Annotated in this window: 56 protein-coding genes, 1 tRNA gene and 6 pseudogenes (1 of these 63 running past the window's edge); 35 read left to right on the top strand and 28 right to left on the bottom strand. The window is 60.2% G+C overall.

The genetic code is table 11. From position 1 onward, the window contains the following. Nucleotides 1-126 precede the first annotated feature (126 nt). Entirely contained in the window at nt 127-324 is a 198-nt protein-coding gene (locus tag AC19YS_RS27840; protein ID WP_200623658.1) for a hypothetical protein, read from the bottom strand. 629 nt (nt 325-953) lie between these two features. Then, nucleotides 954-1,178: pseudogene (locus AC19YS_RS27835) on the bottom strand (hypothetical protein); the annotation flags it as partial. A 99-nt stretch (nt 1,179-1,277) separates the two neighbouring features. Between AC19YS_RS27835 and AC19YS_RS27830 the strand changes: the two are divergent. From AC19YS_RS27830 to AC19YS_RS27815, 4 genes and pseudogenes are all read left to right on the top strand, one after another. After that, on the top strand, nt 1,278-1,691 hold the full coding sequence (locus AC19YS_RS27830) for a DoxX family protein (protein WP_500603103.1): 414 nt from the start codon (nt 1,278-1,280) through the stop codon (nt 1,689-1,691). A gap of 132 nt (nt 1,692-1,823) precedes the next feature. Continuing rightward, nucleotides 1,824-1,901 (top strand): annotated as a pseudogene (locus AC19YS_RS27825) (exonuclease); the annotation flags it as partial. Beyond that, complete coding sequence (locus AC19YS_RS27820) at nt 1,898-2,416, top strand: hypothetical protein (protein ID WP_200623656.1); 519 nt, start codon at nt 1,898-1,900, stop codon at nt 2,414-2,416. The pseudogene AC19YS_RS27825 and the gene AC19YS_RS27820, both read left to right, overlap by 4 nt. Before the next feature lie 79 nt (nt 2,417-2,495). Continuing rightward, nucleotides 2,496-2,981 carry a hypothetical protein gene (locus AC19YS_RS27815; RefSeq protein WP_200623655.1) on the top strand — a complete coding sequence of 162 codons (486 nt, stop codon included), beginning with the start codon at nt 2,496-2,498 and terminating at the stop codon, nt 2,979-2,981. A 55-nt stretch (nt 2,982-3,036) separates the two neighbouring features. On the opposite strand, the gene AC19YS_RS27810 is transcribed toward AC19YS_RS27815, so the two are convergent. After that, nucleotides 3,037-3,330, bottom strand: a complete 294-nt coding sequence (locus AC19YS_RS27810; protein WP_200623654.1) for a hypothetical protein — start codon at nt 3,328-3,330, stop codon at nt 3,037-3,039. Nucleotides 3,331-3,433: 103 nt separating this feature from the next. On the opposite strand from AC19YS_RS27810, the gene AC19YS_RS27805 reads away from it, so the two are divergent. After that, nucleotides 3,434-3,973, top strand: coding sequence for a hypothetical protein (locus AC19YS_RS27805; RefSeq protein ID WP_500603102.1), 540 nt, complete (start codon nt 3,434-3,436; stop codon nt 3,971-3,973). A gap of 104 nt (nt 3,974-4,077) precedes the next feature. Here the strand turns inward: AC19YS_RS27805 and AC19YS_RS27800 are convergent, their stop codons facing one another. Further along, nucleotides 4,078-4,299, bottom strand: coding sequence for a hypothetical protein (locus AC19YS_RS27800; protein WP_200623653.1), 222 nt, complete (start codon nt 4,297-4,299; stop codon nt 4,078-4,080). An 82-nt stretch (nt 4,300-4,381) separates the two neighbouring features. Between AC19YS_RS27800 and AC19YS_RS27795 the strand changes: the two genes are divergently transcribed. From AC19YS_RS27795 to AC19YS_RS27775, 5 genes and pseudogenes are all read left to right on the top strand, one after another. Beyond that, a complete protein-coding gene (locus AC19YS_RS27795; RefSeq protein WP_200623652.1) occupies nt 4,382-4,870 on the top strand; it encodes an HNH endonuclease in 489 nt (162 codons plus the stop codon). 6 nt (nt 4,871-4,876) lie between these two features. Beyond that, nucleotides 4,877-7,022, top strand: a pseudogene (locus AC19YS_RS27790) (DNA cytosine methyltransferase). A gap of 199 nt (nt 7,023-7,221) precedes the next feature. Continuing rightward, a pseudogene (locus AC19YS_RS27785) lies at nt 7,222-7,704 on the top strand (DUF4406 domain-containing protein); the annotation flags it as partial. Nucleotides 7,705-7,804: 100 nt separating this feature from the next. Next, nucleotides 7,805-7,983 (top strand): annotated as a pseudogene (locus AC19YS_RS27780) (DUF4224 domain-containing protein). Between the two features lie 4 nt (nt 7,984-7,987). Beyond that, a pseudogene (locus AC19YS_RS27775) lies at nt 7,988-9,059 on the top strand (tyrosine-type recombinase/integrase). 127 nt (nt 9,060-9,186) lie between these two features. Here AC19YS_RS27775 and AC19YS_RS27770 read toward each other — a convergent pair. Next, nucleotides 9,187-9,277: transfer RNA gene (locus tag AC19YS_RS27770), tRNA-Ser, on the bottom strand. A 152-nt stretch (nt 9,278-9,429) separates the two neighbouring features. Between AC19YS_RS27770 and AC19YS_RS27765 the strand changes: the two genes are divergently transcribed. Further along, a complete protein-coding gene (locus AC19YS_RS27765) occupies nt 9,430-10,101 on the top strand; it encodes a Bax inhibitor-1/YccA family protein (RefSeq protein ID WP_200623651.1) in 672 nt (223 codons plus the stop codon). A 62-nt stretch (nt 10,102-10,163) separates the two neighbouring features. Here the strand turns inward: AC19YS_RS27765 and murB are convergent, their stop codons facing one another. The 8 genes from murB to AC19YS_RS27725 all read right to left on the bottom strand — a co-directional run bounded on the left by murB (nt 10,164) and on the right by AC19YS_RS27725 (nt 17,020). After that, complete coding sequence (gene murB / locus AC19YS_RS27760) at nt 10,164-11,183, bottom strand: UDP-N-acetylmuramate dehydrogenase (protein ID WP_124417832.1); 1,020 nt, start codon at nt 11,181-11,183, stop codon at nt 10,164-10,166. Beyond that, entirely contained in the window at nt 11,180-11,644 is a 465-nt protein-coding gene (locus AC19YS_RS27755) for a low molecular weight protein-tyrosine-phosphatase (protein ID WP_200623650.1), read from the bottom strand. The genes murB and AC19YS_RS27755 overlap by 4 nt, the downstream gene beginning before the upstream one ends. After that, entirely contained in the window at nt 11,644-12,408 is a 765-nt protein-coding gene (kdsB, locus tag AC19YS_RS27750; RefSeq protein WP_106579829.1) for a 3-deoxy-manno-octulosonate cytidylyltransferase, read from the bottom strand. The genes AC19YS_RS27755 and kdsB overlap by 1 nt, the downstream gene beginning before the upstream one ends. After that, a complete protein-coding gene (locus AC19YS_RS27745) occupies nt 12,405-12,590 on the bottom strand; it encodes a Trm112 family protein (RefSeq protein WP_003174668.1) in 186 nt (61 codons plus the stop codon). The genes kdsB and AC19YS_RS27745 overlap by 4 nt, the downstream gene beginning before the upstream one ends. A 24-nt stretch (nt 12,591-12,614) precedes the next feature. Then, nucleotides 12,615-13,625, bottom strand: coding sequence for a tetraacyldisaccharide 4'-kinase (lpxK, locus tag AC19YS_RS27740; protein WP_106579830.1), 1,011 nt, complete (start codon nt 13,623-13,625; stop codon nt 12,615-12,617). Next, nucleotides 13,625-14,053 carry a flagellar polar localization protein PocB gene (gene pocB / locus AC19YS_RS27735; RefSeq protein ID WP_106579831.1) on the bottom strand — a complete coding sequence of 143 codons (429 nt, stop codon included), beginning with the start codon at nt 14,051-14,053 and terminating at the stop codon, nt 13,625-13,627. Before pocB ends, lpxK begins: the two co-directional genes overlap by 1 nt. Beyond that, nucleotides 14,050-14,685: a flagellar polar localization protein PocA gene (pocA, locus tag AC19YS_RS27730; RefSeq protein ID WP_106579832.1), complete on the bottom strand. Its 636-nt coding sequence runs from the start codon at nt 14,683-14,685 to the stop codon at nt 14,050-14,052. Before pocA ends, pocB begins: the two co-directional genes overlap by 4 nt. A gap of 109 nt (nt 14,686-14,794) precedes the next feature. Continuing rightward, nucleotides 14,795-17,020 (bottom strand): DNA internalization-related competence protein ComEC/Rec2, encoded by a 2,226-nt coding sequence (locus AC19YS_RS27725; RefSeq protein ID WP_500603101.1) that lies wholly within the window; start codon nt 17,018-17,020, stop codon nt 14,795-14,797. Nucleotides 17,021-17,155: 135 nt separating this feature from the next. Between AC19YS_RS27725 and AC19YS_RS27720 the strand changes: the two genes are divergently transcribed. Then, a complete protein-coding gene (locus AC19YS_RS27720; protein WP_106579834.1) occupies nt 17,156-17,671 on the top strand; it encodes a DUF2062 domain-containing protein in 516 nt (171 codons plus the stop codon). 6 nt (nt 17,672-17,677) lie between these two features. On the opposite strand, the gene AC19YS_RS27715 is transcribed toward AC19YS_RS27720, so the two are convergent. Together AC19YS_RS27715 and AC19YS_RS27710 are read right to left on the bottom strand one after the other, a co-directional pair. Continuing rightward, on the bottom strand, nt 17,678-19,036 hold the full coding sequence (locus AC19YS_RS27715) for a sensor histidine kinase (protein WP_500603142.1): 1,359 nt from the start codon (nt 19,034-19,036) through the stop codon (nt 17,678-17,680). After that, on the bottom strand, nt 19,023-19,748 hold the full coding sequence (locus tag AC19YS_RS27710; protein ID WP_124417836.1) for a response regulator transcription factor: 726 nt from the start codon (nt 19,746-19,748) through the stop codon (nt 19,023-19,025). The genes AC19YS_RS27715 and AC19YS_RS27710 overlap by 14 nt, the downstream gene beginning before the upstream one ends. Nucleotides 19,749-19,953: 205 nt before the next feature. Here AC19YS_RS27710 and AC19YS_RS27705 point away from each other — a divergent pair, with 205 nt between their 5' ends. The 4 genes from AC19YS_RS27705 to AC19YS_RS27690 all read left to right on the top strand — a co-directional run bounded on the left by AC19YS_RS27705 (nt 19,954) and on the right by AC19YS_RS27690 (nt 24,703). Next, nucleotides 19,954-22,707 carry a response regulator gene (locus AC19YS_RS27705; protein WP_124417837.1) on the top strand — a complete coding sequence of 918 codons (2,754 nt, stop codon included), beginning with the start codon at nt 19,954-19,956 and terminating at the stop codon, nt 22,705-22,707. A 93-nt stretch (nt 22,708-22,800) separates the two neighbouring features. Next, nucleotides 22,801-23,790: a 2-hydroxyacid dehydrogenase gene (locus AC19YS_RS27700; RefSeq protein ID WP_200623643.1), complete on the top strand. Its 990-nt coding sequence runs from the start codon at nt 22,801-22,803 to the stop codon at nt 23,788-23,790. Nucleotides 23,791-23,861: 71 nt separating this feature from the next. Then, entirely contained in the window at nt 23,862-24,302 is a 441-nt protein-coding gene (locus AC19YS_RS27695) for a hypothetical protein (protein ID WP_106579838.1), read from the top strand. Further along, a complete protein-coding gene (locus AC19YS_RS27690) occupies nt 24,299-24,703 on the top strand; it encodes an META domain-containing protein (protein ID WP_200623642.1) in 405 nt (134 codons plus the stop codon). The genes AC19YS_RS27695 and AC19YS_RS27690 overlap by 4 nt, the downstream gene beginning before the upstream one ends. A 116-nt stretch (nt 24,704-24,819) precedes the next feature. Here the strand turns inward: AC19YS_RS27690 and AC19YS_RS27685 are convergent, their stop codons facing one another. Next, nucleotides 24,820-25,281 (bottom strand): TlpA disulfide reductase family protein, encoded by a 462-nt coding sequence (locus AC19YS_RS27685; RefSeq protein ID WP_106579840.1) that lies wholly within the window; start codon nt 25,279-25,281, stop codon nt 24,820-24,822. Nucleotides 25,282-25,398: 117 nt separating this feature from the next. Between AC19YS_RS27685 and arsC the strand changes: the two genes are divergently transcribed. Genes arsC through AC19YS_RS27670 form a run of 3 tightly spaced genes read left to right on the top strand, consistent with a single transcriptional unit; the run spans nt 25,399 to nt 26,766 of the window. Continuing rightward, complete coding sequence (arsC, locus tag AC19YS_RS27680) at nt 25,399-25,752, top strand: arsenate reductase (glutaredoxin) (RefSeq protein ID WP_119736241.1); 354 nt, start codon at nt 25,399-25,401, stop codon at nt 25,750-25,752. Then, nucleotides 25,749-26,363, top strand: a complete 615-nt coding sequence (gene wrbA / locus AC19YS_RS27675; RefSeq protein WP_106579842.1) for an NAD(P)H:quinone oxidoreductase — start codon at nt 25,749-25,751, stop codon at nt 26,361-26,363. Before arsC ends, wrbA begins: the two co-directional genes overlap by 4 nt. Further along, on the top strand, nt 26,347-26,766 hold the full coding sequence (locus AC19YS_RS27670; RefSeq protein ID WP_106579843.1) for a DUF2069 domain-containing protein: 420 nt from the start codon (nt 26,347-26,349) through the stop codon (nt 26,764-26,766). Before wrbA ends, AC19YS_RS27670 begins: the two co-directional genes overlap by 17 nt. Before the next feature lie 92 nt (nt 26,767-26,858). On the opposite strand, the gene AC19YS_RS27665 is transcribed toward AC19YS_RS27670, so the two are convergent. Next, the gene (locus AC19YS_RS27665) at nt 26,859-27,530 is read right to left on the bottom strand and encodes a DNA-3-methyladenine glycosylase I (protein WP_119736245.1); all 672 of its coding nucleotides are present in this window, start codon (nt 27,528-27,530) and stop codon (nt 26,859-26,861) included. A 67-nt stretch (nt 27,531-27,597) separates the two neighbouring features. Next, nucleotides 27,598-28,422 carry a tRNA 2-thiocytidine(32) synthetase TtcA gene (ttcA, locus tag AC19YS_RS27660; protein ID WP_106579845.1) on the bottom strand — a complete coding sequence of 275 codons (825 nt, stop codon included), beginning with the start codon at nt 28,420-28,422 and terminating at the stop codon, nt 27,598-27,600. Nucleotides 28,423-28,783: 361 nt separating this feature from the next. On the opposite strand from ttcA, the gene AC19YS_RS27655 reads away from it, so the two are divergent. Continuing rightward, a complete protein-coding gene (locus AC19YS_RS27655) occupies nt 28,784-29,386 on the top strand; it encodes a Yip1 family protein (protein ID WP_500603099.1) in 603 nt (200 codons plus the stop codon). A gap of 128 nt (nt 29,387-29,514) precedes the next feature. After that, nucleotides 29,515-30,009, top strand: coding sequence for a SprT family zinc-dependent metalloprotease (locus AC19YS_RS27650; protein WP_064454959.1), 495 nt, complete (start codon nt 29,515-29,517; stop codon nt 30,007-30,009). Between the two features lie 91 nt (nt 30,010-30,100). Here the strand turns inward: AC19YS_RS27650 and AC19YS_RS27645 are convergent, their stop codons facing one another. Then, nucleotides 30,101-31,282 (bottom strand): CaiB/BaiF CoA transferase family protein, encoded by a 1,182-nt coding sequence (locus AC19YS_RS27645; protein ID WP_500603098.1) that lies wholly within the window; start codon nt 31,280-31,282, stop codon nt 30,101-30,103. 157 nt (nt 31,283-31,439) lie between these two features. Between AC19YS_RS27645 and tusD the strand changes: the two genes are divergently transcribed. The 6 genes from tusD to AC19YS_RS27615 all read left to right on the top strand — a co-directional run bounded on the left by tusD (nt 31,440) and on the right by AC19YS_RS27615 (nt 34,876). Next, nucleotides 31,440-31,832 (top strand): sulfurtransferase complex subunit TusD, encoded by a 393-nt coding sequence (tusD, locus tag AC19YS_RS27640; protein ID WP_200623636.1) that lies wholly within the window; start codon nt 31,440-31,442, stop codon nt 31,830-31,832. A gap of 1 nt (nt 31,833) precedes the next feature. Further along, nucleotides 31,834-32,184, top strand: coding sequence for a sulfurtransferase complex subunit TusC (gene tusC, locus AC19YS_RS27635; protein ID WP_106579849.1), 351 nt, complete (start codon nt 31,834-31,836; stop codon nt 32,182-32,184). After that, nucleotides 32,184-32,462, top strand: coding sequence for a sulfurtransferase complex subunit TusB (gene tusB, locus AC19YS_RS27630; RefSeq protein WP_106579850.1), 279 nt, complete (start codon nt 32,184-32,186; stop codon nt 32,460-32,462). The genes tusC and tusB overlap by 1 nt, the downstream gene beginning before the upstream one ends. Next, nucleotides 32,459-32,794 (top strand): TusE/DsrC/DsvC family sulfur relay protein, encoded by a 336-nt coding sequence (locus AC19YS_RS27625; RefSeq protein WP_106579851.1) that lies wholly within the window; start codon nt 32,459-32,461, stop codon nt 32,792-32,794. The genes tusB and AC19YS_RS27625 overlap by 4 nt, the downstream gene beginning before the upstream one ends. After that, entirely contained in the window at nt 32,791-33,792 is a 1,002-nt protein-coding gene (locus tag AC19YS_RS27620; protein ID WP_500603097.1) for a glycosyl transferase family protein, read from the top strand. Before AC19YS_RS27625 ends, AC19YS_RS27620 begins: the two co-directional genes overlap by 4 nt. An 88-nt stretch (nt 33,793-33,880) precedes the next feature. Next, complete coding sequence (locus AC19YS_RS27615) at nt 33,881-34,876, top strand: glutathione S-transferase family protein (RefSeq protein ID WP_106579853.1); 996 nt, start codon at nt 33,881-33,883, stop codon at nt 34,874-34,876. A 190-nt stretch (nt 34,877-35,066) separates the two neighbouring features. On the opposite strand, the gene cysG is transcribed toward AC19YS_RS27615, so the two are convergent. Genes cysG through AC19YS_RS27585 form a run of 6 tightly spaced genes read right to left on the bottom strand, consistent with a single transcriptional unit; the run spans nt 35,067 to nt 42,568 of the window. Continuing rightward, nucleotides 35,067-36,461, bottom strand: coding sequence for a siroheme synthase CysG (cysG, locus tag AC19YS_RS27610; protein ID WP_119736257.1), 1,395 nt, complete (start codon nt 36,459-36,461; stop codon nt 35,067-35,069). Beyond that, a complete protein-coding gene (serS, locus tag AC19YS_RS27605) occupies nt 36,462-37,742 on the bottom strand; it encodes a serine--tRNA ligase (RefSeq protein WP_106579855.1) in 1,281 nt (426 codons plus the stop codon). It abuts the gene before it with no gap. Between the two features lie 15 nt (nt 37,743-37,757). Beyond that, complete coding sequence (crcB, locus tag AC19YS_RS27600; RefSeq protein ID WP_034098661.1) at nt 37,758-38,132, bottom strand: fluoride efflux transporter CrcB; 375 nt, start codon at nt 38,130-38,132, stop codon at nt 37,758-37,760. Beyond that, a complete protein-coding gene (locus tag AC19YS_RS27595; RefSeq protein WP_106579856.1) occupies nt 38,132-39,454 on the bottom strand; it encodes a replication-associated recombination protein A in 1,323 nt (440 codons plus the stop codon). The genes crcB and AC19YS_RS27595 overlap by 1 nt, the downstream gene beginning before the upstream one ends. Before the next feature lie 27 nt (nt 39,455-39,481). Then, nucleotides 39,482-40,105, bottom strand: a complete 624-nt coding sequence (gene lolA / locus AC19YS_RS27590; protein ID WP_106579857.1) for an outer membrane lipoprotein periplasmic chaperone LolA — start codon at nt 40,103-40,105, stop codon at nt 39,482-39,484. A gap of 54 nt (nt 40,106-40,159) precedes the next feature. After that, on the bottom strand, nt 40,160-42,568 hold the full coding sequence (locus AC19YS_RS27585) for a DNA translocase FtsK (RefSeq protein WP_106579858.1): 2,409 nt from the start codon (nt 42,566-42,568) through the stop codon (nt 40,160-40,162). Nucleotides 42,569-43,066: 498 nt separating this feature from the next. Here AC19YS_RS27585 and aat point away from each other — a divergent pair, with 498 nt between their 5' ends. The 3 genes from aat (at nt 43,067) to infA (ending at nt 44,830) form a co-directional block, all read left to right on the top strand. Continuing rightward, complete coding sequence (gene aat, locus AC19YS_RS27580) at nt 43,067-43,747, top strand: leucyl/phenylalanyl-tRNA--protein transferase (protein ID WP_119736259.1); 681 nt, start codon at nt 43,067-43,069, stop codon at nt 43,745-43,747. A 56-nt stretch (nt 43,748-43,803) separates the two neighbouring features. Next, complete coding sequence (locus AC19YS_RS27575; RefSeq protein WP_106579860.1) at nt 43,804-44,511, top strand: arginyltransferase; 708 nt, start codon at nt 43,804-43,806, stop codon at nt 44,509-44,511. Between the two features lie 100 nt (nt 44,512-44,611). Then, entirely contained in the window at nt 44,612-44,830 is a 219-nt protein-coding gene (gene infA, locus AC19YS_RS27570; RefSeq protein ID WP_002553999.1) for a translation initiation factor IF-1, read from the top strand. Nucleotides 44,831-45,069: 239 nt separating this feature from the next. On the opposite strand, the gene clpA is transcribed toward infA, so the two are convergent. Continuing rightward, on the bottom strand, nt 45,070-47,340 hold the full coding sequence (gene clpA / locus AC19YS_RS27565) for an ATP-dependent Clp protease ATP-binding subunit ClpA (RefSeq protein WP_106579861.1): 2,271 nt from the start codon (nt 47,338-47,340) through the stop codon (nt 45,070-45,072). 29 nt (nt 47,341-47,369) lie between these two features. Beyond that, complete coding sequence (clpS, locus tag AC19YS_RS27560) at nt 47,370-47,738, bottom strand: ATP-dependent Clp protease adapter ClpS (protein WP_005789091.1); 369 nt, start codon at nt 47,736-47,738, stop codon at nt 47,370-47,372. 223 nt (nt 47,739-47,961) lie between these two features. On the opposite strand from clpS, the gene cspD reads away from it, so the two are divergent. After that, a complete protein-coding gene (gene cspD / locus AC19YS_RS27555; protein ID WP_119736261.1) occupies nt 47,962-48,273 on the top strand; it encodes a cold shock domain-containing protein CspD in 312 nt (103 codons plus the stop codon). A gap of 77 nt (nt 48,274-48,350) precedes the next feature. Here the strand turns inward: cspD and icd are convergent, their stop codons facing one another. Beyond that, on the bottom strand, nt 48,351-49,607 hold the full coding sequence (gene icd, locus AC19YS_RS27550) for an NADP-dependent isocitrate dehydrogenase (protein WP_028616796.1): 1,257 nt from the start codon (nt 49,605-49,607) through the stop codon (nt 48,351-48,353). Between the two features lie 493 nt (nt 49,608-50,100). Here icd and AC19YS_RS27545 point away from each other — a divergent pair, with 493 nt between their 5' ends. The 4 genes from AC19YS_RS27545 to hflD all read left to right on the top strand — a co-directional run. Then, nucleotides 50,101-52,326: an NADP-dependent isocitrate dehydrogenase gene (locus tag AC19YS_RS27545; RefSeq protein ID WP_200623634.1), complete on the top strand. Its 2,226-nt coding sequence runs from the start codon at nt 50,101-50,103 to the stop codon at nt 52,324-52,326. Between the two features lie 219 nt (nt 52,327-52,545). Continuing rightward, on the top strand, nt 52,546-52,992 hold the full coding sequence (locus AC19YS_RS27540) for an NUDIX hydrolase (protein WP_500603095.1): 447 nt from the start codon (nt 52,546-52,548) through the stop codon (nt 52,990-52,992). A gap of 59 nt (nt 52,993-53,051) precedes the next feature. Beyond that, the gene (mnmA, locus tag AC19YS_RS27535) at nt 53,052-54,176 is read left to right on the top strand and encodes a tRNA 2-thiouridine(34) synthase MnmA (RefSeq protein WP_106579866.1); all 1,125 of its coding nucleotides are present in this window, start codon (nt 53,052-53,054) and stop codon (nt 54,174-54,176) included. Continuing rightward, nucleotides 54,173-54,565, top strand: the 5' portion of a protein-coding gene (hflD, locus tag AC19YS_RS27530) for a high frequency lysogenization protein HflD (protein ID WP_046068637.1). It continues 231 nt past the right edge of the window; 393 of the gene's 624 nt are visible here — the first part of the coding sequence; it begins with the start codon at nt 54,173-54,175; the stop codon falls past the right edge of the window. Before mnmA ends, hflD begins: the two co-directional genes overlap by 4 nt.

Raw genomic sequence — 54,565 nt, 5'->3', positions numbered from 1 at the left:
CCAAACCCCGCATGGCAACCCCGAATCGGCTTAAAACCATTGACCTAGACGGGTTGCTTGGTTGATCGCGTTCTGCAGGCAATAAAAAACCCGGCGCAGGGGCCGGGTTCGCTGACGTGGGAATGATCAGTTATCAGGGTGTTCACTCGCGACCGAATCAGCCGCGTCGACATCCGACATATCTTCTTCCAAAGGCGCGTCGTCATCAGGCGGCAATGGGAGCGCGTCCTCGTCTCGACGCGGATCATGGCCCGTTTCGTTGTCTGTGCCGCGCGTCACGGCTTGCTGGGAAAGGTTTCCTGGCGCCTTCTCATTGATTTCCATGTTGACTCTCCGCTTCGGCGCACGGGAAATGCGCACTTAAGCTTGAGAGACGGCGCAGCATTCAGAGTGCAAAGCATTAGACGAATGGTGCCAATCAATGCTTGGCATTGAGGCTTTAAGCTTGGGATGTTTACTGCCGCACGCTGGCAGAAACGCAAAAAAACCTGATGGGCCGCCGGCGATGGCCGACGCACAACGTGAAACAACTCACATTTATGCAACGCCGATATTGAAGGTCAATAATTGACCAACCTATATTTCGCTCCACCGCAATTTTTTCTCCAGACAAAAAAAGCCTGCGCCTTGTCGGGCGAGACTCTTTCGATATACTCCGATTAATTATCGGAGCGAACAGGGATGGATCCCATGAAATACGGAATACTTCTCTTAGGCGTCCTTACTTTTAGCGGCTGTAAAACTTACAGCGGTGGCCAAGATGGCCCTGACATTAAGGCTGGCGGACTTCAGGTCAGTTGCACTGCAACCCCAGCCAATCAGCCCGGATGCTACACCCCGCCCCCCTCTTGGTGGACCAAGCTCCCTGACCATTTTTTCATTCGTGGTAGCGGCTTTTAAAGTTCGAAGCGCTGAGCTGATCCTTTCTCTAGGCGAAAAAAAACCCTCAAGGCGGTATCGGCGTGCTTGTTTGCCGCGGTTACCGTACGTTTGGATACCAGCGAATCAGCCTTAGCCTGGAGCTTCGCCCTGAGGTCTCGCTCCCATCCATCCCGCTTGGCGCGTTTGTTGATTGCTCCGTGAGTGATGCCTTGGGTTGATGCGATCTCGCGAATGGAAAGCAGACCGGCCCGGTAGGCACGTTCGATTGCCTCCCAGTCGGGTTGCTTGGTTGTCATAATGATCCTTCAAATTGTGAAAACATGACCTTGGCAGTGCACGGAGAATATTTGGAAGGGTGCTAATATCAAATCGCCCATCAATGAAGGAAGGTCATCATGAGATACAGCCTCTTCGAGAATCAGAGAAACGAGCTCATCTTGCTCGCGCGCATCCTGCTAATGATCCTTTTCCTCATTACCGGCTGGGGAAAACTGACTAACTTTGACGGTACCGTTACTTACATGAGCTCACTTGGTGCTCCCCTGCCCATGCTGGCTGCGGGCATTGCGGTCGTCATGGAGTTCTTTGTCGCTATCGTGATCGTCTTGGGCTTTTACACTCGACCACTCGCGTTTTTGTACATCCTGTTCGTACTCGGCACTTCGCTGATCGGGCATCACTTCTGGACGATGGTTGACCCAGAGCGGTCGGCCAACATGATCCACTTCTTTAAAAACATCAGCATCATGGGCGGCTTACTGTTGCTAGGCATTACCGGCCCAGGAACGTATTCGATCGATGGCAGATAAAGAGTGATCCATCCGTGCCGCACTCACCTGCGGCACACCTACCCTTCCGCGTTATCCAGCAGCACATCAATCAACTTCTGCTCTCCCAGGCGCATGGCACCCAGGCATTGCAGGTCGTCGCACTTAGGGCCGAGGCTGTCGGAGCGGGTCGGTACCTTCTACGAAATCTTGGACGACCGGATGAATCGGGTCTTGGGGATCGCAGCATGATCAGCCCGGAACTCAGCACCATCCGCCAAAAGGATTTAGACCGCGACTGGATCGCCCGCGCCATGGCCGAATACGAAGGCCGTGGCACCCTCGAAACACTGCCAATGCAGGTCCGCGACGTTGACTTCGGCACGATGTTCAATGGAAAGGCCAAGGATGGTTCGCGGGCCGAGCCTAACCCTTCGCTGGAGTCCAAGATTGCGGCAGCAGCGCCAACGCTGACTGTCACCGAGGCCATGAAAACGCTCCACCTCAGTGAGCGAGATTTAAAACTGATGGCGTCCCGCATGGGCTTCAAGTTCAAGCGCGGCTACACCACCAACCAGGGGCACAAGGCTGCCGACGGCCCAATGGTTGAGCGGATCATTGCCCTGCGCGACGTAGGCCTGAGCCGCTCCAAGGTCATGAAGCAGACCGGCATGTGTTACGAGAAATTCCACCGTCTGCTGAAGGACTACAAGATCGAATTCCCGGCGCTCCCGTTTCACCTAAGGAACGGAAAGACCAAGCCTTGAAACGATCCATAGCCCGCCCCCAGCAACGCTCGTCAAACCTGGCTCGCACTGCCGGCCAGCGGAATAGAAGAGGTAGGCCATGGCCGCCGAACAGAAGGAACGCACGGCCAAGCTTGCCGAGAAGCGGCTGGAGCTGGGCGAGCAGGAATTGCGGCACACGGTGCCGTACGGCACCCGGCAGATGCTCGATGAGCTGATGCGGCGGCATGAGATCGAGGAAGTCAGCGAGGCGGTGCAGCTACTGGTGCTGAATGGCCGGGTCGAGGATCTGCCGCCGGCGCCGCCGAAGGTCAAAGGGCCGTCCGACATCATCCGCCACTACTTTCGACAGGGAATGCGTGATCGGTTGGCAACGTTCACTGCCGAGCTGGGCGAAACAAAGGACCGGGCTACCATCTGGCGACTGATCGCACTTGCCCACTCGCTTGGCGCCGAGAAGTCATCGCCACTCTTCGAAATTAAGCGCCACAGTTACGAGATATCCGAAACCGTGGCGCGCAAATTACGGCAAGCAGGCTTTGCCGAATCGCTCCAAATGAACGCCGAAGACGACGGCGACGAATAACAGGCCCTAACGGCAACACCAAGCGTTCGCTACCTGAAAGTGTCTCCGACCAATGCTATCGACGAGGCCACTCCTTCACGTCTTTATTTGATGGGTCGTCTAAGGCCGGATCAGTCTTACGGAACCATCCTCCGACTTGTCCATAGGCCATTTTTAGCTCGTTCAACACCGTTATCGCGTGGCCTTCTTTGAAGTTGCTCCTTAAATCATCTTCAGCCATGTTAATGAGTTCGTTGATATCGGCGCCTTTGTTTTCAAGCGCACGAATAAGGGCGCAGAGTGCTTTCTCCTTGCACTCTGCAGATAACTGGAATGCTTTTTCTCGAAAATCAGCTGGTAGATCAGACACGAAAATACTCCATTGGCTTCAGTGTGATCTCCCGTAATACCCCAACCAAAACCAAATTGCCACCACCGGCCACCGGAGGGCGGCGCCTGACTGGAGATAATCCATGACCATGCCAAAAGTCGTTCCGGCATCGCGTAAGGTGCTGGCCTACTCCGTAGAGACCAACGACCCCGAAGAATCCAACATCCAGTTCGCCACCTCGAACGCCGCAGCGCGGCGCCAGGGTGCGGATGAGATTGGCACAGACTTCGGTGCGGTGTCCTGCCGGCGCGCGCATTGGGCTGACCAGTATGCGGGCCAGCGCTTTATCCCGGCGAAGGCTTACATCGACGCCGGCTGGTGGTTCGGCTGCAACCATTGCGGGGCCAGGTGCGACAGTGATGCCAGCTATTGGGATGAAAAGACAGAAACTGATATTGCACTGAACCTGGTGTTCGATGATCGCGTGGTCTACTGCTCTGCGGACTGTAAGTCCGGACACGAAGCCGAGGTCGCGGCCCGCAATGCAAGATTCGAAGAGTTCAAGGTTCGGATCTCGGCGGCGAGGCCAGGCGTCACCTTCACCGAGTTCATCGGCGGTTACCCATGGTGCGGCAACAAAGGGCTGTTTACTTTCCCGGTGGCAAATACGGCGGCTCAGTGACTGACTCGGAAGAAAGCGAGGACCTGAAATGGTATGTGGCTCAGGGCGACAAAGCCGCTTGGGACGACTTCATCGCCAAGAATTCAAGCACCTGGTCCTATCTCCTAGTCAGCTTCGATTCTCGTTAATACGTCCGCGTGCGCGTCGCTAATTTCCTTGCATGCCCTGACGCTGTATGCAGAACCGAGGTTGAAATGTCCACCGCTATCCATGATGTAACCGGTGGCTTTGCCCAGCCACGCATGCATATCAACATCGCTTTTTTCTGCTGCAGCGATTAAAGCAACCAGTGCTTGTTCAAGTGCGATTTCACGTGATCCAGCCATTTATCTCTCCTTGATCCGGCTCCATGCCGGTCACCCGTAATACCCCATATCAACGAATCACGCCAGCCGGCGAGGCGAAGCCATGCCTATTACCCCGGAATACCTGAAATCAATCCTCGCCTACTCCGCTGAGACTGGCGTGTTCACCTGGCTGGTGAGCAGAAGCCGAACACCCGCGGGCTCAATAGCGGGGAGCTTGGTTTCCAGTGGCTATCTGACGGTGATGATCGACAGGAAGCGGCACAACCTGCACAGACTCGCATTCGTCTACATGCTCAGCCAGCACCCGCCCGAGTTCGTAGATCACATCAACGGCCAAAAGACTGACAACCGCTGGATCAACCTCCGCGCGGCGAGCCCAGTGGAAAACGCCAGAAACCAAAAGCGCAGTTGCAAAAACTCCAGCGGAGTCTCCGGTGTCTCGTGGGATTCGCGAGGTCTATGGCGATCTTTCGGATACCTGGCAGGCAAACAAATAACCCTGGGGCGCTACTCATCAAAGTTTGATGCAGCGGCCGCCAGAAAATCCTTCGAAAACAGTCTCGGCTATCACGAAAATCACGGGAGATAAGCCCCTATGTCCGCACAACAGAAGAAACACCCCTTCGATTTCAAAACCCAATACGGACTCGGCTTCAACACTCAGGACGATGAGATCGTTGTCGACTTCTTCTGTGGTGGCGGCGGGACCGGTACCGGCCTGGAAATGGGCCTGGGCCGCACGGTGAACGTGGCGAAGAACCACAGCCCGCAAGCGATCAGCATGCACACCGTGAATCACCCAGGCGCCCGGCACTTCACCACCGACGTGTTCGAGGGTGACCCGGACACCGAGTGCGGCGGCAAGGCCGTGGGATGGTTCCACATGTCGCCGGACTGCACGCACCACCGCCAGGCGGCCGGCGGCCAGCCGCGCAAACGCGAGATCCGCAACCTTTCGTGGATCGGCCTCAAGTGGGCTGGCATGAAGCGGCCCCGGGTGATCAGCCTGGAGAACGTGAAGCAGATCCTGCAGTGGGGCCGCTTGATCGCCAAGCGCGACAAGGCCACCGGCCGGGTGGTGAAACTCGGCGGCGACGTTGCCGCACCTGGTGAGGTCGTGCCGGTGGGCCAGCAGTTCCTGATCCCTGACCCGAAGCACCGTGGCCGGACATGGTGCCGCTTCGTGGCGCTGCTGGAAGGCATGGGCTATATAGTTGAGTGGAAGGTGATCAAGGCGTGCGACTTCGGCGCGCCGACCAGCCGGGAACGCCTGTTCATGATTGCGCGGTGCGACGGTCAGCCAATCGTGTGGCCGGAGCCAACCCACGCCAAGAACCCTGCCAAAGGCCAGCAGAAGTGGAAAACAGCCGCCGACTGCATCGACTTCACCGACCTGGGCAAAAGCATTTTTCGGCCGCAAGAAAGACCTGGCCCCGGCCACCCTGCGCCGCGTTGCCAAGGGCATGAAGAAGTTCGTCATCGATAGTGCCGCGCCATTCATTGTGCCGATCGCCAATTGGTCCGGCGAGGCAGTGCAGTCAGCCGGTGAACCGCTGCGCACAATCACCTCCTACCCAAAGGGCGGCGCCTTCTCGGTGGTCAGCCCGATCATCGCACCGGCAACGCACCAGAGCAGCGACCGAATCAACGACCCGCTCGACCCGTTGCCGACGGTGACCTGCGCAAACCGCGGCGAGCTGACGCTGATCAGCCCGTTGATGGTTGGAGCCGGTGGGCCTGAGTATTCCGGCAAGCCGGTGAGCGTCGACCAGCCGACCGGCACGCTTATGACACAGAACCACCGAGCGCCGGCTTCGGCCTGCATCGTCCAGGCCGGGCACGGCGAAGGTTCTGGCGCAAACAAACGCCGCTCCCACGGGGTCAATGACATCTGCGGGCCGGTGGGCACCGTCACTGCAAGCGGCGGCGGGCAGTCCGTCAGCACGGCGGTGATGATCCAGGCGAACGGCGGATTCAACACCACGCACGCCGAGGGCATGCACGAACCCATGACCACGGTGACCGACACCGGCAGCCAGCAGCAGTTGGTCAGCGCGACTTTGATCACGAACACCACGGGCCATGCTCCCAGCGATCTTGCCGGGCCAGTGCCGACGGTGACCACCGGCCAACACCACGCATTGGTTGCAGCAAACCTGGTGCACATGCGCGGCAACTGCGATGCACGGGACGTAAATGATCCGCTGCACACCATCAGCGCCGGCGGCCAGCACCACGGGTTGGTCAGCGCATTCATGGAGCGGGCATTCGGCGGCAGCATTGGCCAGGGCCTGGAAGAGCCGGCGCCGACCATGACTGCCGGTGGCGGGGGCAAGAGCTCGCTGGTGTCGCTCACGTTATCGCCTGAGCACAAAGCCGGTGCCCTGCGGGTCGCTGCGTTCCTGATCAGCTACTACGGTACCGAGAACATCAGCCCATGCGACTCTCCGGCGCCGACGATCACCACCATGGACCGCCTGGCCATGGTCACCGTGATGGTGAAGGGCACGCCCTACGTGATCGTCGATATCTGCCTGCGGATGCTGAAGCCGGCCGAACTGTACAAGGCCCAGGGCTTCCCGGCTGACTACATCATCAGCCACGGCGCCGACGGAAAGCCGTTCACCAAAACCCAACAGGTGCACATGTGTGGCAACAGCGTCAGCCCGCCGCCGATGGCAGCGCTGGTGCGCGCCAATGGCCCATGGCGCGCCGAACAACGCCAAGCACGCGTGGCTTGACGATCAGCAAGCGCCAGGCGGTATGCCGTCTTTGTTGAAGTCCTTTAGGCGTTCCCGCTCTTCCTCGGTGGAATGCGCTGGGGTTTCTTGCTCAGGCTCTTTCTTCTTTTCTTCAGTCATCGCTATGTCCTCTGGGTGGTAGCTGTTTCGGCACCTGGTGGAATCAGCAGTTCAAATCAATCCACTCCTCCGCCCGGGCATGGCCCGGCAAGGACTCCCCATGCCTACAGAAAACCGCAAGACAGACATCCGAAGCATTGTTACCGACTCACTCGTCGGCATGATCGCTGCTGTTACTCGAACCACGCCGCCGGCGAACGAGCCTCTTCCGTCATTCATCCAGGCGCCTGTTGATCGGGCAGTTGATCGCATCAAGTCGTTCCTGCTGCCAGGCGTGACCCTCCAGGCATCCCACGCCAACCGCGTCTACGTTGCCGGGCCCATGACTGGCATCGACGACTTCAACTACCCGGCCTTCAACGCCGTGGCCGATCAACTGCGCGCCCAAGGCTACGAAGTCGAAAATCCGGCAGACCACGGCATCGTTGAGGGTACCCAGTGGGCCGACTACATGGCCTATGACCTGACCCGCCTTGGACTGTGCGGTGTGATCGCCCTGTTGCCCGGCTGGGAGCATTCAAAGGGCGCCCGCCTGGAAGTCCTGATCGCCGAACGCCTCGGCATGACGGTTGTGGAGGCCCATGATTTGTTAACGAAGAACACTGAAGGGTCAAGAGCTAAAAGTGACCATCCCCCCTTTCAGAGTGGCAATCACTGGCTACATGATCCCGTCAGGCCAGATCGCCTGGATCAACCGGAACGGCTGGAAGTACGTGCTGACCCGAGCGCGCCGGCCGGTTGTCGGACGGGTTATGCCCGGCTGAAGCTGGCCGGCGTGAAACCATCAGCAGAAAACGTCGCGGCTGAAGCCTGGTCGCTGGATCTGTCAAAAGTAGGATAAAACGATGCGAGCAAAAAAGGCGGCAAACAGGGACCTGCCGCCGCGAATGATTCGGCGGGTGCGCACGCTGAAAGGTGGTAAAGAGTGGGTTGGGTATTACTACGACGGGAGGGATGAAGACGGGAAGCGGGTTGAGATCCCGCTCGGGGGTGACTTGGATATCGCCAAGGCTGAATGGGCAAAGCTCGATTGCAAGCCAGTGCCGACGAAAAACGCACTGCTGACCCAGGTGTTCGATCGTTACGAGCGGGAGATCATCCCAGGCAAGGCGCCAAAGACACAAAGCGATAATCTGCTGAGCCTGAAGCAACTGCGCAAAGCGTTCAACGATGCGCCCATTGATGCTGTGACGCCGCAGATCATCGCGCAGTACAGAGACAGCAGGACAGCGAAGGTACGGGCCAACCGCGAGCTCTCACTGCTGTCGCACATCTACAACATAGCGATAGCGCGCGAATGGGGCCTTACTGAAAAACAACCCTGCTGCCGGCGTGCGCAAGAACAAAGAAGCTCCGCGAGACTTTTACGCTACCGAGGAGATATGGAGCGCGGTATACGCAGTTGCGGCCTCGGAACTGCGTGATGCAATGGGCTTGGCCTATCTTACTGCCCAACGCCCAGCGGACACGCTGTCGATGCGGGAGGCGGACGCCGTTAACGAATTCCTGCAGGTATCCCAAGGCAAGACATCCAAGAAGCTGCGCATACGCCTGACCGCCGCCGGCGCGCTCAATGACCTGGGCACCCTGGTTGCAAGACTTATCGAGCAGAGACATTCGCGAGGAGTGCGCAACCCATACCTGATCATCACCGAGGATGGCCGGCAGGTTACCAAGCACATGCTTCGCCTTCGCTTCGACGACGCACGCGACAAGGCTATCGCAACCGCCAAAGAGAAAGGCGACGGGGTGTTGGCGGCCAGCATTCGCCAATTCCAATTCCGTGATATTCGCCCGAAAGCGGCAAGCGAGATCCTCGACCTGGGGGATGCAAGCCGACTGTTGGGACACACGGACAAGCGGATAACCGAAACAGTTTATCGACGTGTCGGAGAGATCGTGAAGCCAACTCGGTGACCGCAATTTGCAACGAGTTGCGGAAACTGCCTGAAATGATGCGGAAACGATCAGCCGTTAAGATGGCGGCGACACCAACCCCCAGAAACGCAAAAGCCCCGCTTTCGCGAGGCTTTTGTGTAAATCTTGGCGGGAAACCAGGGATTCGAACCCTGGGAACGCTATTAACGTTCGCCGGTTTTCAAGACCGGTGCATTCAACCACTCTGCCAATTTCCCTTTTGCATCACAGGATTATAGTAGTCCATCCCGTGTCAGCGGGCGCCATAATACCCGAATGAAACACACTGTCAAACTCTCGGCATCACTTGTTACAGAGCGTCTGTTATGATCTTTGCGACTGAACGTTTCAAAACTGAAGGAGTGTCGCCATGCGCGAACAGAATTACGCAGTGAATGGTAACGCGCAGGCTGAGCAGCTTGAAGTCAGCCGCGTGTTGCGCAATACGTACGGCTTGCTCGCCCTTACCCTCGCATTCAGCGGCTTAATGGCGTATGTAGCGCAGCAAATGCGCGTTGGCTACCCGAATATCTTTGTCGTATTGATCGGTTTCTACGGTCTGTTTTTCCTGACCAACAAGCTGCGTGACTCGGCCTGGGGTCTGGTGTCGGCGTTTGCCTTGACGGGTTTCATGGGCTTTATCCTCGGCCCGATCCTCAACCGTTACCTCGGCATGGCCGGCGGCGCGGAAGTGGTCAGCTCGGCGTTTGCCATGACGGCCCTGGTCTTTGGTGGTCTGTCGGCCTACGTGCTGATCAGCCGCAAGGACATGAGTTTCCTGGGCGGTTTCATCACCGCTGGCTTCTTCGTGTTGCTGGCAGCAGTGGTCGCAGGCATGTTCTTCCAGATCAGCGGCCTGCAGTTGGCGATCAGCGCAGGGTTTGTGCTGTTCTCCTCTGTATGCATCCTGTTCCAGACCAGCGCCATCATCCACGGCGGTGAGCGCAACTACATCATGGCGACCATCAGCCTGTATGTATCGATCTACAACCTGTTCATCAGCCTGTTGCAGATCTTCGGCATCATGGGCCGTGATGACTGATTGCTAGCGCCATAAAAAATGCCCCGCCTCGAAAGATGCGGGGCATTTTTGTTTCTAACGGTTCAATACCGATTAGGTTCCATTTCCAGCTCAACCTTGAAGCGTTCAGCAATGTCCTGCTGGATACGCAGCGCCAGGTCGGCAATATCGTGCCCTGTCGCCGCACCATAGTTGACCAGCACCAGTGCTTGCATCTTATGCACGCCCGCATCGCCATCACGAAAGCCCTTCCAGCCGGCCTTATCGATCAGCCAGCCGGCCGCGAGTTTCATCTGCCCGTCAGGCTGCGGGTAAGCCACCAGGTCCGGATACAGCGCCTGTAGCTCTGCGGCAAGCGCTTGAGACACCAGCGGGTTCTTGAAAAAGCTCCCGGCATTACCCAGCTCCGCCGGGTCCGGCAGTTTTTCGCGGCGGATGCTGCAGATTGCGCGGCTGACGTCGCTGGGCGTCGCCTCGGTGATCCCCTGCCCGGCCAGGCGTTGCTGCACCGGGCCGTAGTCGAGCTTCAGGTGACTGGTGCGACTCAAGGCAAAACGCACGCGCAGAATCAACCAGCGCCCGGTTTCGTGTTTGAACAGGCTGTCGCGGTAAGCGAAGTTGCACTCTTGCAGGCTGAAGTCGCGCAGCTCGCCCGTTTGGCGGTCCAGAGCAGTCAGGCCGGCAAACACATCCTTGATCTCTACACCATAGGCACCAATGTTCTGCATCGGCGCGGCACCGACAGTGCCGGGGATCAGGCTGAGGTTTTCAAGACCGCAGAAACCGTGCTCCAGGGTCCACAGTACAAACGGGTGCCACGCTTCGCCCGCTTCGGCCTCGACCACCACCTGCTGCCCATCATCCTGCAACACGCGAATGCCTTGGGTCGCCATGCGTAACACCAACGCTTGAATGTCCTGGGTCAGCAATAAGTTGCTGCCGCCACCGATCACCAGCAGCGGCACTGCGTGCGCAGTCGCATAAGCCAGGGCCTCGCGGACATCGGCGTCACTATGGGCCTCGGCAAACAATTGGGCGCGTACGTCGATGCCAAAGCTGTTGAATGGCTTGAGCGATACCTGCGCAAGCACGTGCAAGGTCATAACCGCCCCTTCAACTCGATCACCAATAAATCACAGGCGCGCTCGATCAGGTCAAGAACCCGTTCAAAGCCTTGTTCACCTTCGTAGTAAGGGTCTGGCACCTCGTCCACTTCAGACTCAAAACGGCGCAGGAACAAGTCCAGCTCTGCTTTACCCTGCCCGGTGTGCAGCGCCTTGAGGTTGCGCAGGTTGCTGTGGTCCATGGCCAGAATCAGGTCATAACGCGCGAAGTCGGCACGCGAGACCTGTTGGGCGCGCTGAGCCGACAGATCATACCCGCGCAGCAACGCCGCACGCTGGCTACGCTGGTCCGGCGGGTTGCCGACATGCCATTCACCGGTGCCCGCAGACGCCACTTCGACCTGGCCTGCCAAGCCCGCTTCGCGCAGTTTATGGCGCAATACGCCCTCGGCGGTGGGCGAACGACAGATGTTGCCCAGGCAGACAAACAGAACCTCCATCAGGCCCCCAGCAGGCGACGGACGCGCTCAAGGTCTTCGTGGGTATCGACACCGGCCGGCGGTGCTTCCAGCGCGTCGCCTACATGGATACGCACGCCATGCCACAAGGCACGCAGTTGCTCCAGAGATTCGGTGTTTTCCAACCAGCACGGGCCCCAGCTGACAAAGTCATGCAGGAAACCTGCGCGATAGGCATAGATACCGATGTGGCGGCGGTAAGGCACGCCCTCCGGCAAGACGTCGCGGCGCTTGGCAAACGCATCGCGCGCCCAGGGCAGGGTCGAGCGGCTGAAGGTCAGCGCCAGCCCATTGATGTCGCTGACCACCTTGACCACGTTCGGGTTGAACAGGGTGTCGATGTCTTCAATAGGCTCGGCCAGGGTCGCCATGCGCGCTTCGCCATGGGCAGCCAGGTTGGCGGCGACCTGATCGATCACGCTCGGCGGGATCAATGGCTCGTCGCCCTGCACGTTGACCACAATTGCATCCGCCGCCAAGCCCAGCTGTGTGGCGACTTCGGCCAGGCGGTCGGTGCCGGAATTGTGGTCTTCGCGGGTCAACACCGCTTCAGCGCCAAAACCTTTGCAGGCCTCGATGATGCGCGGGTCATCGGTGGCCACCACGACCCGTTCGGCGCTGCTTTTGCAGGCCTGCTCCCACACCAGCTGGATCATCGGCTTGTTGCCGATCAATTGCAGCGGCTTACCCGGCAAGCGGGTCGATGCGTAGCGCGAAGGAATGACAACGGTAAAGGCGGTGGTCATTTATCCAGACGCTCATCGGTGGTCAGGGTACGGGCTTCGCTCTCCAGCATCACCGGGATGCCATCGCGGATCGGGTAAGCCAGGCCGGCGCCTTTGCTGATCAGCTCGGTTTTGTCGGCGCTTAGCTTGAGCGGGCCTTTGCAGATCGGGCAAGCGAGGATGTCGAGCAGTTTGGTGTCCATGAGCGTTTCCTGGGTAAAAGCGATTTAAGGCAAGAGTCGGGCGGGCAGCAAGCGCATCAGTTGCGTGTCGAACCAGGCGACAAACGCCGGTGACGGCAGCGCATCCACTGCAAGGTACCACCAGTCGGGACGGGCAAAGGCGCGGCACTTCACCGCGTCCTTTTCGGTCATGACCAGCGGCAATGCCGGCGTAAAATTCAAGACATCGGCGCTGTAGGGCGCGTGGTCGGCAAACGCATGCGGTATCGGCAGCCAGTGTAGCGTTTCAAGGGTAGTGAAGAAACGCTGCGGGTTGCCAATACCCGCGACCGCATGGACCTGCTGGCCCACCGGAAAATAATCGGCGGGCTGGCGCTCACCGGTTTTCAAATTGATCAGCGCTGTGGGTTGCAGACGGAAGGCGAAGCCATCCTCGCGATCGGACGCGGCACCGTTATAGAGCAGCGCATCGACACTCTGCAGACGCTCGACCGGCTCACGCAAGGGCCCGGCCGGCAAGCAACGGCGGTTGCCGAGGCCACGGGCGGCGTCGATCAACACCAGTTCAAGGTCTCGGGCCAGGCGGTAATGCTGCAGGCCGTCGTCGGAAAGAATCAGGTCAAGGGGCTCGCTGGCCAGCAGCGCTTTCACCGCGCGACTGCGGTCTGGGTCAATCATCAGCGGGACGCCGCTGCGCTGCACGATCAGCAACGGCTCGTCACCGGCCACTTCAGGGCTTTGGCTCGCCTCGACCCGCCACGGCAACTGCGGCGGTTTGGCACCGTAACCGCGACTGACCACCCCTACCCGCAAACCACTGCGCCGGCAGTGATCGATAAGCCACAGAATCAGCGGCGTTTTGCCCGTGCCGCCCACAGTGATATTACCGACCACCACCACCGGTACCGGCGATTGATAGATCGCGCCCTCGCCCGCCAGAAAACGCGCACGTTTGCGCTGCACCACGCGGCGATACAAAGACTCCAGCGGCCGCAGCAGCGTGAGGGCCGGGTGGCCTTCGTACCAGGCCTTGAGCAAACGATCGGACATGGCCATCAGGGTTGGGCCGCCGCCTCTACGGTGGTCATGCGCAGATGGGTGAAGCCGAGCTTGCCGGCAGCATCCATCGCGGTGATCACGGCTTGATGCTGGGTTTTGCCGTCTGCACTGATCGAAAGTGGCATGTTGGTATCGCCGCCGGATTCTTTCTGCAAGGCGTCCATCAGGCTGGTGAGGTCATTTTTCTCAAGCAATTGGTTATTCACCGAAAACACCCCGTCGGCGCTGATGGCAATATCCAATTGCTTGGCATCCTGGTCCTCGGCCGGCGAGCCGCTCACCGCTTCCGGCAAGTCGACACGCAGCTGGGTTTGCCGGGTGAACGTGGTGGTGACGACGAAGAACAGCAGCAGGATGAACACCACGTCAATCAGCGACGCGAGGTTGATATCAACGTTTTCCCGTTGCTTGCGGCGAAATTTCACACCCGGCCCTCGACGAAATCGACATCACGATCGCCCTGCACCACTTCCACCAGTTTGATGGCTTCCTGCTCCATACCGACGACGAGTTCATCGATGCGGCGTTGCAGGAAACGGTGGAAAAACACCGAAGGAATACCGACCATCAGGCCCGCAGCCGTGGTAATCAAGGCCTTGGAGATACCGCCTGCCAATACCGCGGCATTGGTGGTCATGCCTGAGCCCATGAACGAGCTGAAAATATCAATCATGCCCAACACCGTCCCCAGCAGGCCGAGCAATGGCGCCATGGCCGCGATGGTGCCGAGCGCATTGATATAGCGCTCCATCTCGTGGATGACCCGGGCGGCGGCTTCCTCAATGCACTCTTTCATGATCTCGCGACCATGTTTGGAGTTGGCAAGGCCGGCAGCCAGGATTTCACCCAGGGGGGAGTTGGCGCGCAATTCCTTGAGTTTGTCTTTATCCAGTTGCTTGTTTTTGATCCAGCCCCACACCTGCCCCAGCAAATGCTCGGGCGTGATGCGGCTGGCACGCAGGGTCCACAGGCGTTCGGCGACGATGCCGAGTGCGGCGATGGAGCTCAAGATGATCGGCAACATCATCCAGCCGCCGGATTTGACCAATTCCCACACAGTGAATGTCCCCTCGAAAAAGTGCGCCACTTTACCATATAGGTTCGTCAGCGTGGCTCGTCAGCCACCGGCCCGCCCGTCGCGGGCCCGGGCCTTGGGCGATGTTGGTTTAGGGTAACGCGTCACGCCAGAAGCGGCGTTGACTGCGAGCAACATCAGGTGGTTGAAAGGCGCCCAATTGCACCCGCACGGCGCCTTGCTCGGCGCTGTCGTACACGCGACTGCCCAACGCCTGATAACGCGCCAGCACTTGCGGGTGCGGATGACCGAACGCGTTGCCACGCCCCCGTGAGATCAGGACCGATTTGGGCGCAAGTTGTTCCAGCAAGGGCCAGGATGAAGAACTGCGACTGCCATGATGCGGCGCCTGCAGCCAATCGGTCCGTACCGCCAGGGGGGACGCGAGGAAGGCCCGTTCGGCAGCGCGGTCAATATCGCCGGTCAACAGCAGGCGTTCGCCGTTGGCGCTTACACCCAATACACAGGATTTCGGATTGCTGCTAGTGGCGCCAGGCCACTGCCACAGTTCAAACGCCACACCGTCCCACTCCCATTGCTCGCCACTGACACAGGGTTGAGCATCGAGCAATGCCGGCAAGCCTTGGGTTTCTCCTCCGATTACCCGCTGGACTGCAAGCCCTTGGGCAACTGCTGCCGCACCGCCCGCGTGGTCCGCGTGAGCATGGCTGATCACCAACAGGTCCAAGGTCTCGACCCCGAGCTTTTTCAACGCGGGCAGCACCACACGCGCGCCAAGATCAAACTCGCCGGAACGCGGCCCCGCATCGTAAAGCAAGGTGTGATGACGCGTGCGCAGGACCAGCGCCTGTCCCTGGCCGACATCCAACTGCACCACTTCAACCTGCCCAACAGGCACGGGCTGCCTGGGTGGAAAGACCGCCAGCAGCAGCATTGGCCAGCCCAGCAGCCGAAACGGCAGGCCTTGAGGCAGCAGCAACAACACCGCGCCCGCCAGGCTTACACACCAATACACCAGGGGCACCTCGGCCGGTATCCAGGCCGGCTGCTGGCTCGCCAGCAGCGTCAGGGCCCTGAAAAGCCCATCGAGTGCGCCGCCGGCCAGCCACAGCAAGCTTTCACCCACAAACGGAATCGCCAGCAGTGCAGTCCCCAGCAGCGCCAATGGCAATACCACCAGGCTGATCCATGGCACGGCAAACAGATTCGCCACTGGCGCACTCAGGCTTACAGGCAAGCCCAGCACCAGCAGTAACGGAAATAACCCGACGGCAATCAACCACTGTGGACGCGTCCATGCGTGCCACAGACTCCATGGACCCAAGCGCCCGCTGAAGGCCAGTACCAGTACCGCGACGGCCGCGAACGACAACCAGAACCCCGGCTGCAAACTCGCCAACGGTTCCAGCACCAGCACGGCGTCGAGCGCCAACAACAGTGGCCACCAGATCCCCAAATGCCGGAAGCGCAAACGCCACAGCAATACCAGGCCAACCATCACACAGGCCCGTTGTACCGGCACACCAGACCCAGCCAACAGGCCGTATCCCAGCGCGGCGGCAAAGGCCAGGCCACACGCCCATGGCAGCCACGGCAAGGCTCGAGGCCAACAGCCGTGGCGGGCGAGCCCGGCCACCAGGCCGTAGATCAACCCCGCCAGCAAGCCGATGTGCTGGCCGGAAATCACCAGCAGGTGCACGGTTCCGGTGTCCTGCAATACCTGCCAGTCGCTGGCAGCCAGCCCAGAGCCATCGCCCAATACCAACGCCGCCAAACCCGCCTCGCGCCCTTGGGCGTCCACCGCCGCCAAGCGTTGCCGGACAGCATCGCGCCAGGCATTGCGGGCTGGCGCCAGGCGCTGGCCGTCCTTGACCGATCCCGTGGCCCCGATACGTTGGGCCAGGAGCCAGGCTTCGTGGTCAAAACCGTGAAAGTTGAGCAGCCCCGTGGGCCGCTTCAACGTGATCGCCAGGCGCCAACGCTCACCGCTGTTGACTGGCGGGCCACCGTGCCAGGACACCCGAATGCGCTTGGGTAAGCGGGCTGTGCGTGACCGACTGTCGGTCAGTTCAAACCGTACGCCGGTGCTCGTCTGCTGCGCCAACCCGGTCACGCGGCCTTCTACCCAGCGCGTCTGGCCATCCAGCGCCGGCTTCAGACGGTCGTCCAACGCCCACTGCGCGCTCAGGCACGCCCAGCCCAATCCGAACAGGAAAAAGGCCACCGGGTAGGTGCGAAAAGGCAACAACATCAATGCAATCACCCAAATGGCCAGTAACCATCCGGTAGGCGGCAGTGCGGGCAAAAGTCGCAACGAAAGCAGGCCAAGTCCGAGCGCAAACATGCCGATTTTCATGAATCATCCTTTGCAAGTGATCCACTCAGTCTTAGTCGCTCGCCCAGCGCTGCCGATGATGTTTTGTCACAAAGTCTGAATTTTCTGTTTATAGAATGCGGGCATACTTGCCCCTCGAACTGACCTGGACCCCTTATGCCCCGGCGCTTATTCAAACGGTACATGCCCGATCCCACGAGTATCAGGGAACACAAGTCTTTACGATTTCTCGGCACGTTGCTGCATGACCCCAACCTCTGGCACCTGAACCGGCACTCCGTCGCGCGCGCCATGGCGGTGGGCCTGTTCGCGGCATTCATCCCGATTCCGCTGCAGATGTTGCTGGCCGCGATCCTGGCGATTGTGGTGCGCGGCAATATGCCTATCGCCGTCAGCCTGGTGTGGCTGACCAACCCGATCACCATGCCGGTGGTGTTTATCTGCACTTACCTGACCGGTGCCTGGCTGATGAACGTGCCGCCGCGCAGCCTGCCGGACAACCTCACCTGGGAGTGGATCAGCGGCCAGTTGAGCACGCTGTGGCAGCCATTCCTGTTGGGGTCGGTGGTCTTGGGGCTGGTGTTGGGCGCGTTGGCCTACTGCCTGACCATGGGCTATTGGCGTTGGTGGGTCGCGCACCAGTGGAAGAAGCGCAAGCAGCGTCGCGCGTGAAAAAAGCTAACGCGCCAACAGACGCAAATGGACCCGCAGGCCTTGCCCGGTATTTTCCGCCCACAAACGCCCGCCCTGACGCTGTACGGCATTACGGGCGATGCTCAGGCCCAGGCCGAAACCGCCATCACCGGGCCGTGACCCTTCCAAGCGTGTGAAAGGCGCGAAAATTCGCTCCAGGTCACACTCATCAATGCCGGCGCCCTGATCCTCCAGCCAGATATGCCAGTAATCAGCGTCTCGACAGCCATCAAGCTGCACCCGCCCGTGCGGGGGCGAATGCCGAATGGCGTTACGCAGGATGTTTTCCAGGGCCTGGGCCAGCGCGTTCAGGTTGCCCTGTACCCAGCAGTCTGCGGGCAACCGGCAAGGTAAACGCGACGCCGGCCAGTCACTTTCAAAGCAGGCGTTTTCCCTCAGCATGTCCCACAGGGCCGGAAGTTGAATATCTTCATTGGGCAACGGCGTGCGTTCGCTGTCCAGCCAGGCCAGTTGCAGGCTGTCTTCCACCAGGCGCTGCATGGCATCGATTTCCCGGCCCAGGCGCTCACGCAACTGCGTCAAATCCTGTTCGCTGTCGCAGGCCACGCGCAAACGGCTCAACGGTGTGCGCAGCTCATGGGACATGTCCCGCAACAGTTGTTGCTGCAACACCACCGTGCCCTGCAAGCGCTCGGACATATGGTCAAAGGCCCGGCCCAGTTCACCCAGCTCGTCCTGACGGCTGGTAGCCTCGCGCGACATGCGCGTATTCAATTGATCGGCGCGCCAGGCATTGGCCTGCTCACGCAATTGATTCAGGGGCATGATCAAAAGCCGGTAAAGCCCAATACACAGCAACAGCGTAAACAGGCCTGGAATCACGCCATTGGTCACCACGCGCCAAAACAACTGGTAGCGCCCAGGCATGAAACGCTGGGGCAGTTCAATCACCAGTGAACCCGCGCCTGGGTCGACCGGAAACGGGATTTTCATCCACGGCAGGCCTTTGACATGCCGGCTGACAGGCCACTCCAACCCGCGCAGAAAGGTCAGGCGCTGGCTTTCCTTGTCACTCAGTGGCGTGCTGCTCAAAGACTGCAAGTCGTTGCCGATCACACCGATCCACGTGGATTCACGCTTGGCCATAAGCGCTAACCAGGCATCCACGCCTGTCCTGCCCTGGGTACTCCAGGCCAGTTCGGCGCCCGCGGCATAACCCAGCAGAATCTCGCGCGACTCCTCGGCCACGTAGGCATTCTGCTCTTCCATGTAGCGGCCCCAGGACCAACTGAGCCAAATCATCAGCAAACAGAAAGCGATCAGCAGGCAGGCCAGTTTCCAGAATAACGAATGCTTGCCCGGCAACCGCTCAAAGCCCTTCATCATGGCCGCTCAGTACGTAACCCTTGCCCCATACCGTGCGCACTTCACACTCGCTGTAGCCGATGGCCTTGAGCTTGCGGCGAATCTGGCTGACGTGCATGTCCAGACTGCGGTCGTGGGGCGCATAACCGCGCTGCAACACATGCTGATAGAGGAAGGCTTTGCTGAGCACTTCGTCAGCATTGCGGTGCAGGGTTTCCAACAGACGGTATTCGCTGCGGGTCAGCCCGGCCCAGTGCGCCTGATAAAAGACATCGCACAGCTCGTCGTCAAAGCGCAGCGTGCGAGTGTCGTCGCGCACCGCCCGAGGCGTGGGCAGCGGGCGCCGATCCAGGGCCACGCGGCGCAAGATCGCTTCAATGCGCACCCGCAGCTCGATCATGCTGAACGGCTTGGGCAGATAGTCGTCCGCACCGAGGCGAAAGCCACTGATACGGTCGGCTTCTGCGCCCAGCGCCGACATCAGGATCACCGGGATCGCATGGCTCTGGCGCAGGTGGGTGAGGATCGACAACCCGTCCATCCCGGGCAGCAGGATATCCATCAACACCACGTCGAACGCCTGGTCGCGGGCCATTTGCAGACCTTGCTGGCCGTTCTGGCACCAGGTCACCTGGAAGCCACAGCGGCCCAGATGCTCATGCACATAAGCACCCAGCACAGGGTCGTCTTCGATTGTCAGGATACTGGGTGAGCCAGCTGCGGGAGTCATTAGCGTCTGCAAGTCATTCTCAATCGCTGATTATTCAAGATTAAACTGCCCCAGGCAATCGCCACCCGGCTCTCAATGGCCCGAAGATTGCGGTATGTCATTAATTTGCGAGATTCCAGACCGCGCAAATGGCTACACTGCGCAGGTGGCGTGGGCCGGATGCCCGCGCAGATAATCGAAAACAATGTGGTAGCAGGAGAGTGGCGTGCTTAGAAGAATGGGGATAAAAGGCCGCGTACTGTTGCTGACCTTATTACCGACCAGCCTGATGGCCCTGTTGTTGGGGGGTTATTTCACCTGGATGCAGCTCTCGGAGTTGCAAACCCAATTGCTGCAGCGTGGCGAAATGATTGCCGAGCAGTTGGCGCCGCTGGTAGCCCCTGCCCTGAGTAGCAAGAACACCGACCTGCTGGAACGCATCGCCACCCAGTCGCTGGAACAACCGGACGTGCGTGCCGTGTCGTTTCTGGCGCCGGACCGCTCGCCCCTGGCGCACGCCGGCCCGACCATGCTCAACCAGCCGCCCGTCGGTAACAGCTCCCACCTGCTGCAGCGCACCGGCAATGACGCCACGCGCTACCTGCTGCCGGTATTTGGCCGCCACCGCAACCTCGCAGGCGAGCTGATTCCCGATGAAGCCGATCGTTTGCTGGGCTGGGTCGAGGTAGAGCTGTCGCACAATGGCATGTTGTTGCGCGGCTATCGCAGCCTGTTCGCCAGCTTGCTGTTGATCGCCATCGGCCTGATCTGCACCGCCGCGCTTGCGCTGCGGATCAGCCGCACGATCAACTCGCCGATTGGCCAGATCAAGCTGGCCGTGGCCCAACTCAAGGACGGCAACCTGGAAACCCGCTTGCCACCCTTGGGCAGCCAGGAACTGGACCAGTTGGCCTCGGGCATCAATCGCATGGCCGAAACCCTGCAAAATGCCCAGGAAGAGTTGCAGCACAGCATCGATCAGGCCACCGAAGACGTGCGCCAAAACCTGGAAACCATTGAAATCCAGAACATCGAGCTGGACCTGGCGCGCAAAGAGGCCCTGGAGGCCAGCCGTATCAAGTCGGAGTTCCTGGCCAATATGAGCCATGAAATCCGCACCCCGCTCAATGGCATTCTCGGTTTCACTCACTTGTTGCAAAAAAGCGAACTGTCGCCGCGCCAACTGGACTACCTGGGCACCATCGAAAAGTCCGCCGACAACCTGCTGGGCATCATCAACGAAATTCTCGACTTCTCGAAAATCGAGGCCGGCAAGCTGGTACTCGACAGCGTGCCTTTCAACCTGCGCGACTTGCTGCAAGACACCCTGACCATCCTCGCGCCCGCTGCCCATGCCAAGCAGCTCGAACTGGTCAGCCTGGTGTACCGCGATACCCCGTTGGCGCTGGTCGGCGACCCGTTGCGACTCAAGCAGATCCTCACCAACCTGATCAGCAATGCGATCAAGTTCACCCGCGAAGGCACTATCGTGGCCCGCGCGATGGTCGAGGACGAACAGGAGGACAGCGTACAGCTGCGCATCAGTGTGCAAGACACCGGCATCGGCTTGTCCAACCAGGACGTGCGCGCACTGTTTCAGGCGTTCAGCCAGGCCGACAACTCCCTGTCGCGGCAACCGGGCGGTACCGGCTTGGGCCTGGTGATCTCGAAACGACTGATCGAGCAGATGGGCGGTGAGATCGGTGTCGACAGCACGCCGGGAGAAGGCTCTGAATTCTGGATAAGCCTCAACCTGCCGAAAACCCGCGATGACGTCGACGACCTGCCCTCTGCGCCACTGCTGGGGCGTCGCGTGGCGGTGCTGGAAAACCACGAGCTGGCGCGTCAGGCCCTGCAACACCAATTGGAAGATTGCGGCCTGGAAGTGACGCCGTTCAACACCCTGGAAAGCCTCACCAACGGCATCACCAGCGCGCATCAGACCGAGCAGGCCATCGACCTTGCCGTACTCGGCGTCACGGCCAATGATATTCCGCCCGAACGCCTCAACCAGCATTTGTGGGACCTGGAACACCTGGGCTGCAAAGTGCTGGTGCTGTGCCCGACCACCGAGCAGATGCTGTTCAACCAGTCGGTGCCCAACCCCAACAGTCAGTTGCAGGCCAAACCCGCCTGTACGCGCAAGTTGCGCCGCGCACTGGCCGACCTGATCAGCCCGCGCCCCTTGCGCAGCGAACCCGGCGAGCCGCTGTCCAGCCGAGCGCCGCGCGTGCTCTGCGTGGATGACAACCCGGCAAACCTGTTGCTGGTACAAACCCTGCTCGAAGACATGGGCGCCAAGGTGCAGGCGGTAGAAAGCGGCTATGCCGCCATTGACGCGGTGAAACAGGAAACATTCGACCTGGTGCTGATGGACGTACAAATGCCCGGCATGGACGGCCGCCAAAGCACCGAGGCTATTCGCCAATGGGAAAGCGAGCGCCACGGCACGCCGTTGCCGGTGGTAGCCCTCACCGCCCATGCCATGGCCAACGAAAAACGCGCGCTGCTGCAAAGCGGCATGGACGACTACCTGACCAAACCCATCAGCGAACGCCAACTGGCCCAAGTGGTGCTGAAGTGGACCGGCCTGGCCCTGCGCAACCAGGGCCCGGAACGCACCAACGACAGTTCGGGCACAGGCGTGAAACTGTTGGTACTGGACCATGAGGAAGGCCTGCGTCTGGCGGCCAACAAATCCGATCTGGCCGCCGACATGCTCGCCATGCTGCTGGCCTCTCTGGAAGCCGACCGCCTGGCGATCACCGTCGCCCGCGAAGCCAAAGACAACAATGCCCTGATCGAGCGCGTCCACCGGCTGCACGGCGCCACCCGTTACTGCGGTGTGCCGCAATTGCGCGCCGCCTGCCAACGCGCCGAGACCTTGCTCAAGCAGGACGACGCCAAGGCCATGGCGGCCCTGGATGAACTGGACATGGCGATTGCCCGCCTGGCCAGTGAGGCGCGCGTCAGCGCCTGAGTTTATTTTATAGGCGCGGGCACTTGCGGCGCGGGTTTGCTCCTGTCTTCAAGGGTCTGCGCTTGCAACTCGCAACTTGCAGGGAGCTTTTTAATGCGCGTCATTCTTTTCAGCAGCCAGACCTACGACCGCGACAGTTTTCTTGGCGAGCCACTGCCGGCCGGCCTTGAGCTGCAATTTCAGCCTGCGCGGCTCAATCTCGACACCGTGGCCCTGGCCGAACACCACGAAGTGGTTTGCGCGTTTATCAATGACGACCTCAGCGCCCCGGTGCTGGAGCAACTGGCCGCAGGCGGCACGCGTCTGATTGCCCTGCGCTCGGCCGGTTACAACCATGTCGACCTGCCCGCCGCCCAGCGCCTGGGCCTGACCATCGTGCGGGTGCCGGCCTACTCGCCCCACGCGGTGGCCGAGCATGCCGTGGCGCTGATTCTCGCCCTTAACCGCCGCCTGCATCGCGCCTACAACCGCACCCGCGATGGCGATTTCAGCTTGCACGGGCTGGCCGGTTTCGACCTGGTGGGCAAGACCGTCGGCGTGGTCGGCACCGGGCAGATCGGCGCCACGTTCGCCAAGATAATGGCCGGCTTCGGCTGCCAATTGCTGGCCTACGACCCTTTCCCCAACCCGCAGGTGCAGGCCCTTGGCGCACGTTACGTGAGCCTGCCCGAGCTGCTGGCGCACGCGCAGATCATCAGCCTGCATTGCCCGCTGACCGCCGACAGCCAACACCTGATCAACGCCCGCTCCCTGGCGCAGATGCAGCGCGGCGCGATGCTGATCAACACCGGCCGTGGCGGCCTGGTGGACACGCCGGCGCTGATCGAAGCCCTCAAGGACGGCCAACTCGGCTACCTCGGGCTAGATGTGTATGAAGAAGAGGCCCAGCTGTTTTTCGAAGACCGCTCCGACCTGCCGCTGCAAGACGACGTGCTCGCACGCCTGTTGACGTTCCCCAACGTGATCATCACCGCCCACCAGGCATTTCTCACCCGCGAGGCCCTGGCCGCCATCGCCAGCACCACGTTGGGCAATATTGCCGCGTGGGCCAAAGGCCAGCCGCAGAACCTGGTCGAAGGATGATCGGCGGTCACATACCAGGCTCATGATGGGCCGGCACCCGTGATAGGATGCCGCGCCTATTTGGAGGATCCATGGCCGAACACGATTTCCGCTTCAGCTTGCTGAGCCCGCAACACACCCTGATCGAATGCCGCGCCCTGGTGCCGGGCCGTTATCAAGTCACCGGCAACGGTGGTTCGATCAAACACGGCGACGTGCTGATCGTCACCCTGCGTGGCAGTAAAACCCTGTCGATGCGCCTGACCGTCGAAGGTGATGCGCGCTACTCCATTCGCCCGGCAGGCCAATGGGTCGCCATGGCCCAGGGGCCAAAATTCGGCGAGCTGGAAATTCATACCTGGAAGGTCAACTGCGACAGCTGCGACACCGTGCTGGAATTTGAATTCGCGGTAGAAACCAAACTGACCAAAGAGCCGCTGCAACCTGCCGCCAACGCGCGCATCAAGGCATTGGGCTGGGCCAGCGAAGGCGACAAGCATCGCTGCCCTAAATGCCAGCAGGCCGCGCAATGAAAGGCCCGCTGCTGCTCGCGGCCGTCGGCATAGGCTTGACCGGCTGCGCCGGCGACGCGGTGAAGCTCAAGCAGGATCACAGCTATGTGGTGGAATGGATTGGTGAGCGGCCGCTGATGGATTACGCGCACCTGACCGTCACCCTTGGCGCCGATGGTCGCGCCTACGGCAATGGCGGTTGCAACCACTGGTTTGCGCCGTACACCGTAGAGGGTAACAAGCTGAACTTCGGCAAGATCGGCAGCACGCGCAAACTCTGCGCCGAGGCCTTGATGGAGCAGGAGCACCGCTTCTTCCAGGCCCTGCAAGGCGTCGAGCGTTGGGACATCTCGCCGATCGAGCAGACGCGTTTCTGGCCGGCTGAAGGCAAGCCTATTCGGCTGTGGCTTGAAGAAGGCTGATCGACATCATTGCAAACGGGCTTTGTTGTGGAAGCTGGCCTGCCTGCGACAGCATCGACTCGGTATCACAGACGTACCGGGTCGCCCGCATCGCAGGCTAGCCGCCTCCCGCACAGTTAACCGCGTAGGGCTTTGAGTTTGGCGAGCACCCCTTGCGCCGTCTGCTCGCCCATCAACTGCTCGCGGACCTTGCCCTTGTCATCAATGATGTAGGTCACCGGCAACGCCTCGCTGCGCGGGATATCGAAAATCTCTTCCGGGTTCTGCGCCAGTACGGTGAACTTGATCCCCAGCTTCTCGCTGGCGGCCTTGAGTTCTTCACCCTGCACATTGTCAAAGTTGACCCCGAAAACCCCAACGTTCTGCCCTTTCAGCTGCTCGGCCAAGGCATTGAGTTCCGGGATCTCCGTGCGGCACGGGCCACACCATTCCGCCCAGTAGTTGACCACCACCCAGTGTTTGTCCAAGCGCTCTGACGCGACCTTGTTACCGTATTGGTCAACGCCGTAGTCGTTACCGCAGCCGCTGAGCAGCAGGGTTGTGATGATCGCCAATGCACCGATCAGTCGCCTTGTCATGGGGTAATCCTTCGCAAAAAAATGAACGTTGGCTGCGACCTATCGCCTCTTACGGTTTAAGGACAGGACGCTGCGCAGGTAGAATACCCGCCACCTTACGCAAGATGCGACCCGCACATGACCGATCTGACGCTTTATCACAACCCGCGCTGCTCGAAATCCCGCGGAGCGCTCGAACTGCTGGAAGCCCGTGGGCTCACGCCGACCGTCGTGCGCTACCTCGAAACCCCGCTGAACGCCGCGCAATTAAAGGCGCTGCTGGGCAAGCTGGGCATCAGCGCACGCCAATTGCTGCGCACCGGCGAAGACGAGTACAAAGCCCTCAACCTGGCCGACGCCAGCCTCAGCGAAGCGCAACTGATTGCTGCGATTGCCGAACACCCGAAGCTGATGGAACGTCCGATCCTGGAAACCGCCGATAAAGCCGTCATTGGCCGCCCGCCGGAAAACCTGCTGGAGTTGCTGCCGTGACTGCGCCCTATGTGCTGGTGTTGTATTACAGCCGCAATGGCTCGGTGAGCGAAATGGCCCGGCAAATTGCCCGCGGTATCGAGCAAGGCGGGATGGAAGCAAGATTGCGCACCGTGCCGGCGATCTCCACCGAGTGCGAAGCGGTGGCACCGAGCATTCCCGACGAAGGCGCGCTGTATGCCAGCCTCGATGACCTGAAAAACTGCTCGGGCCTGGCCCTTGGCAGCCCGACCCGCTTTGGCAACATGGCCGCGCCGCTCAAGTATTTCCTCGACGGCACCAGCAACCTGTGGCTGACCGGCGCCCTCGTCGGCAAGCCAGCCGGCGTGTTCACTTCCACGGCCAGCCTGCACGGCGGGCAGGAAACCACGCTGATGTCGATGCTGCTGCCATTGCTGCACCACGGTATGTTGATTACCGGCCTGCCCTACAGCGAACAAGCACTGCTCGACACCCAGGGCGGCGGCACGCCGTACGGCGCCAGCCATCACTCGGGGCCCGACGGCAAGCGCATGCTCGACCAACACGAAATCACCCTGTGCCGCGCCCTCGGCCTGCGCCTGGCCACCACCGCCATGTTGCTGGAGAACGGCCGTGGCCAGAAAGCCTAAGGTCCTGCCGCCCCAGGCGTGGCTGGAACCACGGGTCAACGTCGCACGCGCGCTCAGCCTGCTGGCGTTTTTTGGGCTAGTGGGTTTGCTGTGCGGGTATTACCTGTTCGTCGCCGACCTGCACGGCGCACGCCCGTGGGTGATCCTGCTGATCGAATTGGTGCCGCTGCTGGTACTGGCGCCGGGCATGCTGCTCGGCAGCGCACGCGGGCATTCGTGGATGTGCTTTGTGGTGAATTTGTACTTCATCAAGGGCGCGCTGGCGGCCTATGACCCGAACCGGCAGTGGTTCGGGGTGCTGGAAATGCTCGCGAGCCTGGCGGTGTTTTGTACCGCACTGTTATATGTGCGGTGGCGGCATCAGTTGAATCGGCGGCTGGCGGCAGATGTGCAGCCGGCCTGAAGACCGCTGTCGCAGGCAAGCCAGCCCCCACACTTGATCGGCGGCGGTCAAAATGTGGGAGCTGGCTTGCCTGCGATAGCCTCACCTCGGTCTCAATGATTCACTGTGTAAGCCAGCATCATCGACAACTGACACATCGGCCGCCCGCTCTCGGCGTGCCATTGGTTGAATGCGCCCTGCACCGTTGCCAGATCGCGCAGGCTGGTCGGTACTTTGTCGACGATCTTCTGCGCATTCAACGCCGCCACCACGTCATAGCTCGGTACAAACGTGTCCTTGCCCACCATGCGCAAAAAACGCGGCGCCGACAGCCCGCCCAACTGGTGGCCGTGCTTGCTCAGGTACTTCCACAAGCCGACGATATCGGTCACCGGCCAGTCCGCGACAAAGGCGCCGAAGCTGCCCTTTTCCTGCTCAATGTCCAAAATCATCTGCGCATTGCGCGGCACGCTCTTGAGCTTGCCCAGGTGACGAATGATGCGCGTGTCCTGCATCAGGCGCTCCAGGTGTTCGGCGCCCATCAGCACGACCTTTTCCGGGTCAAAGCCGAAAAACACCTGCTCGAACGCGGGCCACTTGCCATCCACCACACTGTGCTTGAGCCCGGCGCGAAATACCCGCAGCGCCAGGGTCGACAGGTAGCGATCGTCACTGATTTTGCGCAACTGTGCCGGGGTCTTGGGAACAGGCAGGTGGGCTTCCAACTCGGCCGCTGAACCAAAACGGTTCAGACAATATTCGTGCAGCCACTTGTAATCGCGCATGCCCTCTCCTGGCAATTGAATTGAAGACGGCGCCCGTGAGCGCCGTCTTTTAGAGCGTTGAAACGTGTTAGAGGTTCACAACATTGACGAAGCGCGACGCGGCGCTCTCATCGATTTTCAGGCTGGTGAAGTCGAAGAGGTTGCGGTCGGCCAGCTGCGAGGGGATCACATTCTGCAGGCTGCGGAAGATGCTTTCAGTGCGGCCCGGGGTCTTGCGCTCCCAGTCCACGAGCATTTCCTTGACCACCTGACGCTGCAGGTTTTCCTGGGAGCCGCACAGGTTGCACGGGATGATCGGAAATTGCTTGAAGTCGGAGTAGGCCTGGATGTCTTTCTCGTTGCAATACGCGAGCGGCCGGATCACCACGTTGCGGCCGTCATCGGCGCGCAGCTTGGGCGGCATGGCCTTGAGGGAGCCGTTGAAGAACATATTGAGGAAAAACGTCTCGACGATGTCATCACGGTGGTGACCGAGGGCCATCTTGGTCGCGCCGATCTCATCGGCAAAGGTGTAGAGCGTGCCACGGCGCAGGCGCGAGCACAGCGAGCAGGTGGTCTTGCCTTCCGGGATCAACTCCTTGACCACCGAATAGGTGTCTTTTTCGACGATGTGGTACTCGATACCCAGCGCTTTCAAGTAGGCGGGCAATACGTGCTCGGGGAAGCCGGGCTGTTTCTGGTCCATGTTGACAGCGACGATCTCGAACTTGATCGGCGCGACCTTTTGCAGGTGCAACAGCACGTCGAGCATGGTGTAGCTGTCTTTGCCGCCGGAGAGGCAGACCATGACCTTGTCGCCGTCCTCGATCATGTTGAAATCGGCGACCGCTTCACCGGCCAGGCGACGCAGGCGTTTTTGCAGTTTGTTCTGGTTGACCGTAAGAGTGCCCATGGCGCTTGGATCCGCTAGAGGTGTGTGACGAAAAGCCCGGCATTTTACCTTCATGACCGACCGAGTTCCAATGTGGGAGCTGGCTTGCCTGCGATGGCGCTGTGACACACACGTGTAACTGGCTGACCCATCGCTGGCGCAGGCAAGCCGGCTCCCACGGTGGACCCCATCATTACTGACAGACCTCACCGCGATTAGCGCCCCTGTTTACAGCACAATTTGCTCTAAAGCCCTGCAGTTTTTCCGGTCATCACTTCCTATACTGCGACGTAAGGTCGCACAGCTATCCGGGACCTTTGAGGCCTTTGGCCCGTGGGCGCTCCGATGGGGGGCGATGGTAATAACGACAGGAGTGACTGGCATGATCCATCACGTCGTGGGGCTGTTTACCCATCCCGACCAGGAATGGCGGGAAATTCGTGGCGATAAGGAAGAAAGCATTGGCCACATGTACCTCACTCACACCCTGATTCTCGCGGCGATCCCCGCCGTATCGGCGTTTATCGGCACTACCCAGGTGGGCTGGGTCATCGGCAGCCGCGCGCCGGTGATGCTGACCCAGGAAAGCGCCCTATGGATGACCCTGATGTCGTACGCGGCCATGCTCGGCGGCGTGGCGGTCATGGGCGCGTTCATTCATTGGATGGCCCGTACCTACGACGCCAGCCCCAGCATGGCGCGGTGCGTAGCATTTGCCACCTACACCGCGACCCCGCTGTTTATCGGTGGGCTGGCGGCGTTGTATCCGCATATGTGGCTGGGAATGGTCGTCGGCACGGCCGCCATCTGTTACACGGTGTACCTGCTGTATGTGGGGCTGCCCACGTTCATGAGCATCGACCCGGACGAGGGGTTCCTGTTTTCCAGCTCGGTGCTGGCGGTGGGCCTGGTGGTACTGGTGGCGATCATGGCGTTCACCGTGGTCGTCTGGGGCTTGGGCGTAGGCCCGATCTACACCAACTGAGCGGCTGACCCCGCAGGCAAAGCCACCGCAAGGTGGCTTTGTGCGTCATGCATGACCATTCGGCGCCTGACAGATTCGGAAACACCTGCTTTTGCGGCATACTGGGCGCCTCTGGAGATATGGTCAGCATGCCCGAGCAACTCAATACCCGCGTCGAAGATTGTTTCCTGCAAGCAGAATCCTTTTTTAAACGAAGTTTCAAACGCCCCCAGGTCAGCCTCAAGCTGCGGGGCCAGAAGGCCGGTGTCGCGCATTTGCACGAGAACCTGCTGCGCTTCAACCCACAGCTGTACCGTGAAAACAGCCAACATTTCCTGAAGCAGACCGTGGCCCATGAGGTTGCGCACCTGATCGCCCATCAATTGTTTGGCGAACGCATCCAGCCCCATGGCGAGGAATGGCAATTGATCATGCGCGGGGTATACGAACTGCCGCCGGATCGCTGCCACACCTATGCAATCAAGCGTCGGCAAGTCACGCGTTACATCTATCGCTGCCCATGTGCCGACAGTGATTTCCCGTTTTCAGCCCAGCGCCATGGTTTGGTGAACCAGGGCCGACGGTACTTGTGCAGGCGTTGCCGGCATACCTTGGTGTACACCGGGGAAACCCGGGTGGAGTGAGGGCCCCATCGCAGGCAAGCCAGCGCCCACCTGTTGACCGCGCCGCCGATCAAAGATGGGAGCTGGCTGGCCCGCGAAAGCGGCCGAGCAGTCACCCAACCACCTTGGCCTGCCGCAATGCTGCTATTCGTTGCGCACTGAGCCCCAGCTCAGCCAACACTTCATCTGAATGCGCCCCCACCGCCGCACCCATGTGCCGAGGCTTTGGCAACCCCTGTGAAAACTTCAACGGGCAGGCGATTTGCGCCTGAGTCGAGCCATCGCCGCGTGGCACCTGGCTGATCAGCTTCCGCGCCTTCAACTGCGGATGCTCCACCGCTTCACTCAAGCTCAATACAGGCTCCACACACGCATCCACCCCGGCAAACAGCTCGCACAACTGCTCAAAGCTGCGCTTTTCAAACTCGACCTGCAGCGCCAGCTTCAGGGCTTTTTGCTGTTCCGGCCTGGGCGACAGGCCTTGCGCTGCCAACTCCGGTCGGCCCAACGCCTCGCACAGTTGCTGCATAAACGCAGGCTCCAGGCTGCCGACCGACATCCAGCGCCCGTCGCGCGTGCGGTAGTAATCATAAAAGCTGCCGCCGTTGAGCACCTGGGCCTCCCAATCCGGCTCGACCCCACAGGCCAGGTAACCCGCGCCGGCCATGGCGTTCAGGCTGAACGAACAGTCCGTCATGCTCACATCCAGGTGTTGGCCCACGCCGCTGTGCTGACGCGCTATCACCGCCGCCAGCAACCCCACCACCGCGTGCAGCGAACCACCGGCCACATCCGCCAATTGCACGCCCAGCGGCAGAGGTCCGCTGTCCTGGCGCCCGGTGTGGCTGGCAATGCCGGCCAGCGCCAGGTAATTGATATCGTGTCCGGCACGGTCCTTATAGGGCCCAGTCTGGCCGTAGCCGGTGATCGACACGTAGATCAACCTGGGGTTGATCGCATTGAGCGCCGCATAGCCCAGTCCCAAACGCTCCATGACGCCGGGGCGAAACTGCTCGAGGACGATGTCGTAGTCCTTGACCAGCTCACGCACGATCTCCAGCGCCTCGGCCTGCTTGAGGTCCAGCGCCAGGCTGCGCTTATTGCGGTTGAGGTAGGCGTGGCTGGCCGACGTGCCGTGATCGTGCGGCGGCAGAACGCGCAACAGGTCCACGCGTGTAGGCGATTCGATCCGCAGCACCTCGGCGCCCATGTCCGCGAGCATCAAGGATGCAAACGGGCCAGGTAGCAAGGTGGAAAAATCCAGCACTTTGAGGGACGCCAAGGGACCTGACATGGAGACTCCATTTCGGTTTCGAATGCCCACAGCGTAGGCAGGCTTGATCCTACCGGCAATCGTCAGAACGATCAGCGAGGGTGACCGTTTTGATCACGGCGGGCTTTTTCGCCGCGGCGGCTTTATCATTGGCCCACGTTTGCTTGCAGAGTGTTCCATGAAGTTCGCAATTGCGCTGTTTTCCGCCGCCCACGCGCCCTCCTCGCGCCGCGCCTTGCTGTTTGCCCAAGCGGCGATTGCCGGTGGGCATGAGATTGTGCGGCTGTTTTTTTATCAGGACGGCGTGTACAGCGCCTCCAGCAACATCGTCGCGCCCCAGGATGAGCAAGATATTGCCCGGCAATGGCGCGAGTTTGTCAGCGCGCACCAGTTGGACGGCGTGGTGTGCATTGCCGCTGCCTTGCGCCGTGGCGTGCTCAATGGCGAAGAAGCCAAACGCTACCAACGCAGCGCGGTGAACCTGGATGCGCCGTGGGCGTTGTCGGGCCTTGGGCAATTGCACGATGCCGCCCAGGCTGCCGACCGCCTGATCTGTTTTGGAGGGCCGTGACATGTCCAAATCCTTATTGGTCATCAGCCGCCAGGCGCCGTGGTCCGGGCCAAGCGCGCGCGAAGCCCTGGATATTGTGCTGGCCGGCGGTGCGTTCGACTTACCGATCGGCCTGCTGTTTATGGACGACGGCGTGTTTCAACTGGCGCCGCAGCAAAACGCCAAAGCCGTGCAGCAAAAAGACCTGAGCGCCAACCTGCAAGCGTTGGGCCTGTTTGGCATTGATGACGTGTTCGCCTGCGGCCACAGCCTGGCCGAACGCGGGCTCACAGCCCCTGCCAGCGCCCAGGCACTTGGCAACGATGCTATTGGCAAATTGATTGACCGTTACGACCAGGTGATTACCCTCTGATGTCGACTTTACATGTGGTGTCTCACTCACCGTTTACCGATAGCCGCCTCGCCAGTTGCCTGCGCGTATGCGGCAGTGCGGACGCGATTCTGCTGTGCGGCGACGGCGCCTACGGCCTGCACAACGCGGCGCTGCAAACCAGGGGCGTGAAGGTTTTTGTACTGGCTGAAGACATGCTGGCGCGCAATCTGCCGCTACCGGACTGGGCCGACAGCGTGGACTACCCGGGTTTCGTGCAGCTGTCCATCGACTACGACAAGGTCAACAGCTGGCTATGAACACCTTGACCGTAGGCGGACGCACCCTCGAATTGGACAAGGACGGCTACCTCGTCGACCTCAATGACTGGTCTGCAGAGGTCGCCAACGCGCTGGCCGCCGCGGAGCCCCTGGAATTGACCGCCGCCCATTGGGAGATCCTCGAACTGCTGCGCGGGTTCTATGAAGAGTTCCAGCTGTCCCCTGCCACGCGCCCACTGATCAAGTACACCGCCTTGAAGCTGGGACCGGAAAAGGGCAACAGCCTGCACCTCAACACACTGTTCAACGGCACTCCCGCCAAACTCGCCGCCAAGTTGGCGGGCCTGCCCAGGCCGACGAATTGCTTATGACCGACTTTGCCCCGCTGACCTTTGAAACCCCTGCCGAGCACCCGTTTGCGCAGTTCGTACGCATCCTGAGCAAAGGCAAGCGCGGCGCGCGCAACCTCACCCGTGAGGAAGCCCGTGAAGCCATGGGCATGCTGCTCGACGAAAAGGTCGAGGACACCCAGCTCGGCGCCTTCCTGATGTTGCTGCGCCACAAGGAAGAAAGCCCGGAAGAGCTCGCAGGTTTCACCCAAGCCGTGCGCGAACGCCTGAACGCGCCGGCGCTGAAGGTGGATGTCGACTGGCCAACCTACGCCGGTAAAAAACGCCATCTGCCGTGGTATTTGCTGGCGGCCAAGTGCCTGGCGCAAAACGGAGTGCGCATCCTCATGCACGGCGGCGGTGCGCACACCGCCGGCCGGTTGTACACCGAGCAATTGCTGGACGGTTTACAGATCCCGTTGTGCCGCAACTGGCAGCAGGTCGAAACGGCGTTCGAACACGGCAACCTGGCGTTTATTCCCCTGGGCGACTGGGCACCACAACTGCAACGCATGATTGACCTGCGCAACACCCTGGGCCTGCGCTCGCCGATCCACTCGCTGGCGCGCCTGCTCAACCCGCTGAATGCGCGCTGCGGCCTGCAAAGCATTTTCCATCCCGGTTACCAGGGCGTACACCGCGATGCCAGCGGCCTGCTTGGCGACAATGTGATCGTGGTCAAGGGCGATGGCGGCGAAGTCGAGATCAACCCGGACACAATCAGTCACCTGTATGGCACCACTGGCGGCCAAAGCTGGGATGAAGAATGGCCCGCCCTCTCCGCCCAACGCCACGTCAAACCTGCCAGCCTGGAACCTGAACACTTGAAAGCCGTGTGGCGTGGTGACGCTCAAGACAGTTACCCGCAACTGGCGCTGATCGCGACCATGGCCCTGGCCTTACGCGGCATCGGCCATCCGCGAGAGCAGGCGTTCGCATTGGCCCAGCAATACTGGGATGCGCGGGACAAATCGATTTAATCGATCATTGCCCCGCAGTCTTTGCGCTTTTAGTTCGAACTCATCCCTTTAGACTGGCCTCCAACGCTTATTAGCCAAGGAGCCAGTCATGGGTTTGCTGATCGAAGGACACTGGAAAGACCAGTGGTACGAAAGTAGCGCAGACGGCGCTTTCCAGCGCGAGCAGGCACAGCGCCGCAATTGGGTGACCGCCGACGGTGAGCCCGGCCCGAGTGGCGAAGGTGGCTTCAAGGCCGAAGCCGGTCGCTACCACCTGTATGTGTCCCTCGCCTGCCCCTGGGCGCATCGCACCCTGATCCTGCGCAAGCTCAAGGGCCTGGAAAGCTTGATCGAGGTGTCCGTGGTCAGTTGGTTGATGCTGGAAAACGGCTGGACCTTCGACAAGGCCCACGGCTCTACCGGCGACAAGCTCGATGATTTTGCCTACATGCATCAGCGCTATACCGCCGACACCGCCGACTACACTGGCCGCGTGACCGTGCCGGTGCTGTGGGACAAGACGCTCAAGCGCATCGTCAGTAATGAATCGGCGGAGATCATCCGCATGTTCAACAGCGCGTTCAACCACCTGACCGGCAACACGCTGGACTTCTACCCCGAGGAGCTTCGCGAGGCGATTGACGCGCTGAACGAGCGCATCTACCCCGCGGTGAACAACGGCGTGTACCGCGCAGGCTTCGCCACCTCGCAAAAGGCTTATGAAAGCGCGTTTGACGATGTGTTTGCCGAGCTGGACCACCTGGAGCAGCACTTGGGTAAGCACCGCTATCTGGCCGGCGAATACCTGACCGAAGCCGACGTGCGGCTGTTCACCACGCTGATTCGCTTTGATGCGGTGTATTACAGCCACTTCAAATGCAACCTGCGGCGGATTGCCGATTATCCGAATTTGTCGAACTGGCTAAGGGAGATGTATCAGTGGCCAGGCGTGGCCGAGACGGTGGATTTTGCGCATATCAAGGGGCATTACTACGCGAGCCACCGGACCATCAATCCGACGGGGATTGTGCCGAAAGGGCCGTTGCACAATTTTGATGCTGGCCATGATCGCGAGCGGCTGAGCGGTAAGGCCGTCTGGAACTGACAACCCCTCTTCCGGTAGCGATTGGGCTTTCGTGGCGAGCGGGCTTGCCCCGCGTGGGGCTGCGCAGCAGCCCCAGTAAAAACACCGCGTTCTGCCAGGCAAACCGCGGTGTCTGGCTTTAGGGCTGCTGCGCAGCCCAACGCGGGGCAAGCCCGCTCGCCACACTCAAATCACGCACTCAAGGGCGGTGTCACACCTGGGATTGTGCGCCTTCGAACCACTTCAGCTTTTCGCGCAATACCACCACTTCACCGACGATGACGAGTGTTGGCGCATGCACTTCATGCTCCGCCACCATGCGCGGCAAATCCGCCAGGGTGCCGGTGAAGACACGCTGGTTGGAGGTGGTGCCCTGCTGGATCAACGCCGCCGGCGTATCCGCCGAGCGACCATGCTTGATCAGCTGTTCACAGATAATCGGCAAGCCGATCAAGCCCATGTAAAACACCAAGGTCTGCGACGGGCCAACGAGGTCATGCCAAGGCAGGTCCGAGGTGCCGTTTTTCAAATGCCCGGTGATAAACCGCACCGACTGCGCATAGTCGCGATGGGTCAGCGGAATTCCGGCATACGCCGCGCAACCACTGGCCGCCGTGATACCCGGCACCACCTGAAACGGAATGCCATGGGCCGCCAACTCTTCGATCTCTTCGCCACCACGGCCAAAGATGAACGGATCGCCACCCTTGAGGCGCAGTACACGCTTGCCTTGCTTGGCCAGGTCCACCAATTGCTGGTTGATCTGGTCCTGCGGCACAGCATGATCGGCGCGACGTTTGCCCACGTAAACCCGTTCGGCATCGCGACGGCACAGTTCGAGAATGGCCGGCGCCACCAAGCGGTCGTACAGCACCACGTCGGCTTGCTGCATCAGACGCAAGGCGCGGAAGGTCAGCAGGTCCGGATCACCCGGGCCTGCGCCCACCAAGTAAACTTCGCCCGGCGCATGTGGTGGTTTCCCGTTGACCTTTTCGATCAGCAGGCGCTCAGCCTCATCGCCCTGCCCGGCCAACTGGCGGTCGGCAATCGGGCCCTGGAAAACTTCTTCCCAGAACGCGCGACGCTGCTGCACATCCGGATACAAACCTTTGACCTGAGCACGAAAACGCGCCGCCAGCCCGGCCAATTGGCCATAGGTGGACGGAATCCAGGTCTCCAGCTTGGCGCGGATCAAGCGCGCCAGTACCGGCGCATCGCCGCCACTGGACACTGCAATCACCAAGGGCGAACGGTCGACAATCGCCGGAAAGATCACGCTGCACAGGGCTGGCGCGTCCACCACGTTGACCGGCACGCAGCGACGCTTGGCATCACTGGACACTTGCGCGTTCAGTGGTTCGTCATCGGTCGCGGCGATGATCAGGGTGCAACCGTCGAGGTCGGGCTCCTGATAACCGCGCAAAATCAGTTCCCCGCCACTGCCCAGCACCAGTTCACGCAACTGGTCTTCGATCTGGGGAGCAACCACCCGCAGCAACGCACCGGCGTCGGCCAGCAGTCGGGATTTGCGCAAGGCAATCTCCCCACCACCGACGACCAACACACGACTGCCGCGCAGGTTATGAAACAGCGGCAGAAATTCCATTTAGCCGATGACCTCAACGCCGCCCATGTACGGCTTGAGCACTTCCGGCACGCGGATGGAACCGTCGGCCTGCTGATAGTTTTCCAGCACGGCTACGAGCGTACGGCCTACGGCCAGGCCCGAACCGTTGAGGGTGTGTACCAGCTCCGGCTTGCCGGTTTCCGGGTTGCGGAAACGCGCCTGCATGCGACGGGCCTGGAAATCACCGCAGTTGGAGCACGACGAAATCTCGCGGTATTTGTCCTGGCTCGGTACCCACACTTCGAGGTCGTAGGTCTTCACGGCACTGAAACCCATGTCGCCAGTGCACAGCGCCAAGACGCGGTACGGCAGCTCCAGCAGTTGCAGCACGCGTTCGGCATTGGCGGTCAGGCCTTCCAGGGCTTCCATCGAGGTCGACGGCTCGACCACTTGCACCATCTCGACTTTGTCGAACTGGTGCTGGCGAATCATGCCGCGCGTGTCACGCCCCGAAGCGCCGGCTTCACTGCGAAAGCACGGGCTGTGGGCCACGAACTTGATCGGCAGCTGCTTGGCATCGAGGATTTCGCCCGCGACGATATTGGTCAGCGACACTTCGGCCGTCGGGATCAGGTACAGGTCGGCTTCGCCGTCGCGGCTGATCTTGAACAGGTCTTCTTCGAACTTCGGCAGCTGGCTGGTGCCCATCAGCGCCGGCGCCTGCACCAGGTACGGGGTGTAGGCTTCTTCGTAGCCGTGCTCGCCGGTGTGCAGGTTGATCATGAATTGCGCCAGGGCACGGTGCATGCGCGCGATCGGGCCGCGCAGCAAGGCAAAGCGTGCGCCGGACATTTTGGCGGCGGTTTCAAAATCCAGGCCACCGGTCAGCTCACCAAGCGCAACGTGGTCCTTGATCTCGAAATCAAAGGCCTTAGGCGTGCCCCAGCGGCGCACCTCGACGTTGCCGTCTTCGTCTTCGCCAATCGGCACGGATTCGTGCGGCAGGTTGGGGATGCCCAGCAGGATCGAGTCCAGCTCGCTCTGAATGCCTTCCAGCTCGACTTTGCCGTCGGACAGCTCGGTGCCCATACGCTCGACGTCCGCCATCAGCGGCGCGATGTCTTCACCGCGCTGCTTGGCCTGACCGATGGATTTGGAGCGCGCATTGCGTTCAGCCTGCAGTGCTTCGGTGCGGGTCTGGACGGTCTTGCGCTGTTCTTCCAGCGCTTCGATGCGCGCAACATCCAAGGCAAAGCCACGGGATGCCAGGCGGTCCGCTACGTCCTGAAGGTTGCTACGTAACAGTTTGGAATCGAGCATGTCGGTCTCTCGTTATCAAAGTTTGGTCAAGGACAGGCCAGCCCAGGTGGCGAGCAGCCCGCCGAACACGCTGATGCCCAAGTAGCCGAAGGCGACCAGGGCTTGCCCGCTTTCCAGCAGGCGCAGCGTATCCAGTGAAAAGGATGAAAAGGTCGTCAGACCGCCTACAAAGCCGACAATCAAGCCGGCGCGAATCTCAATCGGCACTTCCGGGCGCAACAGGAACCAGCCGTACAACAGCCCGATGATCAAGCAGCCCACCAGGTTGACCGCCAGGGTCGCCGCATAAAAATGCTTGGGCCAGTTGGCGCTCACCCACGTACCGGTGGCGAAACGCAATAATGTACCAGCGATGCCGGCTACGGACACGGCAAGAATGGTCTTGAGCACTACTTTCTCCGCTGTTTGGGGCTGAGGCGATCGAGTTGGGCGAGGTGATTGAGCTTTTCACCAATCTTCAGCTCCAGCCCACGGGGCACCGGCTGGTAGAACGGCTGCGGCTCAAGCTCATCGGGAAAATAGTCTTCACCGGCGGCGTAGGCGTCCGGCTCATCATGGGCATAGCGGTATTCGTCACCGTAGCCCAGTTGTTTCATCAGCTTGGTCGGGGCGTTGCGCAGGTGCAACGGCACTTCCAGCGAGCCGTGTTCGGCCGCAGCGCGCAGGGCCGACTTGAAGCCCATGTAAACGGCGTTGCTCTTGGGAGCGCAGGCCAAGTAAGTGATGGCCTGCGCCACCGCCAACTCGCCTTCCGGGCTGCCGAGGCGCTCCTGCACTTCCCAGGCGGCGAGGCACAGGCTCAGCGCGCGCGGGTCGGCATTGCCGATGTCTTCGCTGGCCATGCGCACCACACGGCGCGCCAGGTACAGCGGGTCGCAGCCGCCGTCGATCATGCGCGCAAACCAATACAGCGCGCCGTCGGGGTTGGAGCCGCGTACGGATTTGTGCAGCGCCGAGATCTGGTCGTAGAAGGCTTCGCCCCCCTTGTCAAAGCGCCGGCGAGTGTCGCCCAGCAGGCTCTGCAGGAGGTCGACGCCGATCTCGCTGTGGTCTTCGGCCAGATCCGACGCGTTCTCCAGCAGGTTGAGAAAGCGCCGACCGTCGCCATCGGCGGCGCTCATCAAAATCTTGAAGCCTTCGTCGCTGAGGCTGAGCTGGCGTTTGCCCAAGCCCTTGTCTTCGCTCAATGCACGCTGCAACAGCTTGCGCATCGCGGCTTCGTCCAGGCTCTTGAGCACATAGACCCGCGCCCGCGACAGCAATGCGTTGTTGAGTTCAAACGACGGGTTTTCGGTGGTGGCGCCGATAAAAATCAGTGTGCCGTCTTCGACATACGGCAAAAACGCATCCTGCTGCGACTTGTTGAAGCGGTGCACCTCATCAACGAACAGGATGGTGCGCTTGCCGTATTGCCCGGCCTGCTGCTTGGCCACCTCAACCGCCTGACGGATCTCCTTGACCCCGGCCAACACCGCCGAAACCGTTTCGAAGTGCGCATCCGAGACCTTCGCCAGCAAGCGCGCCAGGGTGGTTTTACCCACGCCTGGCGGCCCCCAGAAAATCATCGAGTGCAGCGCACCCTGCTCCAGGGCTTCGCGCAATGGCTTGCCGCGAGCGAGCAGGTGTTCTTGCCCGACGTACTCGTCCAGGTTGGTCGAACGCAAACGCGCGGCCAAGGGTTGAGCAATCGGGTCACTTCGAAACAAATCCATGGGCAGCGCTTGAAACCTCTAAACAGTTTATTCCTGGATCACGTCGGCACCCTTGGGGATGACGAACTTGAACTTGGAAGCATCCACGACGCCGTTGGCCTTGACCGCGGAGAACAGGATATCGGTGCGCTGACCAACGCTGTCGATCAGGCGCATGTTGTTGATCACGCCATTGCCAAACGACAGTTGCAGGCTGTCAAACAGCGTGTCCTTGGACTTGGGCTTGAGGGTGAACTCAATTACGTTGCTGGTTTGCTTGGAGGTGATATCAAAACTGTCGCTGATTTTCGACACATCGCCCGACAGCAGCAGCGCCGGGGTCTGGTTCAAACGCGGGTCGAGCTTTTTGATGGTCGCCTGCTCCAGGTCCGGGTCCCACAAGGTGACTTTCTGGCCGTCGGAGACGATGGTCTGCTCGTTCGGCGCGTCGGTTTTCCAGTAGAACAGGCCCGGGCGCTGTACGGCCATTTCACCGGCGGTTTCCTGCAACTGGGTGCCGCCACCATCCAGGGTCAGCTGGGAGAAGCGCGCCGTCAGGGTCTTGGATTTGTCCAACAGGTTGGTCAGGCTGGCCACGGAGGCCGGATCAGCGTGGGCCGAAACAGCAGTCAGGGCCAGGGCCGGCAACAACAGCATGCGGATAAGACGCATGGGAGTCCTCATTGAGTCGTTAAGGCGAGCCGCGTGCTACCACACGGCACGAGATCAGTCGCGCATCTGCCCGGGGGCGATGACTTCGCGCGAGCCGTTGGTGTTCATTGCGGTCACGACGCCAGCGTTTTCCATGGCTTCGATCATGCGGGCGGCGCGGTTGTAGCCGATTTTCAGTTTGCGCTGCACCGCAGAGATCGAGGCACGGCGGCTTTCAAGCACGAACGCCACGGCTTCGTCGTACAGCGCGTCGGTTTCGGCGTCGTCGTCACCACCGCTGCTGCCACCGTCGAAGCCGCTGCCGGCCTCTTCGACACCGGCGAGGATGTCGTCGTTGTATTCCGGCGCGCCGCGCAGTTTCCAGGCTTCCACCACACGGTGTACTTCGTCGTCGGAAACGAACGCGCCGTGAACCCGAATCGGCAGGCTGGTGCCGGGCGGCATGTAGAGCATGTCACCGTGACCCAGCAGTTGCTCGGCGCCGCCCTGGTCGATGATGGTGCGCGAGTCGATCTTGCTGGAAACCTGAAACGCCATGCGCGTCGGGATGTTGGCCTTGATCAGACCCGTGATCACGTCCACCGATGGCCGCTGGGTCGCCAGGATCAAGTGAATACCGGCCGCCCGGGCTTTCTGAGCGATACGTGCGATCAGCTCTTCAACCTTCTTGCCGACGATCATCATCATGTCGGCAAATTCGTCGACCACGACCACGATGGTCGGCAGCTTGGTCAGCAGCGGCGCTTCGTCGTGGATATTTTCGCGCTTGTACAGTGGGTCGGTCAGCGGCGTGCCGGCGTCCTGGGCTTCCTTGACCTTGGCGTTGAAGCCCGACAGGTTTCGTACGCCCATCTTCGCCATCAGTTTGTAGCGGCGCTCCATCTCGGCCACGCTCCAGCGCAAGGCGTTGGCGGCGTCCTTCATATCGGTGACCACCGGGCAGAGCAGGTGCGGAATGCCTTCGTAGATCGACAATTCCAACATCTTCGGGTCGATCATGATCAGCTTGGCGTCATCCGGGCCAGATTTGAACAGGATCGACAGGATCATCGCGTTCACGCCCACCGATTTACCGGAACCGGTGGTACCGGCCACCAGCAGGTGCGGCATTTTCGCCAGGTCGGTGATCACCGGCTTGCCGCCGATGTCATGGCCCAGGGCCAAGGTGACCGGCGATTTGAAGTTGTCGTATTCCGGCGTCGACAGCACTTCGGAGAAGCGCACGATCTGCCGGTCTTCATTGGGAATCTCGATGCCCACGGTGGTCTTGCCGGGGATCACTTCCACCACACGCACGCTGGTCACCGCCAGGGAGCGGGCCAAGTCTTTGGCCAGGTTGGAAATGCGGCTGACCTTGACGCCGGCGGCGGGCTGGATTTCGTAACGGGTAATAACCGGGCCCGGGTGGATCGAGTCGACGGAAACTTCGACGCCGAACTCCTTGAGTTTGATTTCCAGCAGATGGCCGACGGCCGCCAGGGACTCCGGGGAATAATTGAGTTGTTTCTTTTCGGCCGGGTCGAGAATCGAGATCGGCGGCAAGGTGCCTTCCACGGCGCTGTCGATAAACAACGGCGCCTGTTTCTCTTTCTGTACGCGATGGCTCGGCTCGGGAGCCTTGGGCGGCGCTGGGGCGATCACCGGCGGCACCTGCTTCTCGCGGTCCGACATGTGCTTGCTCAGGGCCTGCTCGCGCTCGATCAGGCGCTCCTTGACCTTGGCCTGTTCGCGTCGGTCCGGTGTGCTTGGGGCCACCACTTCGTTGACGCGGGTGTCCACCTCGCGCAGCTGCGCAACCATGCGTTTGCGATCAACGCGCGCCGACCACCAGCGGTTGGCCGCACCCTGGAACAATTCGAGCAGGTCGAGGGTGATCTTGCCGGTGACGTCCATCACCTTGAACCACGACAGGTCGGTGAACACCGTCAGGCCGAACAGGAACAGCGCGATGAACATCAAGGTGCTGCCCTGGATATTCAGGCTCTTGCGCGCCAGGTCGCCAAGGCTCTCGCCCAGCGCACCGCCCGCGCCCGCCGGCAAACCGGTGGGCGCATGAAAGTGGATGTGCGCCAGGGCCGCACCGGACAGCACCAGAAACACCAGGCCGATCAAACGCCAGGAGAACAGCCAGCCGCTCCACTGCCACGGCTCGTGGCGCTGGCGGAAGATCTGCCAGGTCTTGATCGCCAGCAACAACGGGAAGATGTACGCAAAGTAACCCAGCACCATGAACAGAATGTCGGCACTGTAGGAACCGGCAGGTCCACCGAAGTTCTGCACGTCTTCGATCTTGCTGTTGTGGCTCCAGCCTGGATCGTCCTTGCCATAGGTCAGCAAGGCCATCATCAGGAACAGGCACAGGGCGCCGATGGCGATCAGCGCCCCTTCCTTGAGTCGGTAGTGCAGGTGCTGGCGCCAGGCCGGCACGACTGCTGCTTTAGGTGTTGCGGCGGATTTCTTCAAAACGGGTCTTTTCCTGCGCCTTTAGCGCGTCCATCTGTTGAATGACTGCACACTACCGCTCAATCCGAGCGGCTGAAAAATGAACGAACGTCGCTGAATCTACTTTTAACACTGGGTGATGAAAGGGTGAAATGGCGATAACGCCACAATGGCCGCATTGTACGGGTTTGCGCCCGCGATGCCACGCCCTTGCCCATCACTGAGCAGCATAGACAAATGAAGCGTCACAGCATGTTCAATTTGAGCATGCATTGTCTTTGCTGACAAAGGCTTATGAGCTGTTTTTAGCAATCCAGGCAAGCTTGGCAAATGGCCTGCATTGTCTGGACCCGATTACGACCGCGACTCGGGCACAGAGTTGCAGAAACACGCGCTCACGCTAATCCTCGCCGATACCCGATTCGGGCTGGCCCCACAGCGCTGTGTCGACAATAATCACCGTTGCTGCGGCCGGCGACCCGCCTGCCACTCCCCTCCCCTTCCGTAAGCCTGGATGCCATGCTGACCTGGTTACAACGCGACTCCCTGACTTTTCCGCCGCTGGCCAAGGCCATGCGCGAACCCAATGGCCTGCTTGCCGCCGGTGGCGACCTGTCGGCCGAACGCCTGATCCAGGCTTACCGGCATGGCTGCTTTCCATGGTTCTCGCAAGGCCAACCGATTCTTTGGTGGTCACCCGACCCGCGCACCGTGATATTCCCCGACGAACTGCATGTCTCGCGCAGCCTCGGCAAACTGCTGCGTCAACAGCGTTACAGCGTGACGTTCGATCAGGACTTCGCTGCCGTCATCCAGGCGTGCGCCGCACCGCGCAGCTACGCCGATGGCACCTGGATCACCGAGGGCATCCAGAACGCCTACCTGGAGCTGCACCAGCGCGGCTACGCACACTCGGTGGAAGTGTGGGATGGTGGCGAACTGGTTGGCGGTCTGTATGGGCTGGCGATGGGCCAACTGTTCTTTGGCGAATCCATGTTCAGCCGTGCCGACAACGCGTCGAAATTCGGTTTCGCCACCTTGACCCGGCAGCTGCAGGCCTGGGGTTTTGTGCTGATCGACTGCCAGATGCCCAATGACCACTTGCACAGCCTTGGCGCGCGCGCCATACCGCGCAGTGATTTCGCGGCCTTCCTGCGCAACCATTTGGACCAACCCAGCTCTGGACCGTGGGTTTCCTAGGCGACTTCCTCACACGTGGCTTACACTTATTTCAAAGCTTATCCCGAGGGTTGATCATGACCGAGCTGGCGCGCTTGAAGTTTTATGCCACTCAAGCCCACTCTTGCAGCTATCTGCCCGACGAGCAGGCCACCACGCTGTTCCTCGACCCCAGCCAGCCAATGGACGTGCACGTATACGCCGACCTGTCAGAGATGGGTTTTCGGCGCAGCGGCGATCACCTGTACCGCCCCCATTGCCAGAACTGCAATGCTTGCGTACCGGCACGCATCCCGGCTGCGCAGTTTTTGCCGGACCGTAACCAGAAACGCATCCTCAAGCGCAATGCCGACCTGACGGTGACTGCCACCAAGCCTCAGTACAGCGAAGAATATTTCGACCTCTACCAGCGCTACATCGAACAACGCCATGCCGACGGCGACATGTTCCCACCCAGTCGCGATCAGTTTTCGACGTTCCTGGTGCGCGACCTGCCGTTTTCTCGGTTCTATGAGTTTCGCCTGGACGGACGCCTGCTCGCGGTGGCCGTGACCGATCTGCTGCCTAACGGCCTGTCGGCGGTGTATACGTTCTACGAGCCAGGCGAAGAACGTCGCAGCTTGGGACGCTTTGCAATTTTGTGGCAAATCGGCGAAGCCTTGCGTCTGGAACTGGAGGCGGTGTACCTCGGTTACTGGATAAAAAACTGCAAAAAGATGAACTACAAGACCCAATATCGGCCCATTGAGCTACTTATTAATCAAAGATGGGTCACGCTTAACTAGAACCCCTTGGCTTAAACACCCTTTTTCGGGCACAATGCACGCCGCTTTTGCCTGGCGCAGTTGCACCGGGCCATTCACTGGATACCGAGGGCTTTACTGCATGTCGAAAGAAGACAGCTTCGAAATGGAAGGCACTGTCGTCGACACCCTGCCCAACACCATGTTTCGTGTGGAGTTGGAAAATGGGCACGTCGTAACCGCGCATATCTCCGGCAAGATGCGCAAGAACTACATTCGTATTCTTACCGGTGACAAAGTGCGCGTTGAGCTGACGCCCTATGACTTGAGCAAAGGGCGCATCACTTACCGCGCCCGTTAATCAAGTCAATACAAAACGCCCGGTTCTGCCGGGCGTTTTTGTGTGTGCGCTGTCTATCCAGACGCGCGAGATTAATAAGGGAGTTGGCTTACCGCCGATAGCGTAATCACAGTGAGCACGTCGCTGACTGATCTATCTGATCGCAGGCGAGCCAGCCCCCACAATTGATCCTCAGCGTTTGAGACAGACAGCAAAAAGGCGCCCTTGGGCGCCTTTTTGCTTTGTTGCGATCAGCGATATCAGGCCATTTCGGCCGTGGTTTCGAAATCGAAGGTCAGCTCGCCGTCCTTCAGATCGATATGCACCACGCCACCATGGTCGGAAAGCTCGCCGAACAGGATCTCTTCGGCCAGTGGCCGCTTGATCTTGTCCTGGATCAGACGTGCCATTGGGCGAGCGCCCATTGCCGCGTCGTAACCACCCTCCGCCAGCCAATTGCGTGCCGCGTCCGTTACATCCAGCTGCACGCGCTTGTCTTCCAACTGTGCTTGAAGCTCGGTAAGGAACTTGTCCACCACGCTTTTGATGACCTCATGGCTGAGGCGACCAAACTGGATAATGGTGTCCAGGCGGTTGCGGAACTCCGGCGTGAAGCTTTTCTTGATCACTTCCATCGCATCAGAGGAGTGATCCTGATGCGTAAAGCCGATCGAAGCCCGCGCGGCGGTTTCAGCACCGGCGTTGGTGGTCATGATCACGATCACGTTGCGGAAGTCTGCCTTGCGCCCGTTGTTATCAGTCAGGGTCCCGTGATCCATAACCTGCAGCAGCAGGTTGAAGACTTCCGGGTGGGCCTTCTCGATTTCATCGAGCAGCAACACACAATGCGGCTGCTTGGTGATCGCCTCGGTCAACAGACCGCCCTGGTCGAAACCGACGTAGCCCGGAGGCGCACCGATCAAGCGCGACACCGTGTGGCGCTCCATGTATTCGGACATGTCAAAGCGCACCAACTCAATGCCCATGGCCTTGGCCAACTGCCGCGCCGCCTCGGTCTTGCCGACGCCGGTAGGGCCTGCGAACAGGAACGAACCGACCGGCTTGTCCGGCGACTTGAGGCCCGCACGCGACAGCTTGATCGCGGTAGACAGCGAGTCGATGGCCGCGTCCTGGCCGAATACGGTGAGCTTGAGGTCACGTTCCAGGTTACGCAGCAGTTCTTTGTCGGAGCTGGTGACGTGTTTTGGCGGAATCCGCGCGATCTTCGCCACGATGTCCTCAACCTGAGGCACGTCGATGCGCTTCACGCGCTTCTCGACAGGTTGCAGGCGCTGGTAGGCACCCGCTTCGTCGATCACGTCGATGGCTTTATCCGGCATATGCCGGTCATTGATGTAGCGCGACGCCAGTTCAGCCGCTGCGCGCAGCGCCTCATCGGTGTACTCGATGCCATGGTGCGCTTCGAAACGCCCCTTGAGCCCGCGCAGGATGCCGATAGTGTCTTCAACCGAAGGCTCGGACACGTCGACTTTCTGGAAGCGACGCGCCAAGGCACGGTCTTTCTCGAAGATCCCGCGAAATTCCTGGAACGTGGTCGAACCGATGCAACGGATATCACCCGACGACAGCAACGGTTTGAGCAGGTTAGAGGCGTCCATCACTCCACCGGAAGCCGCACCGGCACCAATGATGGTGTGGATCTCATCGATGAACAGGATGGCTTGCGGGCGCTTTTTCAGCTCACCGAGCAGCGCCTTGAAGCGCTTCTCGAAGTCGCCACGGTACTTGGTCCCGGCGAGCAACGCGCCCAGGTCAAGGGAGTAGACGACACTGTTGGCCAGCAGGTCAGGCACCTGGTTATCGACAATTCGCTTGGCCAGGCCTTCAGCAATCGCGGTTTTACCCACGCCCGCCTCGCCCACCAGCAATGGGTTGTTTTTGCGACGACGCGCGAGGATCTGCGCTACGCGCTCAACTTCAAGCTCGCGACCCACCAGCGGGTCGATCCGCCCCTGGCGCGCCAACTCGTTGAGGTTGCTGGCATAGGCATCCAGCGGGTTGCTTGAAGAAGAAGACTCACCGCCCTCGTCGTCCTGCATATCCTGCTCACCCTCGGAATGATCGCCGTGCCCTGGCACTTTGGAGATACCGTGGGCGATGTAGTTGACGACATCAATACGCGCAACGCTCTGCTGCTTGAGCAGAAACACTGCCTGGCTTTCCTGTTCGCTAAAGATAGCCACAAGCACATTGGCGCCCGTGACTTCACGCTTGCCGGAGCTCTGGACGTGGAATACCGCACGCTGCAAGACCCGCTGGAAGCCCAGGGTTGGCTGGGTTTCGCGGTCCTCGTCATGCACGGGGATCAGTGGCGTAGTGGAGTCGATAAACTCCTGCAGGTCATGCTTGAGTTTGTCGAGGTTGGCGCCGCACGCACGTAGAACGGTGGCGGCAGCTTCGTTATCCAAAAGTGCCAGCAGCAGGTGCTCGACGGTCATGAACTCATGACGCTTCGAACGGGCCTCCTTGAAGGCAAGATTGAGGGTGACTTCGAGCTCGCGGTTTAACATAGCTTCACCTCATACCCAAGTGGTCGGCGTTAACCGTCCTTCTCGATTTCACAGAGTAGCGGATGCTGGCTTTCCCTGGCGTACTGGTTGACCTGCATGGCCTTTGTCTCGGCGATGTCGCGGGTAAACACTCCACATACTGCCCGTCCTTCTGTGTGAACGGCCAGCATTACCTTGGTCGCCAACTCGCGGTTCAGGTTAAAAAACACCTCGAGTACTTCGACCACGAAATCCATCGGTGTGTAGTCATCATTGAACAAAACCACCTTGTACATCGGCGGCGCCTGTAAGGCAGGCTTCGCTTCCTGAACAGCAATGCCCGCAGAACCGTCGTCGTCATGTTCCTGATCCGGGCGATCCTGATTGAATGTTAGTCGAATCTGGCTGTTTGCATGCATGGAAAGAAAGGTTCGTCAGTGGTTCAAGTACAGTGATGGGGGCGACCTGTCAGAATTTCAACTCTGACCCAATGGTCGCCTTGACTATCGGCGAATCAGTGTTACAACCAATAGAGCCCACAGTGGGTAAAAAAGGTCCGCGCAGTCAACCTTATTTATTCGGGTTAGGACGGATAAACTGGATGATACTCCAGTGATGGAGTCTGGTGCAGAGGGATATGGTATGTCTGGCGTCAAGATCAATGGCAAGGTCAAATGGTTTAACAATGCCAAAGGCTACGGTTTCATAAATGCAGAAGGAAAACCCGAAGAAGATCTCTTTGCGCATTATTCAGCGATTACCATGGACGGGTACAAGACGCTGAAAGCGGGCCAAGCAGTGACATTTGAAACTATTCAGGGGCCCAAGGGACTGCACGCCGTTGCAATCTCGGCGGCTGAGGCGCAAACAGAGGCGCTGCCACCTGAAGAAATGCACGAAAAGAAGCTCAAGACAGATCAGCCCACTCAATCGAAAAAGAAGCAAACGGCCTGATCAGTTTTTCAGCAAGTGCCTCAAAAAAACCGGCCATTCCGAGACTTCAGAATGGCCGGTTTTTTATGGCGCGTAATTTACATATGCGAAATCAACGCATCACCAAAGCCCGATGACGACACCAGCGTCGCGCCGTCCATCAAGCGCTCGAAGTCATAGGTCACGGTTTTGGCCGAAATCGCACCATTGGTGCCCTTGATGATCAAGTCGGCCGCTTCGGTCCAGCCCATATGGCGCAGCATCATTTCCGCCGACAGAATCAATGAGCCCGGGTTGACCTGATCCTTGCCCGCATACTTGGGCGCCGTGCCGTGGGTGGCCTCGAACATCGCCACGGTATCGGAGAGGTTGGCCCCCGGCGCAATACCAATCCCACCTACTTCCGCCGCCAGGGCATCGGAAAGGTAGTCACCGTTCAGGTTGAGGGTCGCGATCACGTCATATTCGGCCGGACGCAGCAAAATTTGCTGAAGCATCGCATCGGCGATGGCGTCCTTGACCACCACGTTCTTGCCGGTTTTCGGGTTTTTGAACTGCATCCACGGCCCGCCGTCGAGCAACGTCGCACCAAATTCTTCAGCGGCCACTTCGTAGGCCCACTCCTTGAAGGCGCCCTCGGTGAACTTCATGATGTTGCCTTTGTGCACGATGGTCAGCGAATCACGGTCGTTATCCACCACATATTGCAGGGCCTTACGCGCCAGACGTTTGGTGCCCTCTTTGGAGACCGGCTTGACGCCAATCCCGCAGTCCTGATCAAAGCGGATCTTGGTGACGCCCATTTCTTCCTTGAGAAACTTGATCACCTTGATCGCTTCCGGCGAGCCGGCCTTCCACTCGATGCCGGCGTAAATATCTTCGGAGTTCTCACGAAAGATCGTCATATCCACATCGCCAGGCTTCTTGACCGGGCTGGGCACCCCTTCAAACCAGCGCACCGGGCGCAGGCACACATACAGGTCGAGTTGTTGACGCAGGGCCACGTTCAACGAACGAATGCCACCGCCGACCGGCGTGGTCAGAGGCCCTTTGATGGACACCACGTAATCCTTGACCGCATCCAGGGTTTCCTGGGGCAGCCAGGTGTCCTGATCGTAGACTTGAGTGGCTTTCTCGCCGGCGTAAACCTCCATCCAGGAGATTTTGCGCTTGCCGCCGTAAGCCTTTTCAACAGCGGCGTCGACCACCTTGATCATCACTGGGCTGATGTCGACGCCAATACCGTCGCCTTCTATATAAGGGATGATTGGTTGGTCAGGAACATTGAGAGAATGGTCTGCATTGACGGTGATTTTGTCGCCGACTGCCGGAACCTGAATCTTCTTGTATCCCATGCTGAACTCCATCTATGGATTGAACATCTGGCTGCGTTCGAGCCTACTCCAGATATAGGGCGACTGAAACCTCACGCCACGCTCATCTGCATCGAAAACAGCATATTGGGTCGCCTACAAGCCTGAAAGCAATGGCAAAATCGCCAATCTTGAGCACATCGTACGACGTTAGTAGCACCTGACAGCCTGCGACCTTTAGACCAATGGACGACGCACCTTTTGTATGAAGGCTCGGCGTAAGCATAGCGACCTATGTATAATGCCGCCGCTGACCCAAGAGTCACGACAGCTGACCGCTCTAGACAGTAGCCTTCAGCCAGAAAGCAGGACTATTACAATAGTCCACCCGCTTGACGCTCGACTGATGCAACCCAACATCACCGCGAAGAAACCTCGACATTTCGCTCATGGATGACTTTGAACGAACGCGCTCCACCCGGCGCATCTCGAGTTTCTGCGCACGCTTTCAGCAAAGAAGAGAGTTAATCCGAATATGCCCACCCGCTCGAAGATCATCTACACCTTCACCGACGAAGCCCCAGCCCTCGCCACCTATTCATTGCTGCCTATCGTAGAGGCCTTCACCGCTTCCGCTGATATTGCCGTGGAAACCCGCGACATTTCCCTCGCCGCGCGCATCCTCGCAAGCTTCCCCGAGCAACTGGGCACCAAGGCTATCCCGGACCACCTCGCCGAACTGGGCGACCTGGCCGTTACGCCTGAAGCCAACATCATCAAGCTGCCTAACATCAGCGCCTCGACCCCGCAGCTGCAAGCTGCGATCAAGGAGCTGCAGGCCCAGGGCTACGCCCTGCCGGACTACCCGGAAACCGTAACCACCGACGCGGAAAAAGAAACCCGTGCACGTTACGACAAGGTCAAGGGCAGCGCCGTGAACCCGGTACTGCGCGAAGGCAACTCTGACCGCCGCGCGCCGCTGTCGGTCAAGAACTACGCACGCAAGCACCCGCACAAAATGGGCGCCTGGGCTGCAGACTCCAAGTCGCACGTCGCTCACATGAGCAACGGCGACTTCTACGGCAGCGAAAAAGCCGTACAGATCGAAGCCGCTGACGCGGTGAAGATCGAGCTGGTTGCCAAAGACGGCACCGCCACCGTGCTGAAAGAAAAGACTTCGGTACAAGCCGGCGAAATCATTGATACCGCCGTGCTGAGCAAAAAAGCCCTGCGCGCGTTCATCGCCGCCGAAATCGAAGATGCCAAGAAACAAGGCGTGCTGCTGTCGGTTCACCTCAAAGCCACCATGATGAAGGTCTCCGACCCGATCATGTTCGGCCAGATCGTTGCCGAGTTCTACAAAGACGCCCTGACCAAGCACGCTGCCGTGCTGGAACAGATCGGCTTCAACCTGAACAACGGCATCGGCGACCTGTACGCTCGCATCAAGGCCCTGCCTGCCGAGCAACAGGCGCAGATCGAAGCTGACATTCAGGCGGTCTACGCCGCTCGCCCTTCCCTGGCGATGGTCAACTCCGACAAAGGCATCACCAACCTGCACGTGCCGAGCGACGTCATCGTCGACGCCTCGATGCCGGCCATGATCCGTGACTCCGGCAAGATGTGGGGCACCGACGGCCAACTGCACGACACCAAGGCGGTGATCCCGGATCGCTGCTACGCCACCATCTACCAAGCCGTCATCGAAGACTGCAAGGCCAATGGCGCTTTCGACCCAACCACCATGGGCAGCGTGCCAAACGTTGGCCTGATGGCGAAGAAAGCCGAAGAGTACGGCTCCCACGACAAGACTTTCCAGATCAAGGCTGACGGCGTTGTCCGCGTCACCGACAGCAAGGGCAACCTGCTGATGGAACAGGCTGTTGAAGCCGGCGACATCTTCCGCATGTGCCAGACCAAAGACGCGCCGATCCAGGACTGGGTCAAGCTGGCCGTCAACCGTGCCCGCGCCAGCAACACCCCGGCCATTTTCTGGCTGGACCCTAAGCGTGCTCACGACGGCGTGGTGGTCGAGAAAGTTCAGGCTTACCTGAAAGACCACAACACCGAAGGCCTGGACATCCGCATCATGTCGCCTGTCGACGCGATGAAGTTCACCCTGGAGCGCACCCGCAAGGGCCTGGACACCATCTCGGTGACCGGCAACGTGCTGCGCGACTACCTGACCGACCTGTTCCCGATCATGGAACTGGGCACCAGCGCCAAGATGCTGTCGATCGTGCCGCTGATGAACGGCGGCGGCCTGTTCGAAACCGGCGCCGGCGGTTCGGCTCCGAAACACGTGCAGCAGCTGGTCGAAGAGAACTTCCTGCGCTGGGATTCCCTGGGCGAGTTCCTGGCCCTGGCAGCGTCGCTTGAGCATTTGGGTGTCACTTACAACAACCCGAAAGCCCTGGTGCTGTCCAAGACCCTGGACCAGGCCACTGGCCAGTTCCTCGACAACAACAAGTCGCCATCGCGCAAAGTCGGCAACATCGACAACCGCGGCAGCCACTTCTACCTGGCGCTGTACTGGGCTCAAGCCCTGGCCGCCCAGACTGAAGACACTGCACTGCAAGCGCAGTTCGGCGAACTGGCCAAAACCCTGAGCGACAACGAGGCGACTATTGTTGCCGAGCTGAACGCCGTACAGGGCAAGCCAGTGGACATCGGCGGCTACTACGCGCCGAACCCAGAGCTGACCAGCAAAGCCATGCGCCCAAGCAACACCCTCAACGCGGCAATTGCCAAGTTGAAGTAAGGTTGTAAGGATGCAAAGAAGCCCCGGCCCCGTGCCGGGGTTTCTGCTTCTACCGTTCAACGCAAGAAACCGGATCACATGTGGGAGGGGCTTGCCCCCGATAGCGATGGATCAGTCGAGCTATTGGTAACCGACACACCGTCATCGGGGGCAAGCCCCCCCCTACACTGACCGCCATTGTGCCCAAACACCGCGTCATATCTTGAATCGAGGCCTCCCATGACCTGGCAACCCCACATCACCGTCGCCACCCTCGTCGAAGATGACGGCCGCTTCCTGATGGTCGAGGAACTCAAAGGCGGCCGCGCCGTGCTCAACCAGCCCGCCGGCCATCTGGAACCGAACGAAACCCTGACTGAAGCCGCCGTTCGCGAAACCCTCGAAGAAACCGGCTGGGACGTCGAGGCCACCGGCATTGTCGGGATCTACCTGTACACCGCGCCCAGCAATGGCGTGACCTACCAGCGCGTCTGCTTCACCGCCAAGGCGCTGAAACATCACCCGGACTATCAACTGGACGACGGCATCGTCCGCGCCCGCTGGCTGACCCGCGACGAGCTGATGGCCCTGCGCGACGACTGGCGCAGCGAGTTGATCATCCGTTGCATCGATGATTATTTGAGCGGCCAGCGCCACAGTCTGGAACTGATCCGCCCTTCTGTTTAGCCTTGCGGACGCGAGCCTGCTAGAATCGCGTCCTTTTTAAAGACACCCGTTGAAATCCTATGCGTGATCCAGCCCCTTCTGACACACAAAAGAAGCGCGTCATCGTCGGTATGTCCGGCGGCGTGGATTCTTCCGTTTCCGCCGTTCTGCTCATGGAGCAGGGTTATGAGGTGGAAGGCCTGTTCATGAAGAACTGGGAAGAAGACGATGGAACGGAATATTGCACCGCCATGGACGACCTCGCGGACGCCCAGGCCGTGTGCGACAAGATCGGCATCAAGTTGCACACCGCCAATTTCGCCGCCGAGTACTGGGACAACGTGTTCGAGCACTTCCTGGCCGAATACAAGGCCGGCCGCACGCCGAACCCGGACATCCTGTGCAACCGCGAAATCAAGTTCAAGGCGTTCCTCGACTACGCCATGATCCTTGGCGCCGACCTGATCGCTACCGGCCACTACGTGCGCCGTCGCGACGTGGATGACCGCACCGAACTGCTCAAAGGCCTGGACCCGAACAAGGACCAGAGTTACTTCCTGCACGCCGTCGGCGGCGAACAGATCGCCAAGACTCTGTTCCCGGTGGGCGAGCTGGAAAAACCCGAAGTGCGCAAGATCGCCGAGAAGCACGGCCTGGCCACCGCCAAGAAAAAGGACTCCACCGGCATCTGCTTTATCGGCGAGCGCCGCTTCAGCGACTTCCTCAAGCAGTACCTGCCGGCACAACCGGGCGACATCAAAACCACCGAAGGTGATGTCATCGGCCGCCACCACGGCCTGATGTACCACACCATCGGCCAGCGCCAGGGCCTGGGCATCGGCGGCTTGAAAGACGCAGGTGAAGAACCGTGGTACGTGCTGGTCAAGGACCTGGAAAACAATGTGCTGATCGTTGGCCAGGGCAATGAACACCCGCTGCTGTTCTCGGGTGCGCTGCTGGCCTCGGAGATCTATTGGGTCAACCCGATCGACCTGAGCACGCCGCGCCGCCTGACCGCCAAGGTGCGCTATCGCCAGAGCGACCAGCCTTGCACCCTGGAAAAGACTGCCAGTGGCTATCGCGCCACGTTCGATGACCCGCAACGCGCGGTCACGCCTGGCCAGTCCGTGGTGTTTTATGACGGCGAAATTTGCCTGGGGGGCGGTGTGATTGAAGTTGCCGAACCCTGGAGCAACCCGGCATGAGCCCGACCCAGGAGCAATTGACTGCACTCGGCGGGGTTTTCCTCGCTGCGGTACTGGTCGACAAGATCGCCAAGACCGGCCAGGTCACCGAGGCAGGCCTGACCTGCATGCTTGGCAGCCTGCTGATCCGCGACCCCAAGGACACCCTGGAAGTCTATGGTGGCGACGACCTGGCGCTGCGCGAAGGCTATCGCGCGCTGATCGGCGCGCTGGAGCGCGACCCGAGCACCTTGCAACGCGAACCCCTGCGCTACGCCCTGTCGATGCTCGGCCTTGAGCGCCAATTGGCCAAGCGTGACGACATGCTCGAGACCATCGGCAAGCGCCTGCCGCAGATCCAATCCCAGGTCGAGCACTTTGGCCCGGCCCACGAAAACGTGATCGCAGCC

It is taken from the genome of Pseudomonas sp. MF08831 (assembly GCF_059862645.1).
Note: the sequence above shows the minus strand (reverse complement) of the source record. Positions and strands in the feature narration are given on the sequence as shown.

What these genes read in the sequence shown, in the direction of transcription:
- AC19YS_RS27840 (WP_200623658.1), bottom strand. Translation starts at nt 324, where the DNA reads ATGGAAATCAATGAGAAGGCGCCAGGAAACCTTTCCCAGCAAGCCGTG.
- AC19YS_RS27830 (WP_500603103.1), top strand. Translation starts at nt 1,278, where the DNA reads ATGAGATACAGCCTCTTCGAGAATCAGAGAAACGAGCTCATCTTGCTC.
- AC19YS_RS27820 (WP_200623656.1), top strand. Translation starts at nt 1,898, where the DNA reads ATGATCAGCCCGGAACTCAGCACCATCCGCCAAAAGGATTTAGACCGC.
- AC19YS_RS27815 (WP_200623655.1), top strand. Translation starts at nt 2,496, where the DNA reads ATGGCCGCCGAACAGAAGGAACGCACGGCCAAGCTTGCCGAGAAGCGG.
- AC19YS_RS27805 (WP_500603102.1), top strand. Translation starts at nt 3,434, where the DNA reads ATGACCATGCCAAAAGTCGTTCCGGCATCGCGTAAGGTGCTGGCCTAC.
- AC19YS_RS27800 (WP_200623653.1), bottom strand. Translation starts at nt 4,299, where the DNA reads ATGGCTGGATCACGTGAAATCGCACTTGAACAAGCACTGGTTGCTTTA.
- AC19YS_RS27795 (WP_200623652.1), top strand. Translation starts at nt 4,382, where the DNA reads ATGCCTATTACCCCGGAATACCTGAAATCAATCCTCGCCTACTCCGCT.
- AC19YS_RS27765 (WP_200623651.1), top strand. Translation starts at nt 9,430, where the DNA reads ATGCGCGAACAGAATTACGCAGTGAATGGTAACGCGCAGGCTGAGCAG.
- murB (WP_124417832.1), bottom strand. Translation starts at nt 11,183, where the DNA reads ATGACCTTGCACGTGCTTGCGCAGGTATCGCTCAAGCCATTCAACAGC.
- AC19YS_RS27755 (WP_200623650.1), bottom strand. Translation starts at nt 11,644, where the DNA reads ATGGAGGTTCTGTTTGTCTGCCTGGGCAACATCTGTCGTTCGCCCACC.
- kdsB (WP_106579829.1), bottom strand. Translation starts at nt 12,408, where the DNA reads ATGACCACCGCCTTTACCGTTGTCATTCCTTCGCGCTACGCATCGACC.
- AC19YS_RS27745 (WP_003174668.1), bottom strand. Translation starts at nt 12,590, where the DNA reads ATGGACACCAAACTGCTCGACATCCTCGCTTGCCCGATCTGCAAAGGC.
- lpxK (WP_106579830.1), bottom strand. Translation starts at nt 13,625, where the DNA reads ATGGCCATGTCCGATCGTTTGCTCAAGGCCTGGTACGAAGGCCACCCG.
- AC19YS_RS27725 (WP_500603101.1), bottom strand. Translation starts at nt 17,020, where the DNA reads ATGAAAATCGGCATGTTTGCGCTCGGACTTGGCCTGCTTTCGTTGCGA.
- AC19YS_RS27720 (WP_106579834.1), top strand. Translation starts at nt 17,156, where the DNA reads ATGCCCCGGCGCTTATTCAAACGGTACATGCCCGATCCCACGAGTATC.
- AC19YS_RS27715 (WP_500603142.1), bottom strand. Translation starts at nt 19,036, where the DNA reads ATGAAGGGCTTTGAGCGGTTGCCGGGCAAGCATTCGTTATTCTGGAAA.
- AC19YS_RS27710 (WP_124417836.1), bottom strand. Translation starts at nt 19,748, where the DNA reads ATGACTCCCGCAGCTGGCTCACCCAGTATCCTGACAATCGAAGACGAC.
- AC19YS_RS27700 (WP_200623643.1), top strand. Translation starts at nt 22,801, where the DNA reads ATGCGCGTCATTCTTTTCAGCAGCCAGACCTACGACCGCGACAGTTTT.
- AC19YS_RS27695 (WP_106579838.1), top strand. Translation starts at nt 23,862, where the DNA reads ATGGCCGAACACGATTTCCGCTTCAGCTTGCTGAGCCCGCAACACACC.
- AC19YS_RS27690 (WP_200623642.1), top strand. Translation starts at nt 24,299, where the DNA reads ATGAAAGGCCCGCTGCTGCTCGCGGCCGTCGGCATAGGCTTGACCGGC.
- AC19YS_RS27685 (WP_106579840.1), bottom strand. Translation starts at nt 25,281, where the DNA reads ATGACAAGGCGACTGATCGGTGCATTGGCGATCATCACAACCCTGCTG.
- arsC (WP_119736241.1), top strand. Translation starts at nt 25,399, where the DNA reads ATGACCGATCTGACGCTTTATCACAACCCGCGCTGCTCGAAATCCCGC.
- AC19YS_RS27665 (WP_119736245.1), bottom strand. Translation starts at nt 27,530, where the DNA reads ATGCGCGATTACAAGTGGCTGCACGAATATTGTCTGAACCGTTTTGGT.
- ttcA (WP_106579845.1), bottom strand. Translation starts at nt 28,422, where the DNA reads ATGGGCACTCTTACGGTCAACCAGAACAAACTGCAAAAACGCCTGCGT.
- AC19YS_RS27655 (WP_500603099.1), top strand. Translation starts at nt 28,784, where the DNA reads ATGATCCATCACGTCGTGGGGCTGTTTACCCATCCCGACCAGGAATGG.
- AC19YS_RS27650 (WP_064454959.1), top strand. Translation starts at nt 29,515, where the DNA reads ATGCCCGAGCAACTCAATACCCGCGTCGAAGATTGTTTCCTGCAAGCA.
- AC19YS_RS27645 (WP_500603098.1), bottom strand. Translation starts at nt 31,282, where the DNA reads ATGTCAGGTCCCTTGGCGTCCCTCAAAGTGCTGGATTTTTCCACCTTG.
- tusD (WP_200623636.1), top strand. Translation starts at nt 31,440, where the DNA reads ATGAAGTTCGCAATTGCGCTGTTTTCCGCCGCCCACGCGCCCTCCTCG.
- tusC (WP_106579849.1), top strand. Translation starts at nt 31,834, where the DNA reads ATGTCCAAATCCTTATTGGTCATCAGCCGCCAGGCGCCGTGGTCCGGG.
- tusB (WP_106579850.1), top strand. Translation starts at nt 32,184, where the DNA reads ATGTCGACTTTACATGTGGTGTCTCACTCACCGTTTACCGATAGCCGC.
- AC19YS_RS27625 (WP_106579851.1), top strand. Translation starts at nt 32,459, where the DNA reads ATGAACACCTTGACCGTAGGCGGACGCACCCTCGAATTGGACAAGGAC.
- AC19YS_RS27620 (WP_500603097.1), top strand. Translation starts at nt 32,791, where the DNA reads ATGACCGACTTTGCCCCGCTGACCTTTGAAACCCCTGCCGAGCACCCG.
- AC19YS_RS27615 (WP_106579853.1), top strand. Translation starts at nt 33,881, where the DNA reads ATGGGTTTGCTGATCGAAGGACACTGGAAAGACCAGTGGTACGAAAGT.
- cysG (WP_119736257.1), bottom strand. Translation starts at nt 36,461, where the DNA reads ATGGAATTTCTGCCGCTGTTTCATAACCTGCGCGGCAGTCGTGTGTTG.
- serS (WP_106579855.1), bottom strand. Translation starts at nt 37,742, where the DNA reads ATGCTCGATTCCAAACTGTTACGTAGCAACCTTCAGGACGTAGCGGAC.
- AC19YS_RS27595 (WP_106579856.1), bottom strand. Translation starts at nt 39,454, where the DNA reads ATGGATTTGTTTCGAAGTGACCCGATTGCTCAACCCTTGGCCGCGCGT.
- lolA (WP_106579857.1), bottom strand. Translation starts at nt 40,105, where the DNA reads ATGCGTCTTATCCGCATGCTGTTGTTGCCGGCCCTGGCCCTGACTGCT.
- aat (WP_119736259.1), top strand. Translation starts at nt 43,067, where the DNA reads ATGCTGACCTGGTTACAACGCGACTCCCTGACTTTTCCGCCGCTGGCC.
- AC19YS_RS27575 (WP_106579860.1), top strand. Translation starts at nt 43,804, where the DNA reads ATGACCGAGCTGGCGCGCTTGAAGTTTTATGCCACTCAAGCCCACTCT.
- infA (WP_002553999.1), top strand. Translation starts at nt 44,612, where the DNA reads ATGTCGAAAGAAGACAGCTTCGAAATGGAAGGCACTGTCGTCGACACC.
- clpA (WP_106579861.1), bottom strand. Translation starts at nt 47,340, where the DNA reads ATGTTAAACCGCGAGCTCGAAGTCACCCTCAATCTTGCCTTCAAGGAG.
- clpS (WP_005789091.1), bottom strand. Translation starts at nt 47,738, where the DNA reads ATGCATGCAAACAGCCAGATTCGACTAACATTCAATCAGGATCGCCCG.
- cspD (WP_119736261.1), top strand. Translation starts at nt 47,962, where the DNA reads ATGTCTGGCGTCAAGATCAATGGCAAGGTCAAATGGTTTAACAATGCC.
- icd (WP_028616796.1), bottom strand. Translation starts at nt 49,607, where the DNA reads ATGGGATACAAGAAGATTCAGGTTCCGGCAGTCGGCGACAAAATCACC.
- AC19YS_RS27545 (WP_200623634.1), top strand. Translation starts at nt 50,101, where the DNA reads ATGCCCACCCGCTCGAAGATCATCTACACCTTCACCGACGAAGCCCCA.
- AC19YS_RS27540 (WP_500603095.1), top strand. Translation starts at nt 52,546, where the DNA reads ATGACCTGGCAACCCCACATCACCGTCGCCACCCTCGTCGAAGATGAC.
- mnmA (WP_106579866.1), top strand. Translation starts at nt 53,052, where the DNA reads ATGCGTGATCCAGCCCCTTCTGACACACAAAAGAAGCGCGTCATCGTC.